This window comes from Flavobacterium sp. FG19 (assembly GCF_057809475.1).
In genome coordinates, this window is the sequence record NZ_JBMDKA010000007.1 from 57,672 (window position 1) to 115,342 (window position 57,671).

At 35.4% G+C, this 57,671-nt stretch carries 52 protein-coding genes (2 of these 52 cut by a window edge); 30 read left to right on the forward strand and 22 right to left on the reverse strand.

Features of this window, described 5'->3' with window-relative positions; translation table 11 throughout:
* Positions 1-99: the 5' portion of a deoxycytidylate deaminase gene (locus tag ACODST_RS08970; RefSeq protein WP_488931777.1), read on the reverse strand. The gene continues 336 nt to the left of window position 1, outside the view; 99 of the gene's 435 nt are visible here — the first part of the coding sequence; its start codon is at positions 97-99; its stop codon lies off the left edge, out of view.
* Between the two features lie 5 nt (positions 100-104).
* The gene (locus ACODST_RS08975; protein WP_488931778.1) at positions 105-698 is read right to left on the reverse strand and encodes a HupE/UreJ family protein; all 594 of its coding nucleotides are present in this window, start codon (positions 696-698) and stop codon (positions 105-107) included.
* Positions 699-866: 168 nt separating this feature from the next.
* Here ACODST_RS08975 and ACODST_RS08980 point away from each other — a divergent pair, with 168 nt between their 5' ends.
* The gene (locus ACODST_RS08980) at positions 867-1,298 is read left to right on the forward strand and encodes a tellurite resistance TerB family protein (protein WP_488931779.1); all 432 of its coding nucleotides are present in this window, start codon (positions 867-869) and stop codon (positions 1,296-1,298) included.
* 161 nt (positions 1,299-1,459) lie between these two features.
* Here the strand turns inward: ACODST_RS08980 and fbp are convergent, their stop codons facing one another.
* Positions 1,460-2,464, reverse strand: coding sequence for a class 1 fructose-bisphosphatase (gene fbp, locus ACODST_RS08985; protein WP_488931780.1), 1,005 nt, complete (start codon positions 2,462-2,464; stop codon positions 1,460-1,462).
* Between the two features lie 171 nt (positions 2,465-2,635).
* On the opposite strand from fbp, the gene ACODST_RS08990 reads away from it, so the two are divergent.
* Together ACODST_RS08990 and ACODST_RS08995 are read left to right on the forward strand one after the other, a co-directional pair.
* Positions 2,636-3,130, forward strand: a complete 495-nt coding sequence (locus tag ACODST_RS08990) for a GNAT family N-acetyltransferase (RefSeq protein WP_488931781.1) — start codon at positions 2,636-2,638, stop codon at positions 3,128-3,130.
* Positions 3,131-3,239: 109 nt separating this feature from the next.
* Entirely contained in the window at positions 3,240-4,499 is a 1,260-nt protein-coding gene (locus tag ACODST_RS08995; RefSeq protein WP_488931782.1) for an aspartate kinase, read from the forward strand.
* Between the two features lie 26 nt (positions 4,500-4,525).
* Here ACODST_RS08995 and ACODST_RS09000 read toward each other — a convergent pair whose 3' ends face one another.
* Positions 4,526-4,912, reverse strand: a complete 387-nt coding sequence (locus ACODST_RS09000) for a helix-turn-helix domain-containing protein (protein ID WP_488931783.1) — start codon at positions 4,910-4,912, stop codon at positions 4,526-4,528.
* 443 nt (positions 4,913-5,355) lie between these two features.
* Here ACODST_RS09000 and ACODST_RS09005 point away from each other — a divergent pair, with 443 nt between their 5' ends.
* Positions 5,356-5,967, forward strand: a complete 612-nt coding sequence (locus tag ACODST_RS09005) for a hypothetical protein (protein ID WP_488931784.1) — start codon at positions 5,356-5,358, stop codon at positions 5,965-5,967.
* A gap of 322 nt (positions 5,968-6,289) precedes the next feature.
* On the opposite strand, the gene ACODST_RS09010 is transcribed toward ACODST_RS09005, so the two are convergent.
* Positions 6,290-6,493: a helix-turn-helix transcriptional regulator gene (locus tag ACODST_RS09010; RefSeq protein ID WP_488931785.1), complete on the reverse strand. Its 204-nt coding sequence runs from the start codon at positions 6,491-6,493 to the stop codon at positions 6,290-6,292.
* A gap of 120 nt (positions 6,494-6,613) precedes the next feature.
* Here ACODST_RS09010 and ACODST_RS09015 point away from each other — a divergent pair, with 120 nt between their 5' ends.
* The 5 genes from ACODST_RS09015 (at position 6,614) to ACODST_RS09035 (ending at position 10,564) form a co-directional block, all read left to right on the forward strand.
* Positions 6,614-6,811, forward strand: a complete 198-nt coding sequence (locus ACODST_RS09015; RefSeq protein ID WP_488931786.1) for a hypothetical protein — start codon at positions 6,614-6,616, stop codon at positions 6,809-6,811.
* A 25-nt stretch (positions 6,812-6,836) separates the two neighbouring features.
* Entirely contained in the window at positions 6,837-7,031 is a 195-nt protein-coding gene (locus ACODST_RS09020) for a hypothetical protein (protein ID WP_488931787.1), read from the forward strand.
* A gap of 196 nt (positions 7,032-7,227) precedes the next feature.
* A complete protein-coding gene (locus ACODST_RS09025; protein WP_488931788.1) occupies positions 7,228-7,857 on the forward strand; it encodes a hypothetical protein in 630 nt (209 codons plus the stop codon).
* An 11-nt stretch (positions 7,858-7,868) separates the two neighbouring features.
* On the forward strand, positions 7,869-8,402 hold the full coding sequence (locus ACODST_RS09030; protein ID WP_488931789.1) for a TlpA family protein disulfide reductase: 534 nt from the start codon (positions 7,869-7,871) through the stop codon (positions 8,400-8,402).
* Complete coding sequence (locus ACODST_RS09035; protein WP_488931790.1) at positions 8,399-10,564, forward strand: peptidase domain-containing ABC transporter; 2,166 nt, start codon at positions 8,399-8,401, stop codon at positions 10,562-10,564. The genes ACODST_RS09030 and ACODST_RS09035 overlap by 4 nt, the downstream gene beginning before the upstream one ends.
* Positions 10,565-10,593: 29 nt before the next feature.
* Here the strand turns inward: ACODST_RS09035 and ACODST_RS09040 are convergent, their stop codons facing one another.
* Both ACODST_RS09040 and ACODST_RS09045 read right to left on the reverse strand, forming a co-directional pair.
* The gene (locus ACODST_RS09040; RefSeq protein WP_488931791.1) at positions 10,594-12,981 is read right to left on the reverse strand and encodes a TonB-dependent receptor domain-containing protein; all 2,388 of its coding nucleotides are present in this window, start codon (positions 12,979-12,981) and stop codon (positions 10,594-10,596) included.
* A gap of 96 nt (positions 12,982-13,077) precedes the next feature.
* Positions 13,078-14,160: a helix-turn-helix domain-containing protein gene (locus ACODST_RS09045; RefSeq protein WP_488931792.1), complete on the reverse strand. Its 1,083-nt coding sequence runs from the start codon at positions 14,158-14,160 to the stop codon at positions 13,078-13,080.
* Between the two features lie 160 nt (positions 14,161-14,320).
* On the opposite strand from ACODST_RS09045, the gene ACODST_RS09050 reads away from it, so the two are divergent.
* The 3 genes from ACODST_RS09050 to ACODST_RS09060 all read left to right on the forward strand — a co-directional run bounded on the left by ACODST_RS09050 (position 14,321) and on the right by ACODST_RS09060 (position 19,884).
* The gene (locus tag ACODST_RS09050; RefSeq protein WP_488931793.1) at positions 14,321-17,749 is read left to right on the forward strand and encodes a DUF8818 domain-containing protein; all 3,429 of its coding nucleotides are present in this window, start codon (positions 14,321-14,323) and stop codon (positions 17,747-17,749) included.
* A 64-nt stretch (positions 17,750-17,813) separates the two neighbouring features.
* Complete coding sequence (locus ACODST_RS09055) at positions 17,814-18,326, forward strand: hypothetical protein (protein ID WP_488931794.1); 513 nt, start codon at positions 17,814-17,816, stop codon at positions 18,324-18,326.
* 481 nt (positions 18,327-18,807) lie between these two features.
* Positions 18,808-19,884 (forward strand): glycosyltransferase, encoded by a 1,077-nt coding sequence (locus ACODST_RS09060; RefSeq protein WP_488931795.1) that lies wholly within the window; start codon positions 18,808-18,810, stop codon positions 19,882-19,884.
* Here the strand turns inward: ACODST_RS09060 and ACODST_RS09065 are convergent.
* From ACODST_RS09065 to ACODST_RS09075, 3 genes are all read right to left on the reverse strand, one after another.
* A complete protein-coding gene (locus ACODST_RS09065) occupies positions 19,881-21,191 on the reverse strand; it encodes a porin (protein ID WP_488931796.1) in 1,311 nt (436 codons plus the stop codon). The genes ACODST_RS09060 and ACODST_RS09065 overlap by 4 nt on opposite strands.
* A gap of 163 nt (positions 21,192-21,354) precedes the next feature.
* The gene (locus ACODST_RS09070; protein ID WP_488931797.1) at positions 21,355-22,440 is read right to left on the reverse strand and encodes a sensor histidine kinase; all 1,086 of its coding nucleotides are present in this window, start codon (positions 22,438-22,440) and stop codon (positions 21,355-21,357) included.
* Positions 22,441-22,643: 203 nt separating this feature from the next.
* Positions 22,644-23,327 carry a response regulator transcription factor gene (locus tag ACODST_RS09075; protein ID WP_091494752.1) on the reverse strand — a complete coding sequence of 228 codons (684 nt, stop codon included), beginning with the start codon at positions 23,325-23,327 and terminating at the stop codon, positions 22,644-22,646.
* Positions 23,328-23,560: 233 nt separating this feature from the next.
* On the opposite strand from ACODST_RS09075, the gene ACODST_RS09080 reads away from it, so the two are divergent.
* The 4 genes from ACODST_RS09080 (at position 23,561) to ACODST_RS09095 (ending at position 29,290) form a co-directional block, all read left to right on the forward strand.
* Complete coding sequence (locus ACODST_RS09080) at positions 23,561-26,335, forward strand: TonB-dependent receptor (protein ID WP_488931798.1); 2,775 nt, start codon at positions 23,561-23,563, stop codon at positions 26,333-26,335.
* Between the two features lie 226 nt (positions 26,336-26,561).
* The gene (locus ACODST_RS09085; protein WP_488931799.1) at positions 26,562-27,671 is read left to right on the forward strand and encodes a hypothetical protein; all 1,110 of its coding nucleotides are present in this window, start codon (positions 26,562-26,564) and stop codon (positions 27,669-27,671) included.
* 163 nt (positions 27,672-27,834) lie between these two features.
* Entirely contained in the window at positions 27,835-28,173 is a 339-nt protein-coding gene (locus ACODST_RS09090; RefSeq protein WP_488931800.1) for a T9SS type A sorting domain-containing protein, read from the forward strand.
* A 136-nt stretch (positions 28,174-28,309) separates the two neighbouring features.
* Positions 28,310-29,290 carry a LuxE/PaaK family acyltransferase gene (locus ACODST_RS09095; RefSeq protein WP_488931937.1) on the forward strand — a complete coding sequence of 327 codons (981 nt, stop codon included), beginning with the start codon at positions 28,310-28,312 and terminating at the stop codon, positions 29,288-29,290.
* Positions 29,291-29,543: 253 nt separating this feature from the next.
* Here the strand turns inward: ACODST_RS09095 and tyrS are convergent, their stop codons facing one another.
* Complete coding sequence (tyrS, locus tag ACODST_RS09100) at positions 29,544-30,839, reverse strand: tyrosine--tRNA ligase (RefSeq protein ID WP_488931801.1); 1,296 nt, start codon at positions 30,837-30,839, stop codon at positions 29,544-29,546.
* Positions 30,840-31,013: 174 nt separating this feature from the next.
* Here tyrS and ACODST_RS09105 point away from each other — a divergent pair, with 174 nt between their 5' ends.
* Positions 31,014-32,249 (forward strand): outer membrane beta-barrel protein, encoded by a 1,236-nt coding sequence (locus tag ACODST_RS09105; RefSeq protein WP_488931802.1) that lies wholly within the window; start codon positions 31,014-31,016, stop codon positions 32,247-32,249.
* Positions 32,250-32,376: 127 nt separating this feature from the next.
* Positions 32,377-33,378, forward strand: coding sequence for an NAD-dependent epimerase/dehydratase family protein (locus ACODST_RS09110; protein WP_488931803.1), 1,002 nt, complete (start codon positions 32,377-32,379; stop codon positions 33,376-33,378).
* Positions 33,379-33,381: 3 nt separating this feature from the next.
* Here ACODST_RS09110 and ACODST_RS09115 read toward each other — a convergent pair whose 3' ends face one another.
* The 3 genes from ACODST_RS09115 to ACODST_RS09125 are packed head-to-tail and all read right to left on the reverse strand — an operon-like array spanning position 33,382 to position 35,949.
* Positions 33,382-33,864, reverse strand: a complete 483-nt coding sequence (locus ACODST_RS09115; RefSeq protein ID WP_488931804.1) for a DUF4296 domain-containing protein — start codon at positions 33,862-33,864, stop codon at positions 33,382-33,384.
* 9 nt (positions 33,865-33,873) lie between these two features.
* Positions 33,874-35,214, reverse strand: a complete 1,341-nt coding sequence (locus ACODST_RS09120; RefSeq protein ID WP_488931805.1) for a dihydroorotase — start codon at positions 35,212-35,214, stop codon at positions 33,874-33,876.
* Between the two features lie 9 nt (positions 35,215-35,223).
* Positions 35,224-35,949 carry a polyprenol monophosphomannose synthase gene (locus tag ACODST_RS09125; protein ID WP_488931806.1) on the reverse strand — a complete coding sequence of 242 codons (726 nt, stop codon included), beginning with the start codon at positions 35,947-35,949 and terminating at the stop codon, positions 35,224-35,226.
* 107 nt (positions 35,950-36,056) lie between these two features.
* Between ACODST_RS09125 and ACODST_RS09130 the strand changes: the two genes are divergently transcribed.
* The 3 genes from ACODST_RS09130 to ACODST_RS09140 all read left to right on the forward strand — a co-directional run bounded on the left by ACODST_RS09130 (position 36,057) and on the right by ACODST_RS09140 (position 38,319).
* Positions 36,057-36,725, forward strand: a complete 669-nt coding sequence (locus ACODST_RS09130) for a DUF4271 domain-containing protein (protein WP_488931807.1) — start codon at positions 36,057-36,059, stop codon at positions 36,723-36,725.
* Between the two features lie 14 nt (positions 36,726-36,739).
* Entirely contained in the window at positions 36,740-37,489 is a 750-nt protein-coding gene (locus ACODST_RS09135) for a uroporphyrinogen-III synthase (RefSeq protein ID WP_488931808.1), read from the forward strand.
* 359 nt (positions 37,490-37,848) lie between these two features.
* Positions 37,849-38,319 (forward strand): Lrp/AsnC family transcriptional regulator, encoded by a 471-nt coding sequence (locus ACODST_RS09140; protein WP_012022648.1) that lies wholly within the window; start codon positions 37,849-37,851, stop codon positions 38,317-38,319.
* Positions 38,320-39,325: 1,006 nt separating this feature from the next.
* Here the strand turns inward: ACODST_RS09140 and ACODST_RS09145 are convergent.
* The 3 genes from ACODST_RS09145 to ACODST_RS09155 all read right to left on the reverse strand — a co-directional run bounded on the left by ACODST_RS09145 (position 39,326) and on the right by ACODST_RS09155 (position 42,754).
* Positions 39,326-40,012 (reverse strand): zinc metallopeptidase, encoded by a 687-nt coding sequence (locus ACODST_RS09145; protein ID WP_488931809.1) that lies wholly within the window; start codon positions 40,010-40,012, stop codon positions 39,326-39,328.
* Positions 40,013-40,113: 101 nt separating this feature from the next.
* On the reverse strand, positions 40,114-40,749 hold the full coding sequence (locus ACODST_RS09150; RefSeq protein WP_488931810.1) for a response regulator: 636 nt from the start codon (positions 40,747-40,749) through the stop codon (positions 40,114-40,116).
* Entirely contained in the window at positions 40,742-42,754 is a 2,013-nt protein-coding gene (locus tag ACODST_RS09155) for a tetratricopeptide repeat-containing sensor histidine kinase (protein ID WP_488931811.1), read from the reverse strand. Before ACODST_RS09155 ends, ACODST_RS09150 begins: the two co-directional genes overlap by 8 nt.
* A 170-nt stretch (positions 42,755-42,924) precedes the next feature.
* On the opposite strand from ACODST_RS09155, the gene ACODST_RS09160 reads away from it, so the two are divergent.
* Positions 42,925-43,326 carry an MmpS family transport accessory protein gene (locus ACODST_RS09160; protein WP_488931812.1) on the forward strand — a complete coding sequence of 134 codons (402 nt, stop codon included), beginning with the start codon at positions 42,925-42,927 and terminating at the stop codon, positions 43,324-43,326.
* 96 nt (positions 43,327-43,422) lie between these two features.
* On the opposite strand, the gene ACODST_RS09165 is transcribed toward ACODST_RS09160, so the two are convergent.
* The 4 genes from ACODST_RS09165 to leuS form a co-directional block, all read right to left on the reverse strand.
* Positions 43,423-44,019 (reverse strand): hypothetical protein, encoded by a 597-nt coding sequence (locus tag ACODST_RS09165; protein WP_488931813.1) that lies wholly within the window; start codon positions 44,017-44,019, stop codon positions 43,423-43,425.
* Positions 44,006-44,479: an RNA polymerase sigma factor gene (locus tag ACODST_RS09170; protein WP_488931814.1), complete on the reverse strand. Its 474-nt coding sequence runs from the start codon at positions 44,477-44,479 to the stop codon at positions 44,006-44,008. The genes ACODST_RS09165 and ACODST_RS09170 overlap by 14 nt, the downstream gene beginning before the upstream one ends.
* A 1-nt stretch (position 44,480) precedes the next feature.
* Positions 44,481-45,329 carry an alpha/beta fold hydrolase gene (locus ACODST_RS09175; protein ID WP_488931815.1) on the reverse strand — a complete coding sequence of 283 codons (849 nt, stop codon included), beginning with the start codon at positions 45,327-45,329 and terminating at the stop codon, positions 44,481-44,483.
* 332 nt (positions 45,330-45,661) lie between these two features.
* Positions 45,662-48,526 (reverse strand): leucine--tRNA ligase, encoded by a 2,865-nt coding sequence (gene leuS / locus ACODST_RS09180; protein ID WP_488931816.1) that lies wholly within the window; start codon positions 48,524-48,526, stop codon positions 45,662-45,664.
* A gap of 196 nt (positions 48,527-48,722) precedes the next feature.
* Here leuS and ACODST_RS09185 point away from each other — a divergent pair, with 196 nt between their 5' ends.
* From ACODST_RS09185 to ACODST_RS09195, 3 genes are all read left to right on the forward strand, one after another.
* Positions 48,723-49,070, forward strand: coding sequence for a winged helix-turn-helix domain-containing protein (locus ACODST_RS09185; protein ID WP_488931817.1), 348 nt, complete (start codon positions 48,723-48,725; stop codon positions 49,068-49,070).
* 167 nt (positions 49,071-49,237) lie between these two features.
* Positions 49,238-51,796, forward strand: a complete 2,559-nt coding sequence (locus ACODST_RS09190) for a TonB-dependent receptor (RefSeq protein WP_488931818.1) — start codon at positions 49,238-49,240, stop codon at positions 51,794-51,796.
* Positions 51,797-51,812: 16 nt separating this feature from the next.
* Positions 51,813-52,409 (forward strand): molybdopterin-dependent oxidoreductase, encoded by a 597-nt coding sequence (locus ACODST_RS09195; protein ID WP_488931819.1) that lies wholly within the window; start codon positions 51,813-51,815, stop codon positions 52,407-52,409.
* Positions 52,410-53,044: 635 nt separating this feature from the next.
* Here the strand turns inward: ACODST_RS09195 and mreC are convergent.
* The gene (gene mreC / locus ACODST_RS09200) at positions 53,045-53,851 is read right to left on the reverse strand and encodes a rod shape-determining protein MreC (RefSeq protein ID WP_488931820.1); all 807 of its coding nucleotides are present in this window, start codon (positions 53,849-53,851) and stop codon (positions 53,045-53,047) included.
* 884 nt (positions 53,852-54,735) lie between these two features.
* Here mreC and ACODST_RS09205 point away from each other — a divergent pair.
* The 5 genes from ACODST_RS09205 to ACODST_RS09225 all read left to right on the forward strand — a co-directional run.
* Complete coding sequence (locus ACODST_RS09205) at positions 54,736-55,611, forward strand: cell division protein FtsX (RefSeq protein ID WP_488931821.1); 876 nt, start codon at positions 54,736-54,738, stop codon at positions 55,609-55,611.
* 69 nt (positions 55,612-55,680) lie between these two features.
* Positions 55,681-55,935, forward strand: a complete 255-nt coding sequence (locus tag ACODST_RS09210; RefSeq protein ID WP_488931822.1) for a DUF3098 domain-containing protein — start codon at positions 55,681-55,683, stop codon at positions 55,933-55,935.
* A 79-nt stretch (positions 55,936-56,014) separates the two neighbouring features.
* Positions 56,015-56,812 (forward strand): undecaprenyl-diphosphate phosphatase, encoded by a 798-nt coding sequence (locus ACODST_RS09215; protein ID WP_488931823.1) that lies wholly within the window; start codon positions 56,015-56,017, stop codon positions 56,810-56,812.
* Positions 56,812-57,507, forward strand: a complete 696-nt coding sequence (truB, locus tag ACODST_RS09220) for a tRNA pseudouridine(55) synthase TruB (protein ID WP_488931824.1) — start codon at positions 56,812-56,814, stop codon at positions 57,505-57,507. Before ACODST_RS09215 ends, truB begins: the two co-directional genes overlap by 1 nt.
* Positions 57,508-57,587: 80 nt before the next feature.
* On the forward strand, positions 57,588-57,671 hold the start of the coding sequence (locus tag ACODST_RS09225) for a gliding motility protein GldB-related protein (protein ID WP_488931825.1). Its footprint extends 1,212 nt past the window's final position; only the first 84 of its 1,296 coding nucleotides appear in the window; its start codon is at positions 57,588-57,590; its stop codon lies beyond the right edge, outside the window.

Genomic DNA, 57,671 nt, shown 5'->3' on the forward strand with positions numbered 1-57,671 from the left:
GGCGCCCACCTTTTTACGTTTACAATACGATAAGAGGCTCCATTCTTTAGCAATCCTCAGATAAGCCTTATCGTATTTGTTTAATTTTTTTACTTCCATTTATTTTATCTGTTCCAAATCGGACTTTCTATAATCATTGGAATTACCACTCCAATAATAAAAGCCGACATTACAAGTGCCCAGTCGCGTTTTGAAAAACGAAAAACCGTCTGTACGATATACGATATTACCAAAACAACAAAAACCACTACGAGCTGTGCTGCTTCTATTCCTAAAGCAAACTCTCCCAAAGGTAATAATTTTGATACTGCCGATCCTCCTAAAATTGTTTTGAAATAATTAGAAAAACCTAAGCCATGAATAATACCAAAGAATAAAGTTATGAAAAAGACGAGATTTATGCTATCATTTTTTGAAGTCTTTCCTGCTGTAAACAAATGATACAGTGCCGTAATCAAAATAGTTATCGGAATCAGGAACTCTACTATATTTACTTTTATGGCAATAATTCCAAAAACCGATAGTATCAAAGCAAGAGTATGACCAATTGTAAATACTGAAACCAGCAGTAAAATACGTTTCCAGTCCTTAAACATATAAGGTACTGTTAATGCAATTAAAAAGAGAACATGGTCGTAAGCATTGATATCCAGAACATGCTTTAAGCCTATTTGAAAATAAATCCAAAATTGTGACATAAGTAAACAAAAATTAAATAATTAGGGGTTGTAAACTTACAATTAATTTTGATAATTAAAGATTGGCTGTATCAAATCGTTCAATAAAAATAAGTTAAATTTTATGAGAATTTTAAAATCAATAATTTAAAAATAGGACTATATTTGTTCAATAAAAACCTATTAATTATGCCATTTTCAGAATTATTTGATAACGAATTCAAACAAAGAAACAGAGGTCATTTCTCTGCGATTGTTCGTGTAGCTTTTGCTGACGGTAAAATAAGCCCGGAAGAACAGGAGTTTTTGGATAAAATTGCTTCTACATTACAAATTTCAGAAGACGAATATAAAGAAATTCTTAAAGACCCGTGGAAACATCCTATAAATCCGCCTTACTTATATTCTCAGCGTTTAGAGCGTTTGTATGATTTAGCCAGAATGGTACATGTGGATCATCATCTGGGAGACAAACAGGAAACTATGCTGGTACGTATCGGACTTGCATTAGGATTTACTCCAGGAAACGTAAATTATATTGTGGCAAAAGCATTATCTCTAATCGATAAAAAAGTAGATTTAGATACTTTCCTTTTCGAAATGGAGAATATGAATAAATAAGTATTCAGTGTTCCGTTTTTTACTGATGCTGAATTGAAACTAAAACGAATTATAAACCCGACAGTTTTGAAAACCTGTCGGGTTTATTGCTTTTTGAAACCTGAAAGAAAAAAAACTGTCAGGTTGTCCAATACTGAAAACTGAGACTGAAAACTGAAAACTTACTCAGCCGTCATAAACTCCTCCGCCTTTTCTACCATATTATAGCTTCCGCAGAAAAACGGAACCCTCTGGTGCAATTCTGTCGGCTGAATTTCCATAATTCTTCCAAAACCGTCCGTAGCTTTTCCTCCGGCCTGCTCGGCTATAAAAGCCATTGGGTTACATTCGTAAAGCAGCCGCAGTTTTCCTTTTGGCGCTTTTGAACTTGTTGGATAAATATAAATGCCGCCCTTAATCATATTCCGGTGAAAATCAGAAACCAGACTTCCTATATATCTTGAGGTATAAGGCCTGTCGTCTTCTTCCCGCTGGCAGTATTTAATATAATTTTTAACCCCCTGCGGAAAGTGAACATAATTCCCTTCATTGACCGAATAGATATTTCCGTCTTTTGGAAATTTCATATTAGGATGCGAAAGATAAAAAGTTCCTATAGCAGGATTTAGGGTAAAACCATTCACTCCGTGCCCTGTAGTATACACCAGCATGGTTGAAGTTCCGTAAATTACATAGCCGGCCGCTACCTGATTAATTCCCGGCTGCAGAAAATCTTCAATAGTTACCGGAGTACCTATTGGAGTTACCCGTCTGTAAACAGAAAAGATACTTCCCACAGAAACATTCACATCAATGTTTGAAGACCCGTCAAGCGGATCCATTAAGATCACGTACTTATTATTATGACTGTTGTCGCTCCCCTTGACAGTTATAAAATCGTCGTTTTCTTCTGAAGCAATACCACAGACAATCTCACGGTTTATTAACGTCTGGATAAATACTTCGTTGGCATAGACATCTAATTTCTGCTGGTCTTCTCCCTGAATATTCTGTTCGCCTGCGGCGCCAATAATATCCACCAGACCTGCCTGGTTTACTTTGTAGTTTACGACCTTAGCCGCTAAACGTACAGAGTTGATAATCCGGGAAAGTTCTCCCGACGAATACTGAAATGCTTTTTGGTTCTCAATAATAAACTCTCCCAGTGTTTTATTGCGTTCTTCCATTACTATATCGTTGTAGTTTTAATTTTAAGTCACAAATATCGTTTATTTTGTGAGAATGATTTAAAAATTATTTTGTTAGTTTGCTACAATTGTATATTTGCTAATTATCAGCAAAAAGTACAAGATAAAACAATGCTTTTTTAGCGAATAAATACTTAATAATACGAATATATGAATATTAGAAAGGGAAATCCCGAGGATATGAGATCGGTTTTGGGATTAATTCAGGAGCTGGCAATATTCGAAAAAGAACCGGATGCTGTTGTTATTACAGAAGAAGATTTAATACGTGACGGATTTGGAGAAAAACCTCTATTTCAGGTTTTTGTAGCAGAGATTGATTCAAACGAAAATGAAAGCGGTAAAGAGATAGTAGGAATTGCATTATTCTACTACCGTTATTCGACCTGGAAAGGAAAAACGATACATCTTGAAGATTTAATTGTCAGCGAAAAAATGCGTGGTACCGGTTTAGGATCCGCACTTTATGCCGAAATCATGAAACAGGGTAAAATAGACGGTGTTCGCAGAATAGAATGGAATGTACTGGACTGGAATACTCCGGCCGTAAAATTCTACGAGAACTCAGGGGCCAAGATCCTTGAAGAATGGAGAGTGGTTCAAATGGATGAAACAGGAATCAATGCGTTCCTCGAAAAATTATAAATAATAAAACTGCCAAAACCTGATAAAAAACAAAACAGGACAAGGCAAAAAACAATATATTTAGACTTCCTCAAATCTAAAATCTAAAATTAAAAATCTAAAATCAAAAATGAGAGTATTTAAATTTGGCGGTGCATCGGTAAAGGATGCTGACGGAATAAGAAACGTATATGACGTTTTACAAAAAGTGGGTTATGAAGATGTGATTCTGGTTGTTTCGGCTATGGGAAAAACCACAAATGCTCTTGAAGTAGTAATCAAAAATTACTTTGATAAATCAGAAGCGTTAATTTCATCTGTACAGGAAATAAAAAACTACCACTTTCAAATCGTACTGGATTTATTTAAAGACGAAAAACATGAAGTTTTTGATGCTGTAAATGCTCAGTTTGAAGAACTGGAATATTTTCTGGCACATAATAAATCTCCTAATTACAACTTTGTTTACGATCAGGTCGTAAGTTTTGGAGAATTGATTTCGACTAATATTTTAAGCCACTTTATGAATTTCATGGGTATCCAGACACAATGGCTTGATGTTCGTAATTTCATTAAAACCAATGCAAACTACAGAGATGCAGAGGTGGACTGGGAAGCTACAGAACAAAATATCAGTAAAAATGTTCCAAGAAAAATATTAAACATTACTCAGGGATTTTTAGGAGCTGACGAGAACAATTTTACAACTACTCTGGGCCGTGAAGGTTCTGATTATACAGCGGGAATTTTTGCGTACTGCCTGAATGCCGAAAGCGTAACGATCTGGAAAGACGTTCCGGGCGTTATGAATGCGGATCCCCGTTATTTCGAAAATGCAAGTCTGTTAAACCAGATTTCGTACCGTGAAGCTATCGAATTAGCATTTTACGGAGCCACTGTTATTCACCCGAAAACGCTGCAGCCGTTACAGAAAAAGGAAATTCCCCTTTATGTAAAATCGTTTGTGAACCCTTTATTAAAAGGAACCTGTGTTTCTAAAGGAGTCGATCTTGAACCACAATATCCATGTTTTATTGTAAAAAGAGAACAGCTTTTAATTTCGCTTTCTTCTATTGATTTCTCTTTCATTATGGAAGAAAACATCAGTGAGATTTTTGGTTTATTCCACGAATTCAAAATTAAAGTAAACCTGATTCAGAACTCGGCTATTAGTTTCTCTGTCTGTGTAGAAGACAAATTTGGCAACTTTAATGATCTGAATGCTATTCTTTTGAAAAAGTTTAAAGTAGAATACAGCGAAAATGTGACACTTTACACGATTCGTCACTTTACAGAGGAAGCGGCACAAATTGTAGAGAAAAACAAAGAAGTTTTATTGAAACAGGTAAGCCGTGAAACGATGCAGATTGTTACTAAAGATCTTAACTAAAACTACAAAAAGGTAATTATTAAAATTCAGTATATTTCCCGGAAGGCTCCACGTATAAGTGGAGCCTTTTTTTTAGGTTTTACTCTATTTATGTTTCTGACTATAGTTTTTAAGTCCTCTATCTGCAGCTCATACTGCTTTATTATTCTTCTGTAATCACTGTATGCGCCCTCTTCTGTACTAATTATATTTTCGTAAGTAGTATTCCCAATTTCTTTTCTCACTAATTCTTCAGGGGTTATTTCAAAAACTTCGCAAATTTTATTAAAATGATTGGCCCACGAAGAACTTTCACCCCGTTCCATTCTGGCATATGCTGATACCGAAATATTTAAATAATCTGCTACTTCTTCCTGCGACAAATTTCTTGCCTTACGTAATGTTTTTAACTTATTTCCTACAATTATATTCATGCACATAATATTTAAGAACAATAAACGTAAGAAATATTTTGCAATAAATTAAAATTGCTTTAAAAATAACCGATTTTAGGTTGAGACTTTTTTACGGCCTCATATAGATTTGCATAATAAACCTGTTAACTTATAAATCTATAAAATTATGAAAAAGAGTTTCACATTAATTTTATTTATTGTAGTATCATTATCATGTAGCAATAATGATTCTGCAAACCATGATGAATCAAATGCTGTAGATTATACAGCATTAAATAAATCTATAGATAATCAGATCAATACTTTTCACAAAATAATTATAAACGATAGCAATGAAAAAAAGTATTTAAAATACTTTAAAAACACAACCAATATCTGCAAATACTAGTAAAACTGCTCCTAAGAAAGAAACTATTAAAGTACAATTAGCTCCTCATTATAACGCAGCAGAAAATAAATTCATGTTAAATTTTTATCAGGATCTGGGTAATTCATATGATAATCAGATAATTTCACTTTTAAATTCCAAAAGATTACTATTAGATAAAGAGAATTTTTCTCCAAATTTTAAAGATGAAGCTTCCTTTCTATTCCATACAATTGAAAAAATCACAAACGAGGTCAACGAAATCTCCAAATCTCAAACAAGTAAAACTGGAAAATCAAGTGGTTTTGTAGATTGTGTGGCAAAAGAAGGAAAAACGATCGGAAGAGGAGTGGTTACTGGCGCAATAGTTGGCGCAGCAACGGGAGCATTAACGGGCGCAGCCGGAGGCACGGTTGCTTTACCAGGCGTAGGAACGGCCGCCGGAGCCGTTGGCGGAGCAGTTTTTGGTGCAGCAAAAGGCGCTGTGGGAGGTGGTCTTACTGCTCTTGTCTGGGCAGCGGTAGACTGTGCAATGGAACGAAAAACATTAGAAGCAACATATCTTTTTGGTGATGATTTTTACAATGAGATTTTATTTCCTCATGATCCGCATTACACAAGTCCTAATCCTTTTGTAAATTATGAAACTTTATCAAATTCTATTTTCTTTGCACCTAATGATACCATTTTAATCTTTATAGAATAAAGACCATGAAAACAAATAAAATACTTCTTTTTATTTTAAATTACGTTTTTAGTCCTGCTGCTGTTATAGTAATGTTTTGGGTATTATTTTTTAAAGGAGAGAGATTTTCAATTCAAGAAATAATAGATCATAAATATGATTTAAGGCTATACATCGCATTAGCATTGGCTATAATATTTTTGCTATTTCTAAGGCACGGGATGAAATTTAACAAAAAATAAATTTCCCGGAAGGCTTCACTTATAAGTGGAGCCTTTTTTAGTTTTTGTATTTATTTGAAGATTGTATTATTCTTAAATCTTCTATTCTGCGCTGATATTTATTAATTCTTTTTCACGAGCTCCTCGGCTGTAATTTCAAAAATCTCACAAATTCTAATAAAATGGACAGCCCACGAACTACTTTCACCCCGTTCCATTCGGGCATAGGCAGACTGTGAAATCTTTAAGTGGTCTGCGGCTTCTTCCTGTGACATTTTTCTAGTCTGACGCATCAATTTTAGATTATTTCCTACGATTTTATTCATAAGCATACTTTTAACAAAGATAAAAATAAGAAATATTCTATAAAAACCTATTTTAGACTAAGACTTTTTTTATTCTCTCTATAAATTTGAAAAATATTAATCTATAAAATTTAAATAATTATGAAAAAATTAGAATTAAATCAGATGGAAAAATTTGAAGGAGGTATATCTAGAGATCAAGCTGGCTGCGCTGCTTCAGTAATTGGCCTTGGATTAACTTATGCAGGTGCATTTGCTATTACAGCCGCAACAGGTGGCGCAGGTATATTTGCCGCCGCATTTATAATAGGTTCAATGGGTGTCGCCCTTTCGTGTTAATAAACAAATATAAAAAAGTAATATTATGTCTTTAAACACTAAAAGATGGTTTTACTTCAACTTAATATTTGTTAGCGGAGGATTTGGTGGTTTCTTAATTGGTTACATGATAAAAAATGGTTTTCTGCTTGGTACGGCATTTACTGCCGCCGGCCTTTTGTTAACTTCATTTGCATCATATAAACAATGGAAATACATTATGGGAATTATAAAACCTTAAATATAAGGAGCGAATTGAATTCAAAATATTTAGAAAACAAACTCATGCAGCTTTAAAACTAAATTAGCATTCAAAAATTTTGCAAAAAAGCTGTCTGCTTTATATAGACAGCTTTTTTAAACTAGATCATGAATTCGTAAATTAAAAACTAATATCTATTTTTTATCAGTATTTTTTCAACTCTTCCAATTATATTATGAAATCTCAATTGATAAAATGGCTAATACTTAGTATTGCTTCACTTCTAATTGCTGAACTATTTAAAAATACAATCCATTTTAATAAACTTTTTTACCACTCCCTTTCTGAACAACTTACCACAAAACAAATTGAACACTTTTTAGAATTCCAAAAAAAATGGGAATGGCTTGGTTATATATATATTCCTATTTTTTTATTAGTCAAAACATTCATAATTGCAACAATTCTCTACATTGGCTTGTTCTTTTCAAATAAAGATCTAAAATTCCGTACCATTTTAAATTTTGTTTTAAAAGCAGAGTTTATCTTTTTATTAGTTCCCGTTTTTAAACTAATCTGGTTTTACTTTTTTCAAACCAGCTACACCTTAGAAGACATCCAAAACTTTTATCCTCTTTCAGCTTTAAATATTGTAGGCTATAAAGGTTTGGAAACCTGGTTTATTTACCCGTTTCAGGTGCTTAATTTGTTTGAACTTTTCTATGTCATTTATCTGGGGTATGAAATTGGAAAACTTACCCAGACTAATACCGATTATGGGTTAAAAATAGTCGGTTTCAGTTATGTCCCGGGCCTCTTTTTATGGGTTGCCACTGTAATGTTTTTTACACTTAACTACAGCTAAAAGTACTTCATATGAAAAAGGCAGTAAAAACAATCTTACCAGTAGTATTCATAAGTATTACAGCATTTCTAATTTATCAAATAAAATCTAAAATAAACTATAAAAGAGAGATCTCACAAAATATAAAAATGATTCCGCAATTTTCTTATCAGGATCTTAACGGAACTGTTTTTACCAGACAGAACTTAAAAAAAGAAGTTCCGGTTATTTTTATATATTTCAATACAGAATGTGAGTATTGTAATGAAGAGGCTAAAATGATCCGCGAAAACATTCCAATTTTTAAAGATTTTGAACTCATTTTTATTTCATTTGAAGAACCGGAACAAATCAAAAAGTTTGCCCGGCATTACCAATTAGACCATTATACAAATATCCATTTTCTGCATGACAGTAAAATTACTTTTACTGTTACATTTGATGTTTCCTCCCTGCCTTGTATAGTACTATACGATAAGGACCATAAACTGATCGAAAAAATAAAAGGCCAGACCAAACCCGAAAGCCTGTTTAAAAAATTACATACTGAATACGACTTCCAATGAACTTAAAGCATATTCTGAAAACCCATACCCTGCAGCTTGATCAGTCAGATTGCGGTGCCGCCTGTTTATTGTCAATCATTAAACTGTACAACGGTATTTGTTCTTTAGAAAAAATCAGAGAATTAAGCGGAACCACCCAACAGGGAACTACTATGCTGGGTTTATATCAGGCAGCCAATCAGCTGGGTTTTACAGCAGAAGGCTGCGAAGCGGATATTCAGGCTCTTATAGATCATAAACAGCCTGTTATTTTACATACAACAACAGAAAATCAGTTACAGCATTATCTGGTTTGTTATCAGTATGCCGAAAAAAAAGGCTTTTTAATTGGTGATCCGGCAAAAGGACTTTATACTCTGTCTATAAAGGAATTAGAAAAAATATGGGTATCCAAAACCTGCCTGATACTGGAACCTAATATGCATTTTATCACTAAAAAGCATCAGCAGGACCAGCAGAAAAAATGGTTTCTGGAACTGATACAAGAGGACTCCAAATTAATCTGGATCTCTGTTTTACTAGGCCTATTTGTGGCAGGTTTAGGATTGGCAATGGCATTGTTTTCACAAAAATTAATTGATGATATTCTGCCTTCCCGTAATATTCATAAATTAATTTCAGGTATTGTTCTGCTGGCAGTCCTCCTTTCTGCCAGGGTTGGGATTTCTGTTCTCAGACAGTATTTTATACTCCGCCAGACCCGCGATTTTAACAATCGTATCAATCATACTTTTTTCTCTTCACTGCTGCAGCTGCCCAAACCTTTTTTTGATACCCGAAAAACAGGGGAACTGGTTGCCAGACTGAATGATACACAGCGAATACAAAATGTAATCAAAACACTCATCAGTACACTGGTTATTGATGTTTTAGTGACCATTATCTCTGCTGTTTTTCTGTTTACCTATTCGTGGAAATTAGGTTTGCTCACTATCGCAAGTCTTCCGGTTTATTTTTATATACTGTACCGGAACAATGCAAAAATTATAAAATCACAAAAAGAAGTGATGCAGGCATTTGCTCAAAACGAAAGTAATTTCATAAACAGTATTCAGGGTATTTCAACTATAAAAACGGATAATAAGCAAGGGCTTTTCAATCAAATAAACCAGACTATTTTTTCCCTTTATCAGGAAAAAGTACTGAATCTCGGAAAAATCAACATTGTCTTATCCTGGCAGTCAGGTCTGGCCAGCGTCGCTTTTTTAATGGGTATTTTAATTTATACTTCCATTCAGGTTTTTAATGGAGAAATCAAAACGGGAGAATTAATGGCTATTTTGGGAATCGCTGGTTCACTGCTGCCTTCGATTGCCAGTCTGGCTCTCATTTCAATTCCCGTAAATGAGGCTAAAATTGCTTTTAACCGAATGTACGAATTCGCGTCCATAGAAAAAGAAAGAATTCACGGAATCAAAATTTCCGAAATCCAAGCGGTACATATACAAAATCTTTCTTTTCGGTTTGCCGGGCGAAGCGAACTTTTTCATGATCTCAATATCGAAATTGAAAAAGGGAAACTTACTGCTATTGTCGGCGAAAGCGGATGTGGCAAAAGTACTCTGGGACAAATATTACAACGTTTTTATAATTTTGAAAACGGTAGTATCATTGTAAACAACAAGTATAAACTTGAAGAAATCGAACTTAAAAGTTACCGAAATTTGTTAAGTGTAATTCCACAGGAAATTACCATATTCAATGGAAACGTTATTGATAACATTTTACTTGGAACGATTGACTCTCCTGAAAACATACTGGACTTTATAGCTCAATACGGTTTTGAACCTTATTTTAATCAATTCCCGCAAGGATTAATGACCGTAGTTGGAGAAGAAGGCATTAATTTAAGCGGCGGACAAAAACAACTTATTGCACTGGCAAGAGCTTTATATAAAAAACCGCAGTTTTTAATACTGGACGAAGCTACTGCCGCCATGGATCGCAATACTGAAAATTTTACGATGCAGTTACTTCAAAAAATAAAACCGACATGTGCCATACTTTTTATTTCACATCGTTTGAACAAACTAAAAAACACCTCCGACACCATCTATATCCTTGAAAATAAAACCATAAGTCAGTTTGGAAATCATGAAGAGCTAATGACAACAGCAAATTTTTACAGCGAATACTGGCTCGAAAATAAAACGCTCTTTTAAAAAGACTTCACCTTTAAGCGAAGTCTCTTTTACCTCGCCCTGTTATTCTCCGTCTGTTCAATTTCAGATTTCTTGTAGGTCGTCTTTTTTGAGTTTCCAAAATTATACGATGCAATTAGTTTAAAATAATTACTGGTATAGGTTCGATGATAATAAATCTGGGTTTGTCCCACATTATAATCTCCTGAAACCATAAACTTATGAAAGATATCGTTTGTCGAGAAGTTAAGTTTTAAAGCATCTTTGAAAAAATTTCTTTCGATTCCTAAAGTTACCGTCGAACGGCTGTTTTCGCTTCCCAATCCATAACTTCTGTCACTTAAATACCAGGCCAGCAGCTGCAGTTTAAAAAGCTTCGGAATAGTAAAAGTATTATTCGTATACAAATAAATCTGTGGTTCTACGGGAGCAAATGCAAATGCATAATAATGATCTACCGATTTCTGCCAGCTGATACTAACTGTGTTGACAGAATTCCACCATTTAAGATTAAAAGACCTCGAAAGCGAACTGAAAAAAGTATGTCCTTTTTCGAGATTTAAAGCTCTTAAAATATAACTGTTTGGCGTGTCTCCCCGTAAAGCTGCCGCCGAAATGGGATCAATTTTATAGGTATATCCCATTTTAAAATCGAACTTTTTGAACATGGTCCCTATTTCAAAAGCATGTGTTTTTTCCGGAAGCAGGTTCGGATTTCCTTCAATAGTCGTAAACGGATCCTGATAAATCACATACGGGTTTAAAGCCTGATATCTTGGTCTTGTAATTCTCGCAGCATAAGAAAAATGCCCTTTCCAGTCTTCTGAAAAATCAAAGCTTAAAAGCAGATTGGGAAAAAAATTGCTGTAACTTTTTTCGAATTTCTGAATCTGGTCAGCATTCGTAAATAAATTATAACTTGTTTTTTCGGCTCTGGCACCCAATGAAAAATTAATCTTATCATTCCACTTTCTCACGTAATTGAAATAGGCAGCCGCTATTTTTTCATTGTATTCAAAATCACTCGAAAGCTTATCATCTAATTCAAAATCAACAGTGTTCCCGGAAACTAAAAAATCGGTACCGGAATTTATAGACGCAGCGCTGAACTTGGCCCCCAGTTCCAGCTTCGTTTTTTCATCTATTTTTTGGGAATAATCCGTTTGAAGAGCGACTATATTAATTCGGCTTCCCACATTATTTTTCAGATATCTCTCGGAATCAGTTTCTTCAACCCTGCTGTTTTCATCAATAAAATCCCGTATCGTCTGGTTGTAATTTGAAAACTGCGAACCTATAAATAAGGTAGAACCTTTTTTGGTGGTCAGATTATAATTCAGATTAATAAACTGATTCAGCAGGACATCATTTTTGTCGACATCGGTAGCATAAAAACTGCTTCCGGAGTTATTGGTTATCGTATTTCTGCTTTCTGTAATACCGCCCAAATCATTGACATTGCCACTATAGGCTAATGAAATATAATCCTGAGAGGAAAAAGTATACTGCAGGCCTAAACCAAAATTAGAATAATTGTTAAACCTCCTTTTCCAGTCGGTTGTCAGTTCTGATTTCATATACTCTTCCGGATTCGGACGTGCTCTGGTGGTATATAATAATTCACGATTTCTGCCTGACTGCAGTCCGTAATTGCTTATAAAAGAAAACTTCCCTTTAGAATAACTAAAATCCAAAAGTGTATTGTAGCTTGTTCCGCCAAATTTAGAAACCGATACATGCTGGCTGGCAGTTCCCATAATACCACTTTCTGCATTTTGTCTGGTTATGATATTGATTACGGCTTTTCCTTCGGCATCATATCGGGAAGAAGGATTGGAGATCACTTCAATTTTTTCGATCTGTGAAACCGGAATAGCCGCAAAACGTTCGTAATTGATTAAAATGCCGTTGAGATAAATAATCGCCTCTCCTTTTCCTAACACGCTAATTTCACCATCAGCGACCACAACATTTGGAACTCTTGCCAATAATTCGTTTACAGAACTACTTGCGGCCAATAGCGTTCCTTTTACTTTGACATTCAAATTTCCGTCTGCACTGTATTTTATTAAGGAAGGCTCGCTATTAATTACAACTTCATTTAGCTGATTATGATGCTTCGAAACGATAATCAAGCCTAAATCGATATTTTCTTTTCCTGCGAAATTCACACGAAAAAAACGATCTGCAAATTCTACCGAAGTCAGTTTAAGAATCACTTCTTTTTGATTAATCCCGGCCAATTCAAAAACACCATCTAAAAAATCCTGCTGCCGAATGACGACTGAATCCCGAACAGATAAAATTACTGCTGTTCCCATCATCAGCTCGTTATTCTGGCTGACGGCTTTACCAGAAATTTTTTGAATGTTTTGTGCTTCTACACAATTAAAAAGAAAACAATAGAGATAAACGAATACCGGAATTAAAAACCTCATAAAATTTTAGCGATTAAGATTTGACTTTTTGTGAGGACAAAAGTCAGTTTCAAATCCTGAAATGAGGTAACCGAAAGCGAAATCAGGAGTACGGATTTATAAATCGATACTTTGTTTTATGGCTGCAATACCCTGAATTTGATAATTTAATGGTGTGGTTCCGGTATGTTTTTTAAAAGCGGCAAAAAAAGTCGATTTAGAATTAAATCCAACATCATATCCTACCGATTCTAAAGTAAGTTTATCGTTTGAAGTGATAATTTTACAGGCTTCATTTATCCTGAATTCATTGACAAAACTGGTAAAATTCTTCCCCAGATTATTGTTTAAAAACTGCGACAGCTGATGGCTTGAAATATTGATTTCCTGCGAAAGATCCTGCAGGCTTAAATTAGGATTTTTATACAGGCTCTTTTCATTCATGATACTTTCCAGTTTTTTCGTTATAACAACGGCTTCGGCTGCATCTATTTTTTTACCGGAAACCTTCTGATTATGGAGTACAAACAAATCATCCGTTTTTTTTCGGTATAACAAAACAGAAATAATAAGATATAAAATAAAGGAGAAAACCACTGCTCCGCTTATATAGGTTGCTGCAGAAGCTCCCATAATAGAAAGGAAATAGAATAGAAACAACAGAAAATTTCCCAGAAAAAGGGTTCCGAACCATAATTCAGACGGACTGGACTTTTCTTTGGTATTTAAAATTTTCCTGAAAACGCCTTTCATTACAAATCCTGAAAAACCAATATATACAAACCACTGAAAGTAAATAATCAGAATAAAATACTCCCGCCAGAGTTCCGGATAATACTCATACGGATAGATAATTCCGGTGCCTGCAATCAGGACTCCCCAAAACAAAAGAATCAGTTTCCAGGATCGCGGCATTACACGAACTTCATCAACTCCTGATTTTATAAAATAGTACAAACAGGGACCGATAAAAAAACAGGCGGTAAGACCTAACTGCAGATACATTTTAGGCAGTCCGGGATGAAAATAAACAAATACCGATTTTCCAATCCGGATACTTAAAGCAAATAAAAGTCCGCCAAGAAAATAATTCGTCAGGTATTTTTTCTTCGTAAAAAAGAAAAAATAAATCCCCAGAATAATTCCGTTGAAAGATCCCAAAGCACTAAAAAAAAATAAAAGTTCTTTGCTGGTATCCATAATTTTAAGTTCATTTTATCCTTAACAAAGCTAAAAAAAAGATTGATTTAGCATGAGAATAATATTTCAAAATAAACTGAGCGTCTTTCAGGAAGGCATAGATCCGTCTGAAATTCACAATTATAAATACTACTTTTGACTTTTTGGAGTTAAATTGTTTATGGTGAAAAAATTACTGTTTTTGGTGCTGTTTTGGTATTCGGGGCTTATGGCACAGGATACGGAATCGCTGTACAAAACCAAAAAAGTAATTGCGGTAAAAGACACCATTCATCTGGAAAACTTTAGTATCAATTCCGGTTTTTTTGAAATTCTAAATACTAAAAACCAGCCTCTTGACTCTGCTTTATACAAGGTAGACTTTCAAAAAGGAACCCTTCTTTTAAATGAAACGTTCACCATAAATTCAGACACCCTGATCGTTAATTATCTCAATTACCCGGATTTCCTGACCAAAGAATACGGTCTTTATAAAGAAAGCCAGGTGGTAAGCAATGATGTGGGAACCGAGAAATTATATAAAATTGACAATACTTCCGCTAAAAAAGTAACTCCGTTTGATGGTTTAAATACGTCCGGAAGCATTACGCGGGGTGTTACCATTGGAAATAATCAAAATACCGTTTTAAATTCCAATTTAGATTTACAGATTACAGGAAAAATCTCCGACAAAGTAAGTCTCCGGGCATCCCTTCAGGACAATAATATTCCGCTTCAGGATGGCGGTTACTCTCAAAAACTGGATCAGTTTGATAATATTTTCATGGAGCTTTACAGCGATGACTGGAACATTCGCGCAGGGGATGTTTTTCTGGAAAACCGAAAAACACAATTTTTAAGTTTCAACAAAAAAGTACAGGGACTTGCGGCCAGTTTTGATTTCGGTTCCGAAGAGAGCAAAACGAATGTTTTTGCATCGGTTTCCTTTGTAAAAGGCCAATATGCCAAAAGCACCTTTACGGGGCAGGAAGGCAATCAGGGACCTTACAAACTAAAAGGCCAGAATGGTGAATTGTATGTTTTGGTCATTTCAGGATCTGAACGGGTCTATGTTAATGGTGTACTGCTCAAACGCGGTGAAAACAATGATTATGTGATTGATTACAATGCCGGGGAAATTGTTTTTACCTCACTTTTTACCATTACTTCCGAAATGCGGATTAATGTTGAATACCAGTACTCTGAAAGGAACTATAACCGACTGGTGACGTACGCCGGAGCCACACACGAAAACAAAAGCTGGAGTTTTGGCGGTTATCTGTATTCTGAAAATGACATGAAAAACCAGCCGCTCCAGCAGAATCTTTCGGCAGAACAAGTACAAGTTCTGAGTCAGGCCGGAGATGACATCAATTTAATGAAAGCACCTTCGGCTTTTGAAGACACTTATTCTGAAAATAAAATCCTGTATAAAAAAACGATCGTTAATGCTGTTGAAGTCTACGAATATTCCAATAATCCCGCTGATGTTTTGTACAATGTAAAGTTTAGTCTCACAGGTAATAATCTCGGAAACTATATTATTCAGAACAATACTTCGGTAGAAAAAATATACGAATATGTGGCTCCCGTAAACGGAATTCCGCAGGGAAATTACGAACCAGTTGTACAGCTGGTGGCACCTATGAAAATACAGGTAGCCACTTTTTTAGGAAAGTACAATCCAAATGAAAAAACAATGATCGATTTTGAAATTGCCATGAGCAATAATGACAAAAACTTGTTTTCGGGAATTGATGATGGGGACAATGAAGGAATCGCTTTTAAAACCAATATTAAAAAACGTCTCTTTACAAGAAACTGGACTTTAGACGGTTTTGCCAATTATCAGTTTGTTCAGAAAGATTTCAGATCGGTTGAACGGTTGTACAATATTGAATTCAATCGGGACTGGAATTTAAATACGACTCTTTCCGGGAATCAGAGTTTATTGGTTACAGGTGTCAATTTTGATTTATTTGCTAAAAAGGAAACATCCAATATTGGTTTGTTTACCTATCAGTTTGAAAAACTCGATTTTACCGAAAGTTATTCCGGAGCCCGCCATACCACAACGGCTTTGTTTAAAATTAAAAAATGGACGATTGAAAATCAGGGCAGTTTTCTGAATTCAGATGCCTCAGCTTCTACTTCAAAATTCATCCGGAACCAGACCCGAACCAAATACCATTTTGGCAAAAACTGGATAGGCGGCAGTATGCAGTTTGAAGACAATCAGGAAAAAGACAAAACCACAAATCAGTTTTCGGCCATAAGCCAGCGTTTTTCTGAGTACGGTGCTTTTATCGGACGCGGCGACAGCACCAAAGTTTTTGTGGAACTGGGGTATCTGCAACGCAGAAATGACAGTTTACAAAACGGACTTCTACAGCATGTAAACAATTCGCAGACGTATTATTTAAAGTCTAAACTGATTCAGAACAAAACCACTGATTTAGCCATTTATGCCAGTTACCGGAATCTTGATTTCACCGATTCATCCAAAGAAAATGAACCTTCATTAAATTCCCGTATTTTATATAATGACCGTTTCTTTAATCAGTTTATGCAGATTGGAACGACCTATGAAACCAGCTCGGGGACAATTGCCCAGCAGGAGTTTACCTATGTAGAAGTACCGGCCGGACAGGGTGTTTATACCTGGAATGATTATAACGGAAACGGTATTCAGGAACTGGAAGAATTTGAAATCGCCGCTTTTCCGGATCAGGCCAAATTTATCAGGATCTTTTTACCCAACCAGATTTATATTAAAACCAGCCAGAACAAATTCTCCCAATCAGTTATCCTGAATCCGCTGCAGTGGCAGAATGAAAAAGGCATTAAAAAACTGCTTTCGTATTTCTATAACCAGACTTCGTATATTATGGACCGAAAAGTACGCAGTAATGGCGATCGTTTAGAACTCAATCCGTTTTATTCTTCAGAGGAGAATATACTGGGATTAAATTCCAGTTTCAGAAACAGTTTGTTTTACAATCGGGGCCGACAAAAACATTCTGTTACCTATTCGTATCTTATTAATAATGGGAAAAGCCTCCTTTCAGTGGGTTCTCAAAATGTAAAAAACAGTTCACATCAGATACAGTACACTCATTTGTATCAAAAAAGCTGGCTGTTTAACTTTTTTACCAAAACCATTAAGACTAATTTAATTTCCCAGGATTTTGAAGAAAAAAATTATGATTTAAAAGGATACCAGCTGGCACCTAAAATCAGTTATTTGTTCTCAAAAAACATGAGCCTGGATTTCTTTTATGAATTTCAGAATAAAGAAAATCAGATTGGAAATTTGGAAACTTTAACTCAAACCCGACTGGGAACATCCTTTTCATTTGCAGGCGAAAAGAAAGTGACGGTAAACGGGGAATTTTCTTTTTACGAAAATAAATTTAACGGAAATGAGTTTTCGTCTGTTGGTTTTCAAATGCTTGAAGGGCTTCAGGCAGGTCAAAACCTGGTATGGAAATTACTGTTACAAAAAAATATCACCCAGTTTCTGGACGTAAATTTAAACTACCAGGGACGGAAAAGTGAGACCGGTACTGCCATTCATACCGGCAATGTTCAACTGCGGGCTTATTTTTAACTGGTGCTGAAAAACGTATGAATTAATTTCATACTTTTAATAAGAAATTTAAACGCTGACCACCATGAAAAAATTTGTATTACTTTGTTTTATAGTAGTTTTATCTACTAATTTCTATGCGCAGGAAACCACTGCAAAAGAGGCTAAGAGCAAGACAGAAGCTTCTGCCAAAAAAGCGAAAGCAAAAGCCGACAAAGCTTCGGCAGATGCCAAAAAAACAAAAGCGGAAGCCGATAAACAAACCGCAAAAGCGAAAAAAGAAACGGCAGACGCTGCTAAAAAAACAGCAGATAAAGAAGCGGTAAAAGCAAAAAGCGATGCTAAAAAAGCAGCCTCAAAAGCCGATGATGCAAAAGCAGACGCTAAAAAAGCCACCGCTAAAGCTGACGATGCTAAAAAAGATGCAGCCAAAGCAAAAAAATCAGCCACAAAGACTTTAAAAGAAACCAATGAAAAAGCTCCGAAAACACCGGACAAGGTTACGGGCGAGTACAACGGTAAAAAAGTGTATACAGGGCCAAAAGGCGGCAAATATTACATTAACAAAAACGGAAATAAAACGTATATTCAGGATTAAAAATGTTTTTCACGGCATTCAAAAGGGACTGATCATTTTTTGTAAGCTTCGGAAAAGCACCATGTTTATAGAATAGGGCAAATGTTTCCAATACCAATATAAAGCTCCGGAGGAGCGGCATATAGCATAAATTGCAAAAAATATGTCACACCTCTGGAGCTTTTTTTCATTTTCTTATTGAAATTCTATAAATATTGTCCCCCCTCCGGGGTTTATCATAGAGTTTTTTTTAGCAAATAGTATCTTTTACTCAAAGAGGCTGTCTCAAAAGTGAGGCAGCTTTTTTGTTTCGGCAGGGCAGCATTCGAAATTGTCCTTAACACACAAGTAACTTTATTTGCAAAATCTTCCTTTTTTAAATTGCTTTTTAACGAAAAATAAAGCCTTATAACCGCTGTAGAGTTAATAATTTAGTAATATGTGCCAAATAACAACAGAAGCTTATTTCTTTATCTTCGTTTTTTAAAAAGCGTTAAAAATTATGAGCATTGACTATTCTGCGAACAAAACCATTTTAGTTGCCCCTTTAAACTGGGGTCTGGGCCATGCTACAAGATGCATTCCAATCATTAAAGCGCTTCAAGAAAATAATTTCATTCCGATTATTGCTTCTGATGGTGTTGCGCTGGCTTTATTGCGAAAGGAATTTCCATATGTACAAACCCTCGAATTACCTTCTTATCATATTGAATATGCTAAAAATGGTAAAAATTTTAAATGGAAGCTTATTAAGAATCTTCCCAAAATGATAACTGCCATTTTAGACGAGAAAAAAATGGTAAACAGCTGGATCAAAAAACACGGTATTGATGGTATTATTTCTGATAATCGTTTAGGGGTTTTCAGTAAAAAAGTACCTTCTGTTTTTATGACCCATCAGCTGAATGTGATGACCGGAAACACGACCTGGTTTACCAGTAAATGCCATCAGCATGTTATAAAGAAATATACCGAATGCTGGGTTCCTGATTCTGATAATGCCGTAAACCTTACGGGAGACTTAGGTCATGTTAAAACAAACGATCTGAACCTAAAATACATTGGCCCTTTGAGCCGAATGAAAAAAAAGGAAACGCCAATAGTATACGACCTCATGATTATTTTATCAGGCCCTGAACCGCAGCGTACTTATCTCGACCTGAAACTTCAAAAAGAAGCCGCCCGTTTTAACGGTAAAGTTGTTTTTGTACAGGGAATTGTTGAGAAAACACAGGAAAAATGGCAGGCCGGAAATGTGACTTATTACAATTTTATGAACTCAAAACAGTTAGAGCAGACCTTTAACGAAAGTGAAATGGTACTCTGTCGTTCTGGTTATACTACGGTTATGGACCTCGCAAAACTAGGTAAAAAAGCTTTTTTTATACCTACTCCCGGACAATATGAGCAGGAATATCTGGCTGTAAAACTTCAGGAAGAAAATATCGTACCCTATGCTATGCAGGACGACTTTACGATTGAAGATTTATCAAAGGTAAAGTCGTTTACAGGTTTGTCTCAATTTAAAAATGATATCGACTGGGACTTGTTATTTAGTGTTTTTGAAGATCATCTTTAGAAGTTAAACTGCGCTTGCAATCTTAGCACATTTCCTTGCTGTCTGTTTATTGGAAGCGCACTGTCTTCAAAAGTTCTGTCTGCGATTACGTATTGTGCCGTTAACTCAAAAGCTTTGATGGGCTGCCATTCGACACCAATTTCGTAATCTCTTACCAAATAACTTCTGGCATCTTTCTCATATTTTTTTCCTCCATCATAATATTGAAATTTTACGAAAGGATAAATACGCTGTTTTTTAATATCCCATTTGTAATTTAATAAAACGTAACCTCCGTTTAAATCGGTTTCATCAACAGTATTGGTAGCGGGATTATACTTAGGTCCTTTACCAATATTGTATTCTGTCTGAATTCCGAAAGGTCTTGGATACAGAACAAATGTTGCTCCTATTCTCTGATCTTTCACATACTGTGGATCGTTTACCGTAACACCCGATGAAATTTCTCCGGTAAAAGCCCATTTTCCGGTATATGCCTGAATTCCCGGTTCGATGATCTGGCTCCCAATCACAAAGGGATACGTTACTCTTGTGACTACATTTAAATCTCTGTTTCCGTCTATTTTATTGGCAATTTGTCCATTGTAAACCCCTAATGCAAAAACCCCAAAATCACCAGAACCTTTATATCCGTCTCTAACCAGCATCTCAAAACGTTTTCGTATCTCGGCTGGAGCCCAGTAAAAGAATATCCCTAAATCACGCTCATTGGCTATAGAACTGTTTATACCATCAGCACGATCTAAGCTTAAACGCTGTGAACTAGACTGCATGTTTTCAAATCCGTATGGAATTTTACTTTGTCCAACACGCACACGGTATTCTCTTAGTTTATCAAAAGACACATCAAAATACAAGTCGCGAATTTGCACAAAGTTCTGAACTCCGGTACTTGGTGAACTGGCAAAATCCGGCTGAAAATAGAAAAATACATTGGGATGAACCTGTCCTGAAAACACTAAACGTGCACGACGAATAAAAAGTCCGTTATTTGCTTTTGCATCTGGAGCTGTAGAAGTAGTTCCCCAGGATTTATCGCATTGATCGCAGGAAACTTTATCGTTTGTAGAAAGCAGACCGTTGTATCGAATCTGTGCATAACCTCTTAGAGAGATTCTGTCGTACCAGTGTTCTTCAATTCCTCCTCCCGATTTAGTGTCTGGAAGTTTTGCCTTGTTGATAGAATCTAAAATACGCATTACTTCGTTTTTTACATCCTGTTTATTTAATTCTTGTTTGTTTGTTTCTTGTGCATTTACCATGCAAGTCAGCAGTAATAAAACGGCTGCTATTTTTCTTTTTATCATTAGTTCTCTAATTCCCTTAATTTCAGGATGCAAAGATGACGCACCTGTGTTAAGAAATCATTAACCAGATGTTATTATAATAAAAATTTAATGTTAGCGACTGAATCCGTTTGTTGATTTAATGTTAAGTGCCTTTATTTTAGGCCTTTTAATATAAATCAGGTTACGATTTTTTAACGTCGTTCTTTTGCGCTTTAAATGCTTTTTCGAGTGTAAAAGAGAATTCTGAACCAATTCCGAATTCACTTTCTACGTATACTTTTTCTTTATGTGCTTCAATAATATGTTTTACGATTGCCAGTCCTAAACCGGAACCTCCTTCAGAACGTGTTCCGCTTTTATCAACACGGTAAAAACGTTCAAAAAGTCGTGGAATATTTTGTTTTTCAACCCCTTCCCCGTTATCACTAATACGAATTAAGACTTTTTTCTTGGTTAAATTAACCACACCAACTTCAGTCAGACCGCCTTCTTTTCCATATTTAACAGAGTTTACGATCAGGTTTTCTAAAACCTGCTGAATCCTGTCCTGATCCCCGCGCACTACAACCGACTGCACGTTTTTGCTTTCAAAAGCCAGTTTGATTTTCTTTTTATCGGCTTTCATTTCCAGCAGATCGAATACATTCTGAATCAACTCAACAATATCAAAATCGGTCATATTCAAATCTAAATCACCCGATTCTAATTTCGTAATCATATCCAGATCTTCTACTATATAGATAAGACGCTCCACTCCTTTTTCGGCACGCTTCAGGTATTTTTTCCGAATGTGTTTATCATCCATAGCGCCATCCAGTAAAGTAGAAACATACCCCTGAACGGTAAACAATGGTGTTTTTAACTCATGGGAAACATTTCCTAAGAACTCTCTTCTGTACTGCTCGCGTATTTCAAGCATTTCAATTTCCAGTTTTTTATCGGTTGCAAACTTTTTCACCTCACGCGAAAGTGTTTCCATATCGGTAGTAATAGGCTGATTGATCAGATTGGTAGATTCCAGCAAAGAAACCTCATCGTAAATTTTCTTAACCCTGCGATAGATAAAACGTTCAACACGGTATTGCAAAACCAAAAAGGAGAATATGTAGATAACCAAAATGAAAACTATTCCAAATGCAATTTGATGTCTGAGCTCATTTTTATAAAACAAAGACATTAACATCAATACGAAACCAGTTGAAAAAAGACTGATATATAAAGCCGATTTTATGGCAAACTTGTATGTTTTTTTAAAATTAATTTTCATTGAAATTATTTAATCATTAAGAGATTAAAAGAAATTAAGTATAACTCAAAAACCACATAAAAAACTGAAGCCAGGTAAACTTCGGTTCCTTATATGGTTTAAATGTATTGAATATTTTTAAAAGAATCTGAACGGATTTAAATCTTAACCAAAATTCCGAAATACCTTAGCAATTTAGTATGTCAGAACAGCATCTGTGAAATCTAAACTTCAAATTTGTAACCAACCCCTTTTATGGTTTTGAAAAGGTCTTCTCCTATTTTCTCGCGCAGTTTTCGGATATGAACATCTATTGTTCTGCCTCCTACCACAACTTCGTTACCCCACACTTTATCCAGGATTTCATCTCTTTTAAAAACTTTTCCAGGTTTTGAAGCTAACAGATAAAATAATTCGAATTCTTTTCTTGGTAAAGCAATTTCTACATTGCCTTTAATGATTTTATACTCTTCGCGGTTAATCTCTATTCCGCCTACATTTAATGTATCGGTAGTAACTTCTTGTTCTTTTAACCTTCTTAACAAAGCCTTTACTTTAGAGACCAGTAATTTTGGTTTGATAGGCTTAGTAATATAGTCGTCAGCACCAGCGTCAAAACCAGCTACTTGCGAGTAGTCCTCGCTTCTGGCTGTAAGAAATGTTATGATAACGTTATTTAATTCGGGAATTTTTCTAATATGCTCACAAGCTTCCATTCCGTCCATTTCTGCCATCATCACGTCCATAATAATTAATTCCGGCAATTCTTTCTGAGCCTTAGCTATAGCGTCTTTTCCATTAGAAGCTGTAACAATCTGGTAGCCTTCCTGAGCAAGGTTATAGCCAACGATTTCTAAGATATCTGGTTCGTCGTCAACTAATAAAATCTTAGTTTGTGTTTTTTTCATAAATAGCAAAAATTGAGATTTTTACATCAAATCTTCTTAAATATTTATCCGATGTTTTTTATTTCACAGGGTAAATATAGTAACAAAAGAACCTTAAAAAATTGGTGTTAACGGTAATTTAATCTGGTAACAATTTGATAATCTTAACAACACAAAAACATAACAAGTACATAACATGGACTTCACGGTGCGTATCTTTCTTTGCACAAAAATAAATTAAACACAACACTCTAATGAAATTCAATTTAAGATTTCTATTTATTGCATTATTTATTTGTACGGTTTCGGTCGCACAAAACAAAGGTACAATTTCTGGCGTTCTCTCCGACAAAGAAATGAACAACGATCCGCTGCCTTTTGCAAATGTTTTAATTAAAGGTACAAACATTAGCGTAAATACAGACGTTGACGGAAAATATTCCATAAGCGTAAATCCTGGAAACTATACTTTAATTTTTAGTTTTTTAGGATATGAATCTAAAGAAGCTCCGGTTACGGTAAAAGCAAACGAAACCGTAGTAATCAATCAGGCTCTTTCTTCAGGAAGTTTTACTTTAAAAGATGTAGTTGTAAAATCTACAACAGCAAACAAACAAAAAGAATCCGCATTATTACTGGACCAAAAAAATGCCGTTTCATTTAAAGCTGCCATTGGTGCTGAAGAAATCTCCAGAAAAGGGGTTAACGACGTAGCCAATGCTGTGGCAAAAGTAAGTGGTGTATCTAAACAGGATGATTCGGGAAATGTTTTTGTAAGAGGTCTAGGCGACCGTTACAATGTTACAACATTAAACGGACTTCCGTTACCATCAAACACTCCGGCCAACAAAAACATACTTTTGGATATTTTCTCTACCAACATTGTAGACAACATTGCCATAAGCAAAACATTTGAAGCTCAAAACTATGCTGACTTTGGCGGTGCCAATATTGACATCAGCGCTAAAAAATTCAGCGGAAAACCTTTTATCAGTTTTTCAATTGGAACAGGAGCCAACACCAATGTTTTAGAACAGGATCATTTCTATCTGCAGGACGGACCAACTTACACCGGATTCAAAAAAGCCGGTATACCAAGCGCTCCGCTTCAGCCTTACAGTTATGCAACAAGCTGGGACAGACAAGAGAGCAAAAACATACTGAACGCTTTCTACACTTTATCAGGAGGAAAAAAATTTGAAATCAGCGACGAAAGTTCTATCAGCACTTTTGTTACCGGTTCATTCAGTGCCAGAAACAAATATACTGAAGGATACAGCAGAGGAGGTATTACTTCTGACGGAGATATCTTTTCTGATTTTATCAGAACAGCTTACAAACACAGCACCACCACAACGGTTATGGGTACAGCTGATTATAAAATCAACAACAAAAACTCGATCTTCTTTACTTCTTTATTCTTAAATTCAAGCGACCAGGATTACAGCGAATACGAAGGAACAAACCAAAATTTTGATGGTGGTGGAGACGCTCAACAGCAGATTACGGGTTTCATTAAACGTGGAACTTTTGAAAGAACACAATTAATCGTAAACCAGTTAACAGGAAAAAATAAATTCAACGATCAGTGGAATTTAAACTGGGGAGTAGGATACAGTATCTCTAACAGTGCGGTTCCGGATCGTATGCAGAATTCTTTTGTATTGGCTCCTAATGCTGTAGATTATACGTTCTTTACCAATTCAAATATTAATAACCACCGATTTTTCCAGGACTTAAAAGAAAATGAAATCGCAGCTAATCTGGCTCTTTCTTATAACTTCAAAAAAGGAAGTGATGATACTTACAAAGGAAAAGTAACGGTTGGTTATTCCGGAAAATTCAAAGATGTAGATTACAACATGGAACAATATTCATTCTTCCCAAACAGAACTACAATTTCTTTTCCTAAAGAAGACATACACCATGTAGATAATTATTTAGATCCTGCACACTGGGGTTCATCTTACTCCAACAGAATTCACCAATTGTATACTGGAAATCTGGATGTTAATGCTGCATTTGCTAACGTACAATATTCTTTAACGGACAGATTGAGTGTAATACTAGGTGCCAGATTAGAACAACTGACTCAGAATGTTTTTTACATCACAACTACTGTTCCGGGCGGTGATAATTCTGATGATTCTAAGTTTAATATTTTACCTAGTTTGATTTCAAAATACACCCTGACTGAAAAACAGAATTTAAAATTCTCTGCCAGTAAAACGTATACACTGCCTCAGTTTAAAGAAAAAGTGCCAATTATTTACGAAGATGTTGCACAGGCATATGAAGGAAATCCAAGATTATATGCTTCAACAAATTACAATTTCGATTTAGGATGGGAGTATTTCCCTAAAGCCGGAGAGTTAATTTCGGTAACAGCATTTGGAAAAATCATCCAAAATCCTATCAACGAAATGTTCCTGAATTCTTCTTCAAATGATATTTCTTATGCTAATACAGGAGACAAAGGAACAGTAGCAGGGGTTGAAGTAGAATTTAGAAAAGACATTTTTGAAATTGAAAAGAATGACAACTTAAAGACAAAACTTTCGTTTGATGCCAACGGATCGTATTTATACACTAATCAGGATCTAAGCAACGATAAAGTAAACAATGAAAATGACTTTGGAGCTAACTTTACTTTTACAGAAAGTAAGTTAACCGGAGCTTCTAATTTTCTTGCCAATGCTAACCTTTCGTTCCTGAATGAATTTTCAGAAAACAAAAACATTTCTGCAACGGTATCTTATTCTTACTTCTCAGATAAGTTAGCCGTAATTGGAACTTCAAGAGTTGGAAATATGGTGGATAAAGCGGTAAATAAATTAGACTTTATTTTCAATACAAGTTTAACCAAAAGCTTAAAGTTAGGTTTCATTTACAACAACATCCTTAACCCGACTTTCGAGCGTGTACAGGAGCAGGGAAAAGTACCAGGAAAAGAATCTGTGGGTGACATCATTGTGACATCTTACAAAGCAGGTTCTGATCTTAGACTTACTTTAAACTATACATTCTAAAAAAGAAATTTCAGATATACCAAAAGGTGATCAGCAGTGCTGATCACCTTTTTTTATTACCGCCAAACTTCAATGTAAATTTTACATTAAGCAGAGTTGTTTTTTACAGAAGATACTTAATATATTGTTAATGCCGTCTTAACTCAGCAAAAACATATGTTCGTTTACTTTGCCTCAATAAATAAAACAATAAAACACAACAAAAATGAAAAAAAGTTTTTTTGCAATGGCTGCAATATTAGGACTTGCTTTAACAAGCTGTAGTTCTGATGATAACAACAAAGACGATAACAAAAGTAGTTTCGTTTTAAAAGTGGACGATTTAAAAGGTAACATCAACGATGGTACTGTTACTTTAGACGCAACTCAAACTTACACTTTAACTGGAGCTTTAGTTGTTAAAGGTGGAGCAACTTTAGTTATTCCAGCTGGAACCGTAATCAAAAGTTCTCCTAGTGTTGACCCTACTGCTTTATATATTGCTGTAGAAAGAAATGCAAAAATCAACATCAATGGTACAGCTGCTAAACCAGTTATCATGACATCTGGAAAAGCAAGTCCGGCTCAAAGTGACTGGGGTGGATTAATTATCGCTGGTAATGCTAAAGTAAATACTGGAGATAACGGTACATCTGAAGTAGGTTCTTTAAGCTACGGAGGTAATGACAATGCAGATTCTTCTGGAAATATCAACTTCTTAAAAATTTCTTACACTGGTTCTAAATATACTTCTGAAAAAGAATACAATGGAGTTTCTTTCTTTGGAGTAGGTTCTGGAACAGTAGTATCTGATATCTACACTTTCGAAAGTGGTGATGACGCAATTGAGTTCTTCGGTGGTGCTGTAAATGCTTCTAACTTAGTAATGATAAACTCATATGATGATTCTTTAGACTTTGCTGACGGATGGCAGGGTACTGCTACAAATGTTTACATTAAAGGTGTAACTAAAGCTGGTGTTGAAGGTTCTACTAACGCAAAAGATCCAAGTGGAGCTGTTCCAATGACTAACGCTAAAATCGTAAACATCTCTATCGTTAAAGGTGGTGATACTTTCTTAGCTGATGAAAAAGCAATCAACTACAAAGAAGGTGGTGGAAAACAAGCTTACACAAACTTATATGTTGCTGACGGAATGCCTGCTGCTTTAACTAAATTATCTACGGATGCTGGTGCAGTTGCAAATATCGCTGCTGGTAACTTTACTATCACAGACTATACTTTTGGAGCTTCTGTAACTTCTTTTGATGGTGCTAAATTATCAGGAAAAACTACTGGTGCAACTGGTGCGGGTGCGGGTGCTGAGTTACCATCCTGGGCTAACTGGACTAAGTAATTATAACAGCTTATAGTTTTCCAATAAAGACTTAAATTAGTTTAGTTGGTTTCTAATAACTTCGAATACAAAATGTTAAAAACATCCTAAATTATTAGGATGTTTTTTTTTGGCGTACTTTTTGCACTTTTTTTTGTATATTTACAATATCCAAATTAAAGCGATGGCAAAAAACTACTTTTATATTACATTCATATTGGCATTTTTCTTTACTCTTAGTGTTTCGGCACAGGACAGTAAACAATTACCAAAGACTCAGGACACAGCGGTTATTGAGGGGCTCAGCCTTTATCCTAACCCGGTTCTAAACGGAAAAGTATATATTTCCTCTAAAAATGATTTAGAAAAAGAAGTCATTGTTTTTGACATCCTTGGAAAAAAAGTACTTCAGGCCCATTTAACTACAAAAGAATTAAATGTCTCCGACTTAGCTCCCGGTGTTTATATCATAAAAATAACCGAACAGAGTGCCTCGGCAACACGAAAACTCATTATTCGATAAATATAAAAAAAGCTCCCTTCAGGAGCTTTTTTTAGTTTACAGTCTGAGTCACAGTTTTCATATAATGGAAACAATGAAAACTGCGGCTGAAAACTGCGACTGAAAACTAAAAACAATATCTTTGCACAAAAAAGTTTTGATTACAGCCAGCGATATATTTACCATTTCAAGCCATAAACAATTTGAAAAAACAGCATTAAAAGTTTTTCGCTTTCAATATGCCAACAATACCGTGTATCGCGATTTCTGTGATTTTTTAAATACTGATGTTCAGAAAGTAAAATCACTCGAACAAATCCCGTTCCTGCCTATTCAGTTTTTTAAAAGCCATGAAGTAGTATCCAGCCCAAACCCTGCACAGGTTACTTTTACCAGCAGCGGTACCACAGGCATGGTTACCAGCCGGCATTTGGTGACCGATGTTTCCCTATATGAGGAAAGTTACCGCAAAGGTTTTTCACAGTTTTATGGCAATATCGAAGATTACGTTGTTTTAGCCCTTTTACCTTCTTATCTCGAACGAGAAGGGTCCTCGCTTATTTATATGGTTGAAGATCTTATAAAACTCTCCAATCAGCCTGAAAGCGGCTTTTATCTGCACAATCACGACGACTTAATTAAAAAGTTAACCGAACTGGACGAAGCAGGCCAAAATGTAATTCTGATTGGTGTTACTTATGCTTTATTGGATTTAATCGAAAAACATCAGTTTCAGCTTCAAAATACCATTATTATGGAAACCGGAGGAATGAAGGGTAAACGTAAGGAAATGATTCGTGAAGAACTGCATGAAATACTCTGTAAAGGTTTTGGTGTTTCCTCTATTCATTCCGAATACGGAATGACCGAACTTTTGGCCCAGGCTTATTCTTTAGGCGAAGGCGTTTTTGAATGTCCTTCATGGATGCACATTTTAGTTCGCGATCCCGAAGATGCTTTAACCTACATTCAGGACGGAAAAACAGGCGGTATCAATGTTATCGATTTAGCCAATATTAATTCCTGCTCTTTTATAGCCACTCAGGATTTAGGCAAAAAAAATCCCAACAACTCTTTCGAGGTATTGGGACGTTTTGATAATTCTGATATTCGCGGCTGTAACCTGATGGTTCTTTAGAATGGTTTAACCGTTGATTTGGTTAATCGTTTAATCGTTAATTATGACTATCAATCAATTAAACAAAAAAACATTCTCCAAATACATCGACTGCAAACCAAATTCTAATTCTACCTACGAGACATTCCTACGGAATGATTTTTTTTCAATAAAAAAATCCCAATATTCTTTTAGAACATTGGGATCTATATATTTGATTTAAAAGACTCTGACAGATCGATTAAACAATTAACCGATTAAACAGTTAAACCATTTAAACCACTCTGATCACAAAATAATTTTTCTTTCCGCTCTGCAGCAATACAAACTGATTGTTGATCAGGTCGTTTGTTGTAAGCGCATAATCTTCTTTTATTTTCTCTCTGTTAACAGAAATGGAGTTAGCTGTCAAAGCACGTCTCGCTTCTCCGTTTGATTTAAAAAAACCTGTTTTTTCATTTAGGACCGTAATAATATCCAAACCGCTTTCTAAATCTGTTTTGGTAATTTCAGCCTGAGGAACTCCGTCAAAAACTTCTAAAAAAGTAGCCTCGTCTAATTTCTTCAAATCTTCTGCCGTAGAGTTTCCGAACAAAATATTTGAAGCCTGAATTGCTTTTTCCAACTCTTCTTTACTGTGTACAAAAATGGTAATTTCTTCAGCCAGTTTTTTCTGCAAAACTCTCAGGTGAGGAGCTGCCTGATGCTCTGCAATCAGCGTTTCAATAGTTTCTTTATCTAAGAAAGTGAAAATTTTAATATATTTTTCGGCATCTGCGTCCGTAGCATTTACCCAAAACTGGTAAAATTTGTATACAGAAGTTTTATCAGCGTCCAGCCAGACATTCCCCCCTTCTGATTTCCCGAATTTTGATCCGTCTGCTTTTGTAATTAATGGCGTCGTTAAGGCAAAAGCTTTGGCGCTTTCTCCTCCCATTCTGCGAACTAATTCCGTACCCGTGGTAATATTTCCCCATTGATCAGAACCTCCCATCTGTAAAAGACAGTTGTTATTTTTATACAAATGGTAAAAATCATATCCCTGAATTAACTGATAAGTAAACTCTGTAAACGACATTCCTTCTCCTTCTCCGCTCAATCTTTTTTTAACAGAATCTTTTGCCATCATATAATTTACTGTGATACGTTTTCCAACTTCACGGGCAAAATCAATAAATGAAAACTCTTTCATCCAGTCATAGTTATTTACCATAACCGGAGCATTCGGTTCATTTGAATTAAAATCTAAGAAACGGGACAAAACACTTTTGATTCCGGCCACGTTTTTAGCGAGGGTTTCTTCATTTAGCAGGTTTCTTTCGTCAGATTTTCCAGAAGGATCTCCGATCATTCCGGTCGCACCTCCTACAAGGGCAATTGGCTGATGACCAAAATTCTTTAAATGAACCAGTAAAATAATCTGAACCATACTGCCTATATGCAGTGAATCTGCCGTAGGATCAAAACCAATATAGGCCGATGTTACCTCTTTTAGCAATTGTTCTTCCGTTCCTGGCATGCTATCATGGTATAAACCGCGCCATTTTAATTCTTCAACTAGATTCTTCATTTTTTAAATATTTTGCGCAAATATAATCAATGGTAATGCAATGACAAAAAGCAATACCAAATCAGACGTAATAAAATCAAAATAAAAAGTCTGAACAAAAAAACTAAAAATGAGGAAAACCGTAAAAATTACTACTCTTTTTTCTTTAGATTAGCCCCACAAAAAAACATACCAATGAAAAAATATTTCTTACTTATTTTATTTCTTTATTTATCAGCCATTAATGCCCAGGTTAATTTCGAAAAAGGGTATTTTATTTCTAATAACGGCCAGCGTACAGAATGCTTAATCCGAAATCTGGACTGGAAAGACAATCCAACTGATTTTAGATACAAAATAGATCCTAACGACAAAGACTATATAACCGAAACCATTGGAAATGTATCTGAATTTGGAATTGGCAGTACTGTTACCTTTAAAAGAGTAAAAGTAAAAATAGACCGTTCAAGCGATGATTTAGCCAAAATATCCCAAACCGGAAAACCAGTCTGGGAAGAGAGTACGCTTTTTCTTCGCATATTAGTAAAGGGAGATGCATCGCTGTACTCCTACAGAGAAGCAAATCTTTTCAGATATTTCTACGAAACCAGACAAACGCCTCTTGAACAGCTTGTTTACCTTAGATACATTGATACACAAAGTGACAATCCTAGTAAAAACGTAAAAGAAAACACTTATTTCAGACAACAGCTGAACCTGAATGTAAGATCGGCTGCTATTACAGACAATGACATCAAAGGTCTGTCTTACAACAAATCAGATCTTACAAAATACTTTGTAAAATACAATAATGTTCCTGAGAAAAAAGAAGACAAAGAACAAATCAAAACAGGCAAAAGTCAATATTTTGTAAAAGTAACAGCAGGCGTGAGCTCTACATCACTTTCATTAAGCAGTACTTCTCTTCCGTACCGAAATGCAAAAATGGATGGTAAAACGAATTTCAAAATAGGACTTGAGGGCGAATATGTACTTCCGTTTAACAATAACAAATGGAGTGTTTTCATCAATCCAATGTATCAAAAGTACGAAAACAACAAATCTTACAGCCTGCCGGGTCTTTTTCCAACCTCTCCTCTTGAAAACCACACTGTAGATGTTGAATATACCGCAGTACAGGTACCTATTGGTGTACGTCATTACCTTTTCCTGAACCAAAGCTCAAAACTGTTTATCAATGCGGCCTTTGCTCTTGATGTAGCCAATAAAGCTTCTGTAGTGTACGATGAGTCCATACATAATGACAGTAAAACAGGAACCAATTTAGCCCTTGGTTTTGGATACAACTTCAAAAACAAAGTTAGTGTTGAAGCCCGATTTAATACCAAGAAAGAATTAATGGCAGATTACAATGATTTCTCGGCAAAATATAATGCCTTCGACGTGGTATTCGCCTACACTATTTTCTAAAATTTTAAAAAACACCGTTACAAAATAACTAAAGCAGTTAACCGTCTTAATTTTCGGTTAACTGCTTTTTTTTAGAAGCAATTCTATTAATTGAGTCACATTTACTCAAAAATAGTATCTTTACAAAATGGTATTAGTAACTGGCGGAACAGGTTTAGTAGGCTCACATTTATTGCTTCATTTAATTGAAAATGGAGAAAATGTGCGGGCTGTTTACCGAAATGAAAGCAGCATTCAAAAAGCCCGGTCTGTTTTTGAACTGTATCAAAAAACAGATCTGTTTGATAAAATAGAATGGCTTGAAGCCGACATTCTGGACATTCCCTCTCTGGAAACTGCTTTTAATGGCATTGAGTATGTTTATCATTGTGCCGCACTGATTTCTTTTGATCCAAAAGACGAAGAGGCTCTTCGAAAAATTAACATCGAAGGAACGGCCAATCTGGTCAATTTTTCTATTGCCCTGGAAATCAAAAAATTCTGCTATGTTAGTTCAATTGCAGCCCTTGGAGATCTGGCCGCACACGAAACTTATATTACCGAAGAAACCGACTGGAATCCTGAAAAACCGCACAGTGATTATGCTATTTCAAAATATGGCGCCGAAATGGAAGTATGGCGCGGACACCAAGAAGGCCTGGAAGTGATTATCGTCAATCCTGGTGTGATCCTGGGACCTATTCCAAAAACAAAAAACAAACAGCAGGGAAGCGCTGAATTATACACAAAAGTAGCTAACGGACTTTCCTTTTATACGCTTGGCAGTACCGGTTTTATTGCTGTCGATGATGTCGTAAAAACAGCATATCAGTTAATGAAAAGCACTATCAAAAACGAACGTTTTACTTTAATTGCTGATAATATTGTTTTTAAAGATATACTCAACACTGTTGCTGAAGCTTTAAACGTTAAAAAACCACATCGACATGCCTCTCCGGCTTTAATGAATTTCCTATGGATTATCGACGGATTTTTCTCTAAACTGTTTTTTCTAAAAAGAAGCATTACAAAAGCTACCGCTAAAGCCTCCTATTCGACAAATCTGTATTCTAATGAAAAAATAAAAACCGCTCTGGGAACGGTTTTTCTGGATGTGCATCAATATGTAAAAAACATTTCAAGATTATAAAATTTATCTTTTTTGTCTGTTTTTTATCATCTGTTGTCTTATTGAATCAATATTTATGGGTTTCGCCTCTTTCTTCTTAACGGAATCTTTGGCTATTTCTTTAGGTTTATTCTTAGCAGCTTTCTTGGCTTTTTTCTCTTCAAGGGTAACAATAGAATCTGCAGCCCGCTGTACTTTAGCCAATCGCTTACCAACCTCATCGAACATTTCTTTGTAATTCTCGTAATCTGCCGCATAATATATATTGTTCTGGGCAAACTGAAGGCTGTCGACTTTATATTTCTTAAGAATAAACTTTGTAGGGTTGGTTTCTGTAGAATCCAGCAGCTCCTGATGCTGGTATTTCATAGCTTCCAGAATCGATAAATCATACATAATGGCAATCATTTTCTCTTTCTCAATAAGTTTAGCAGGCTGTTTTACAACCTCTTTTTTACAACTTACAGAAAGAAACAAAACCAATAGTATTACTAAACAATTTTTCATTTCAGCTTTTTATCTGTCAAACAATAATCGTTTTCCGGCACGGATATCTTTTACTTTAAAATTATTATAAACCAGTTCTCCGTTTACAAAAGTATGGGTAATTCTTGATTTAAAAGTAGTATTTTCAAATGGCGACCATCCGCATTTGTACAATATATTATCTGTTTTTACACTCCATGGCAGACTTGGATTTACAATTACCAAATCAGCAAAATAACCTTCTTTGATAAATCCTCTTTTTTCGATCTTGAAAATCTTAGCCGGATTGTGACACATTTTTTCCACAATTTTCTCGACACTGATTTTACCCTGATGATGTGCTTCAAACATGGCCACCACAGCGTGCTGTACAAGAGGCCCTCCTGAAGGGGCTTTTAAATACGACTGCAGTTTTTCTTCTTTAGTATGAGGTGCATGATCTGTTGCAATAACATCAATTCGGCCGTCATTTAGGGCTTTCCAAAGTTCCGCACGGTCCTCGGCAGTTTTAACAGCAGGATTCCATTTAATGAAATTTCCTTTTGTTTTATAATCTTCATCTGTAAACCAAAGATGGTGTACGCAGACCTCTGCGGTGATTTTTTTATCTTCTAACGGAATTTTATTAGTAAACAATTCCATTTCTTTAGCAGTAGAAAGATGAAAAATATGAAGCCTCGCCCCTGTTCTTTTTGCCAGGGCCACCGCTTTGGAGGACGATAGATAACAGGCTTCGGCGCTGCGGATTAAATTATGTGCCGTTACCGGAACATCATCACCGTATTTCTCTTTAAATTCTGCAAGATTGTTCTGTATGGTAGTTTCATCTTCACAGTGTACAGCGATTAACATTGGGGTACTTGAGAAAATTTTTTCCAAAGTTTCTTCTCTGTCAACCAGCATATTTCCCGTTGAAGAACCTAAGAAAATCTTGATTCCGGCCACATTTTTTGGGTTCGTTTTCAAAACTTCTTCCAGATTATCGTTGGTAGCCCCCATCATAAACGAATAATTCGCGAATGATTTTTGAGACGCTGTCTGATATTTATCTTCCAGAATTTCCTGTGTAACAGCATTGGGAACGGTATTAGGCTGTTCGATAAAAGAAGTAATCCCGCCCGCAACTGCAGCTCTGGATTCTGATTCAATATCTCCTTTATGAGTTAAACCTGGTTCTCTGAAATGCACCTGATCATCAATAGCACCCGGCATTAAATAATTTCCTTCGGCATCAATAACGATACAGTCTGATGTTTTTAAACTGATACTGTCTGCCACTTCAACAATAAGATCGTTTTCTATCAAAACATCTCCGTCAAAAATAGATCCTTCGTTTACAATTTTGGCATTTTTTATTAAAATCCTGTTCATCTCCTTCTTTTATAATGAATTGACTAACTTTTTTAATCTAAGGGAGATAACCCCCAATATGGCTTCTTTAATAATGGCGTTACTCATTTTTGACACTCCTTTTGTGCGGTCTGTAAAAATAATAGGCACTTCTTTTATCTCAAATTTAGCACAATAGGTTCTGTACTTCATTTCAATCTGAAAAGCATAACCCACAAATTTTATTTTGTTCAGGTTAATTTTTTCCAGAACTTCTCTTTTATAACAGACAAAACCCGCCGTAGCATCATGAATTTTCATCCCGGTAATGAATTTTACATATACCGAAGCAAAATAAGACATGAGAACACGGCTCAACGGCCAGTTTACCACGTTTACCCCTTTGACATAACGTGATCCGATGGCCAGATCGGCACCTCCGAAATGACAGGCATCATATAGTTTTTCAAGATCATTCGGGTTATGTGAAAAATCAGCATCCATTTCAAAAATGAAATCGTATTTACGTTCTAATGCCCATTTAAAACCATGAACATAAGCTGTTCCCAGTCCTGCCTTTTTTGCTCTTTTTTCAAGAAAAAGCCTTTCCGGAAATTCTTCCTGAAGCGCAATGACTTTATCTGCGGTATGATCCGGGGAATTATCATCAATAATTAACAGATGAAAAGGTTTATGTTGTGAAAGAACGGCTCTTATTATACTTTCTACGTTCTCAATTTCGTTATATGTGGGAATTATGACAATACTATCACTCATTTTTTTTTCGGTAATTTCACCGCAAAAGTAAACTTTTTATGGCATTCGGTTCATAATAAATACATAATAAAACTATTGATATAAAAAATTACTAATTTTGTGACGCTATGATTGAACACCTTCATCCCCGTATTATTGAAAACAAAGACTGGGCAACCGCATTGTTTGTCCTGACTTTTGCCGTTGTTGCCATGACAAAATCGGCTTATGAAACCCGTTTCTCGGAATTCAGCAAGCTTATTTTTTCAGATAAATATGCCAAAATTTATCGTGACAACAGTCATATGAAAAGCAGTTTTACGGTGGGTTTATTTTTCGTTCAGGTGATCTCTTTTGCGTTCTTTATTCAGCTTACGATGAATATTTTTGGACATGCTTCCAAAACCGACTGGATTTTGTTTATTCAGATTGCTACTTTTCTTCTTTATTTTATTCTGGCAAAGTATTTAGTCGAAAAAATTGTAGCCGCTTCGTTCAACATCGACGATTTTGTGGAGCTTTTTAATTTGCAAAAAGTTACCTACAGAACTTATATAGGCGTTTTAATCCTTCCGGTCAATGCTATTTTGTTCTATTATGACAATATTTCAACGATTGTACCCCTTACCGTTATTGGTATCTCACTGTGTATCAGCCTGTATTCTTATTTTATTTCAATTAAAACATATCAAAACGTAATAATCGGCAAGTTATTTTATTTTATTTTATATCTTTGCGCTCTTGAAATAGCCCCTTATTATTTTCTCTATTACTGGATAACAAAAGGGAGTGCTTAGAAAATGTTTATAATATGAAAGTGAAAACAATTTTGGTGTCACAGCCTGAACCTAAAGTGGAAAATTCTCCTTACTTTGAGCTCCAACAAAAACACAAAATAAAAATTGATTTCAGACCATTTATTCATGTGGAAGGGGTTAGCGCAAAAGAGATCCGATTACAAAAAATCGATCTTAATCATTACACTGCGATCATTTTAACAAGTCGAAATGCTGTAGATCATTTTTTTAGAGTGGCTGATGAAATGCGTTACAAAGTCCCTGAAGGATTGAAGTATTTTTGTCAATCTGAAGCAGTAGCATTTTACCTTCAAAAGTATGTTGTGTACAGAAAACGTAAAATTTACGTTGGAGCAAAAGATTTTGCAGATTTATCACCGCTAATCAAAAAGTACAAAGACGAGAAGTTTTTACTTCCTGCCTCTGATCAGTTAAATGCAGATGCTCCTGTAACCTTAAACGGCCTGAAAGTAGACTGGGCACAAGCCATTTTTTACAGAACTGTAATGAGTGACTTATCTGATCTTGCTGATGTTTATTATGATATTTTAGCATTTTTCAGTCCAACCGGAATTAAATCTTTATTTAAAAATTTCCCGGACTTCCAGCAAAACAACACCAGAATCGCAGTATTTGGAAGCACTACTCAAAAAGAAGCTCTGGATCACGGTTTAAGAATCGACATTCTTGCCCCAACTCCTGAAACACCTTCTATGACCATGGCTTTAGAAAAATACATAGCAGAAGCAAATAAAGGAAAATAACCTTTTATAAAACATACCATTTTTAAAATTCCAAATTCCAGCTTAATCAATTGGGATTTGGAATTTTTCTTTTTATCACCTTTTGTTTCCCGTGGTTGAAACACGGGTTATGTTTAAAACATCCGCGAAAGAAAACATAACCTGCGGTTTCAACCACAGGAACGCAATGAACTTCCGCAGCACATGTCTTGCAGTCGAATCTCAAATACCCACGATACATTTCCCGTAGTTAAAACCATGAGCTACGTTTTTGGAATTTGGAATTTAAAAAATTGGAATTTCCATTTCTACAGCATTTTACTTACATTTGATTTCTATTCAAAACCCAAACCACTAGAAATAGTTTCAAATTACAAGTCATGAAAATCAATTCCCTCTTAATTGAAATTGACGGTATCGACAAAGAAATCCTCCGTTATCTTATGGACGATGCCCGAAAACCTATTTTACAAATCGCTAATAAAATAGGCATTTCGGGAGCCGCTATTCACCAACGGTTAAAAAAACTGGAGCAGTCCGGTGTCATTTCAGGATCAAAATTTACGGTCAATCCAAAGGTTTTAGGGTATAACACCATGGCTTTTATTGGCGTATATCTTGACAAAGCTTCCCGAAACTCTGAAGCCGTAAAAGAACTAAGAAAAATCCCCGAAGTTCTGGAATGCCATTACACCACCGGAAACTGGTCAGTATTAATTAAAATTATCTGTCGTGACAACGAACATCTGATGCAGCTTTTAAACACCAAAATACAGGCTATTGAAGGGGTTTCGAGAACAGAAACTTTTATTTCGCTCGACCAGCAGATTGACAGGCAGATTCAGTTGTAAAAGAAGATGTTAATGGGAGAATTATACAATTAGAAAATTTCTTAAATACTAATTACAACAAACCAGACAGGCTGTAAAGGCCTGTTGGGTTTAATATCCGTAGTGAATCTAAAAACATGTCGGTTCATATTTAACTACAGCATAGCCTCTCTAACCGACAAAACAACCTGTGAATTAATCCAAAAAAAATATTCTGAAACTTGAAACTCTATACTATTAAGCTGGAAATAAAAACTGCAGTATGCTTTATGGCTTATTTTCTACTAGTTTATATTGCAGATAAAACAACACCAAGCGGCCCCTGCACTCCAGGACCAGGATTTTTATTAGCCTTACTTTCAATCCCCATAAGCATCCTTCTTATTGTGTTATTTCTTTTCAGATATTACAAATCCGGAAATAATAAATACTTAAACAGCATTGGTGTTTTAGCGGGACTATGGGCTCTTCTGTTTTGCATTCAAAAATTAGTGAATCTTTAAAAATCATATTGCTTCAAACCAAACTGATAAAACTTTTTAAGTGATTCCGTAATTTTCAGAACAAGACTCCTTACAGACCGGATATACAAACCTAATTTTAACAATAACCTAAAAGAGAATGAATTTTAAAATCAAACCAGAAATTAAGGCCGTTTTGTTTTTTATCTTTTGTTACCCGGCATTATATCTTATCAAAACTTTTCAGCCGCCTGGCAGTCCACACGGCCCCAACCTTAATGATGTATTTGTTTTGCTCTTAATTCCTGTTAGTATCCTCTATTGTATCATACTTCTTTTCCAATATTTCAAAACCGGAAACAAGGCTTACTTATATTCTATAGGCATTGTTATTACAATGTGTTTTCTGTTTTTTCATTCTTTATCACTCTTTTATTATTTCGTTTAAGCACAGCTGCCCAAATCTGTTTAGAAAATTTTCTATACAGCATAAAAAAATCCGACAAGCTTTGAACTTGTCGGATTTACTTAAAATCACCTAATTGGCTGACTATTTCATGATCTCATTAGTTTCGTCTGTTTCCAGCATAAATAGAGATATAGTACAACAACGTTGCAATAGATCCCAAAGCAGCTACCACATAAGTTCTCGCGGCCCATTTTAAAGCATCTTTAGCTCCTTCCTGCTCCTGCTGTGTAAGCATATGTTTATTTTCAAGCCATGCCAGCGCTCTGTTACTCGCATCATATTCTACCGGCAGTGTTACAATTGAAAAAAGAGTCGTCACAGCAAATATGACAATCCCTATTAACAGTAATTGCGGAAAACTCTTTATCATTAAAATCCCGGCCAGTAAAATCCATTGCATAAAATTAGAAGCTACACTTACTACAGGCACCAGTTTAGAACGCATGGTTAACCATTCGTAACCAATGGCGTGCTGTACCGCATGACCGCATTCGTGCGCTGCTACTGCCGCTGCTGCTGCGTTTCTGTGATTGTAAACCGCTTCACTTAAATTGACTGTTTTATCTGCCGGATTGTAATGATCTGTTAACTGTCCCGGAGTCGAAATCACGCGAACATCCGTAATCCCGTTATCAGCAAGCATTTTTTCAGCGATTTCCCTGCCGCTCATTCCATTTCGTAACTGCAGCTTAGAATATAATTCGAATTTACTTTTTAGTTTTGCACTCACCATCCAGCTAAACAACATGATAGCCCCGGCGAGAATTAAATAACCACTTCCCATATCTGATTCTTTTTTTGATTGAAATTTAAAGTTACAAAACCAACCGCAATTTCTGAACCAAACTCAAAAAATGTCAATTTGGCATTTTTACCGACAAAGTTTCAATCTAAAAGATTGTTTTTTAAGAGAAGCGTAATTAATTCTGCCACATTTTTGGTTTTGTACTTTTGAAGAATATTCCTTCTGTGGGTTTGTACCGTCAGGAAACTCAGAAAAAGCTCATCGGCAATTTCCTGTGTTTGTTTTCCTTTTGAAAGCAAAAGCGCAATATCTTTTTCCCTTCTGCTCAAACTCGGTACCACATCCAGATCTTCAGATAAAGGCTGGCTTACAATGGTTTTTACCTCATCGCTAAACACAATTTCGCCTTCAATGGCTTTATTGATACAGCTCTTAAACTCATCAAAAGAGGCATTCTTTAATATATATCCGTTTCCGCCGTTTCGGATAAACTGCATGACCAGACTGCGCTCTGACTGGCTGCTCATTCCAATTACCACTACCTGCGGATATTTCTGTTTAATAGCTTTACACAAATCAATTCCCGTAATCACCGGAAGAAAAATATCCATTAATACCAGATCGACTTCGTGGTTTTCGATATAATCGAGCAGCATTTCTCCTGATTTCATTTTCTCTACAATTTCGATATTGTCCAGATCTGAAAGCAGTCCTGAAATTCCCGAAATTACTATAGGATGATCATCCACTACAACCATTTTATACTGCTTACTCATTTTCCTGATTTTCGTTTAGTACATTCAGTTCGATATAAACCGAAGTACCCTGATTTATTTTACTGTCGATTTCTAATTTTCCATTCAGGAATTCTACCCTGTTTTTAATATTTTTGAGTCCCATTCCGTTTTTGTTCATCTGGTCCGAAACCTCAAAACCGGCACCATTATCTTCTACGGTAATAAAAAATACGTTTTTATTCTGAGAACAGGAAACGAGGACCTGAGACGCTTTGGCATACTTTAAAGAATTGTTCAGCAGCTCCTGAATAATCCTGTAAATCATGATTTCGGCATTCTTGGACAATTTTGGTTTTTTTATGAGATATTGAAACTCAACTGTTGTCACTGCATTTGAATTTTTAACGCATAAATCCCGTAAGGCATGTTCAAGACTCAGCTCAAGCAGTGTTTCAGGCATTAAGTTCTGCGAAATATTCCGAAGCTCTTTAATCGAATGGTCCAGCATCGAATCGACCCCGTTTATAGTTTCTCCGGTCTCTTTTTTAACGAGGTTTAAATGAATCTTCAGCCCGGACAGCATACTTCCTAATCCGTCATGTAAATCCCTCGCAATTCTTTTTCTTTCCACTTCTTCTCCCTGAATCAGGGCTTTGGAAACCGAAAGTTTATGACGGTCTTCATACGCCATTAATTCCTGTTTGTGATTGATTTCTTTCTGGGCACTTAGTTTTTTCTGATTTTTGTTAAATATCCACAAAAACAAGACGGTAAGAAACAGCAAAAAAGAAAGAACTGCAAAAAGAATGGTATTGAGACGATTGTTATTAACCAGTAAAGCCGCTTTTTCATTTTCGGACTGGAGAAGGCTGATTTTCTTTTCACTTTCCGCCTTCTTGTATTTGGCTTCCAGCTCCACAATTTCAGTCTTAAATTTAGTATTGTTTAAACTGTCATTAATAACATTATACTTGTGCGAATAGAAATAGGCCTTATCGTATTCTTTCGTCGCATTATAAACTCTGGCCATTTCATTGTAGTAATTTTTTTTATCTACAATAAACGAGGTGTTTTCCAGAAGGAAATCGAGGTTGCTTTTGGCCTTTTCATAGTTCTTCAGCTTAAAAAGCACTTCGTACTCTGCAAACTTCAGTCGGTTTAAGGCATTTAAATTCTCATGTTTTTCTGCGGATTTTATTCCTTTACCATAACTTTTCAGCGCTTCTTCATTTTTATTCTGTCGGGCATAATACAGCCCTTCCGAATAAAAATAAGAGTCGTTTAAATTCGATTCCGGAAAATTCTTTAAGGTAGAAAAGGCTTTATCAAGTACTTTTTTGGCATCATAAAAATGCTGCAGTTCGACCAGATTTTCGGCATTAATAACATACGTTTCCATTTTTGATTCAGCGAGCGTTGGTGTCTTTCTGATCGCCCTTTCAATGTATTTCTGGGCTTCACTCAGATACTCATTCGCCTTTTCCCGTTCGCCCGTATTCATAAAAATAATAGCGACTGCTTTGTACAAAGCACTTATCAGTTCATAATCCCGGCTTCTTTTGGCAATAGGAATAGCCTCATTTATGAGCAGTTTCATATAGCCTTTTTCATTATTCTTCCGCTGCTGCATGATGCCGTAATTCTGCAGAATCACCGCCCGAAGTTTATAAGCTTCAGTATTGTAATATTTCTTAAGCTTATCGTTGGCCGCCAAAAGCGCTTGTTCAAAACCATGAACATCTCCTTTTTCTAAAAAAGAAGACGAATTATAAAAAAGCCCCGCATCTTTTAAAAACGGGAATTTATTTTTGAGACGGTTGGCCTGCGCCAAATATTCCTTTGATTTTTGAACATCCTGAACCATCAGGTACATTTTGGACAACCTAAAGCTATAAAGGCATTTTAAACTGTCTGACTCTGTATTTTTTGTAACCCTTGCTATACTGTCAATATATACAGAATCATCATCTAAAGAAAGAATTACCTGTGAATGTAAAACGGCGGATAAAAATAAAAGCAGGATAATAAAGTAGTTTTTCCTCATAAAGCGGCATTTGACCAAATGTATTAAATTTAAAAAACTCTCAAAAAGATTTCAGGCACTTTTACCTGATATCAGGTAATATAAAATGCATTTTATCAGGTATTGCCCCCTCTTAGTTTAGCTGTTAATTTTGTTCTGTAGATTAGTAATATTATAAAAGCCATTTGACCATGAAAACGATTTTAAAAACAGCAGCCCTGATATTGACACTTGCTTTTACAGCAGTATCATGCAGCAGCGATAATGACGATAATCAATCAGCAGCTTCTTCAAGAGATGTTAAATATGAAGTAACCGGAAATTATACCGGAAAGCTTTCTGCAACTTATATGGAAAAAGGAGGAAATGTTTTAAATGAAGATGTTAACAATCTTCCATGGGTTAAGGAATTCACTGCCGAAGCAAAATCTAACGGAGCATCAGTGCATGCCAGCGGATATGGCGGAGTTCAGGGACAAACTGTAACAGTAAAAATGTATATTGGAGGAGAAGTAGTAAACGAACTTACTGCTGAAACTAATAGCGACGGAATCGTAGTAGCCAACCTTACACCGTACGTATTCCCTCTTTAAGATTTTATTTTCCTCTCTTTTAGGATTTAAAAGGTTAGAATTTAATTTTTGTTTTTGGAAAAAGATGAGCTTCGCAATTTGCGAAGCTTTCTTTTTTTATGCCTCTAACTGATTATTCACTTCTTCAAATTTTCTAATCAGGCTGTTTATCTTCTCCTGTTGTTTTTTAATTTGCTTCGGGCGGATGTAAAACCAGTTAAGCAGTATCCAAAGCAAAGTAATCCCATAAGTCAGACTTGTTCCTAAAGCGCTCATTCTGCTTGTATATTCATACATGTATAAGCAAATTCCAACAGTAAGGGCTATAAAATAGAAACTCATCATTTGGGTCTGTAAAAACTGCTGTTTCTTTTTTATGGCAATCAGGTTTTGTAAATACTCCTGATTGGTTTGATTTACATCTATATTTTTAAAAGAATTCATCATTTTATTATACACCAGTAAAAAAACAGCCATTGCAAGAATCGTTAACACAATTCCGATTTTAGTCGAAAGGAACTGTGGCTGGAAATATACCCAGATGAAGACAATAAATACTGTAGTAAGAGAAAGCAGAATATTGGCAATCCATAAACTTTTTACAGCGGCTTTTTTAAATTTACTGACTCTCGCCAGTAAATCTTCCATATCAGGCTGACTTATGGTTTGTTTTTTCCATAAATCTTTAAAATCTATATTATTATCGTTGTCCATTTTCTTTAAATTTTTGAGTCAGTTTTTCTTTGATCCTGTGAATTTTCACCCTAACATTGGCTTCTGAAAGCCCTGCGATTTTGGCGATTTCTGCCTGTTTTACATCTTCTAATTCCAGCGAAATAATAATACGATCGGTTTCAGGCAGTTCGGCAATGCATTGATATAAAAACTGTATCTGAGGTTCTAATGACGTTTGTTTTTCCTCTGAAAGATGAACCGGAAGTTCTGATTTCGGAAATCGTTTTTGTTTTTCAATCTGCCTCAGGCAATTATTGGAAGCAATCCTGAAAATCCAGGTTCCAATTGCCGATTCGTTTCTAAAAGTTTCCAGTTTCTGCCAGACCATTATAAAAGTTTCCTGAGCCAAATCCTCAGCGGCATCATAATCATTTACAAATCCCATGCAGAGCCTGAAAATTCTATCCCAATACGTTTTGTAGATTTCTTCGAATTCCATCTTAAGATTTTAAAAAATGAGTTAACTGTGCCATATACCAGTCTGTATCGTCGTACATTATAAAATGCAGCCCTTTATCAGCATATTGAAAACTGGCCGTTTTTAAGTTTCCGTATTGTCCTTCTATTACAGGTTTTAAATTTATAAAATAGGATTCTAATAAAATTAGCGACGGACATTTTATCGCTTTAATTTTATCTCTCAAATCGGTATTATAAAAATCACAATACATTTCGGCAAATGTTTTTCGGTCTGATTTTACACTCCAGTCCACCACCATATCCAGTTTCGATTTATCTTCTAAAAGTCTTGGCATCGTTTGTTTCTGCATATCGCGAAATTGCGTTTCATTCATCACTGCCATCTGCGTTACCATTGGCGAACAGTCATTATTTTCTTTTGATTTAAAAGAAGGATCACTTAAAGCAGCCAGACACGGAAGTGCATCAACTACGACAATTTTTCCAATTAAATCCGGATAAGACGATGCTATGGCAAGCGCTAATCCACCGCCCATACTATGACCAATTACAATTGGTTTTTCGATTTTATTGTCTTTGATATAGGCTGCGATTTCGTTTTTCCAGTTTTCAAAAGATGGATTGGGCTGTGGTTTTACTCCGGCAAATCCTGCCATTGTAAGAGTATAACAAGTAAAATCTTTTTCGAAAGCTGCTCTGGTTTCGTTCCAGACAGCTCCTGAAGAAGCAAATCCGGGAATGAATACGATTGATTGTTTTCCTTTTCCGGTTTTAAGAACTTCAAAAGGATATGATTTTGTCTGAGCAAAAACATTTACACATAATGCCGAGAACAGGAATGCGATAATTAAGATGATATACTTTTTCATTTTTAATAGTTTTAAGTTGTTAATTAAATCGGATCCGTGCTTTTGATACGACAACTATTAAAATGTTACAATGCTTTTGAAAATTTTCAATAATTAAATTCCAAATTCCAATATTGGTGCGGGTTTTTAACCGCAAAGTACGCGGAGGTTTACGCAAAGAACGCAAGTTTTTTGCCGCAAAGGCGCTAAGCCGCAAAGTTCTCCGCCACGAATTCACGAATTTTTATTTCAATTAATTCGTGAATTCGTGGCGGAAAAAAAAGCAAAAAAAAATCCCAAACCCCAATCGTAAAATTGGAATTTGGAATTTCTTATATTGAAATTTTAAAAAATTAACCTACCAGATTAATGATTTTTCCGGGAACAATAATCACTTTATTTGGCGTTCTGCCGTCTAAGTGCTTTTGTGTTCTTTCGTCTTTCATTACGATTTCTTCGATTTGTGCTGCGGTTAAATCCAAAGGCAATTCGATTGTGAAACGCATTTTTCCGTTGAAAGAAACTGGGTATTCTTTATTCGTTTCAACTAAGTGTTTTGCATCAAAAGCAGGGAAAGCCACTTCTGAAATTGAGGTTGTGTTTCCTAACTGTGACCATAATTCTTCAGCAATATGCGGTGCATAAGGTGAAACCAAAATTGCTAACGGTTCTAAAATCGCTCTTGAATGACAGTTTTGAGAAGACAATTCGTTCACACAAATCATAAACTGAGAAACTGAAGTATTGAAAGAGAAATTCTCGATATCTTCTGCCACTTTTTTGATCGTTTTATGTAACGATTTTAAGTTGTCTTTTGTTGGTTCGTCGTTGTTTACGATTAAACCATTATCGTCAAAATACAATCTCCATAGTTTTTTAAGGAAACCAAATACTCCAGAAATTCCGGCAGTATTCCAAGGTTTTGCTTGTTCTAATGGACCTAAGAACATTTCGTATAAACGTAATGTATCTGCACCATATTCAGCACAAATATCATCTGGAGTAACTACATTGTAATATGATTTCGACATTTTTTCTACTTCACGTCCTACAATATATTTTCCGTTTTCATCTAAAATAAATTCAGCTGTAGCAAAATCTTCTCTCCAATCTTTAAACTTTTCGATATTTAATTCATCTGAAGAATTAACAAAATTTACATCAACGCGAATTGGCTGCACATTTTGACCTTCGATTTTGTTTTTAGACACAAAAGTATTCGTTCCCTCTAATCGGTAAACATAAGCTGTTGTACCCAAAATCATTCCCTGATTGATCAGTTTTTTGAATGGTTCTTCGGTTGGAGCAAAACCTTTGTCTTTTAAGAATTTATTCCAAAAACGAGAATACAACAAGTGACCAGTTGCATGCTCACTTCCTCCAATGTATAAATCGACACTTTCCCAGTAAGCCAAAGCTTCTTTAGACGCAAATTCATTTTCATTGTGCGCATCCATATAACGCATCCAATACCATGAGCTTCCTGCCCATCCTGGCATAGTGTTCAATTCTAAAGGAAAAATCGTTGCATTGTCAACTAAATCAGTTGCTACAACTTTGTTTTGTTTCGTATCCCAAGCCCAAACTCCTGCGTTTCCTAATGGTGGTAAACCGTCTTCCGTTGGCAAGTATTTCTCCACTTCCGGCAAAATAATTGGTAAATGCTGAGATTCGATCATTTTTGGCAATCTATTCACATAATAAACCGGGAATGGTTCTCCCCAATAACGCTGACGAGAGAAAACAGCATCACGCAGACGGTAATTGGTTTTACCTTTTCCCTGACCAATTTCTTCTAATTTTTCAATCGCTTTCTGCGTTCCTTTTTTATAATCTAATCCGTTTAAGAAATCAGAATTGGCGATTTCAACATTGTCTTTTGATCCGTAAGCTGCTTCAGAAATGTCCACATTGGCAAAAATGTTTTTGATTTCCTGCATTCCTTTTTGTCCTTTAAAGAAATTAGCAAAAGCATAATCTCTTTCATCTCCGCAGGGAACCGCCATTACAGCACCTGTTCCGTAACCTGCTAAAACGTAATCTCCAATCCAAACCGGAATTGGTTCTTTCGTAAACGGATGTTCCGCATAAGCCCCTGTAAATACACCAGAAATGGTTTTTACATCGGCCATACGCTCACGCTCCGAACGTTTAGCTGTTTTTTCGATATAGGCTTCAACTTCCGCTTTTTGTTCCGAAGTGGTAATTTTAGCAACCAAATCATGTTCTGGCGCCAAAGTCATAAAAGTTACTCCAAAAATGGTATCAGGTCTCGTAGTAAATACTTCGATTACTTCGTTATGATCTTTCACATTAAAAGTTACCAAAGCTCCAACTGATTTTCCGATCCAGTTTCTTTGTGATTCTTTAATAGACTCGCTCCAGTCGATATCATTCAAACCCTGAAGTAAGCGTTCGGCATAAGCAGAAATTCGCATACTCCATTGTGTCATTTTTTTTCTTATAACAGGAAAACCTCCACGCTCCGAAACTCCATTTACAATTTCGTCATTAGCCAAAACCGTCCCTAAGCCCGGACACCAGTTTACTTCGGTTTCTGCCAAATACGTTAATCGGTATTGCAACAAGATTTTTTCCTGCTCGTCTTTTGAAAATGCGTTCCATTCGCCTGACGAAAAAACGGCAATATTATCATCCGAAACGGCATTTACATTTGCATTTCCTTCCTTTTCAAAAATCGCAGTCAAAGTCGAAATATCTTCTGCTTTGTCTGTCGTTTTATTGTACCAGGAATTGAACAACTGGATAAAAATCCATTGTGTATGTTTATAGTAATCCGGATTTGACGTACGCACTTCACGCGCCCAGTCAAACGAGAATCCGATTTTATCTAATTGTTTTCTGTATCCCGCAATTTGTTTTCCTTCTTTGTCTACTCCTCCGTCGATATTTACACGTGTTGTATCTTCAGGACGCTGTCCGGTCTGAATCGCATATTGTTCTGCAGGTAATCCGAAACTATCGTAACCCATTGGATGCAAAACATTGAATCCCTGATGTCTTTTGAAACGAGAATACACATCTGAAGCAATATAACCCAGCGGATGTCCTACGTGTAATCCTGCTCCCGACGGATAAGGAAACATATCGAGAACATAGTGTTTCGGTTTTTCGGAGTTATTTTTTGCTGCGAAAGTTTGACTTTCTGCCCAATACTTTTGCCATTTGGCTTCAATTTCGTTTGGATTGTACTTCATTTCTAAGTGACTAAGATTCTAAGTTACTAAGGCTCTAAGCTTTTCACTAAATTAATTTAGCCGCAAATTTACATTTATTGTTGTTTGTTGCAAAGCTATTTCACTGACAAACAAATAAAATAACAAAATACGTATTTTTAATTAAGTAAAAATACGTATAATTGCATTTTAAAATTACGTACTATAATTTTCTGCTATGTCTGAAAACAAAAAATATAAGATCGAAGTCCGGCTCTGGATTGAAGAAACCGAAGGTCCGTTTTTAGGAATTGGCAAGATCTGGCTTTTAGAAAATATTCGAAAAACCGGTTCAATTACCAATGCGGCAAAAGAAATGAAAATGGCGTATCGACAGGCGTGGCAACTGGTTGAAGAAATGAATCGGCGGGCTGAAAGTCTATTAGTAGAAAAACTCCTGGGCGGAAAAGGCGGCGGCGGCGCAAAATTAACAGAAGCTGGAGAAAGAGCGATTGCTGTTTTTTATGAAGTTGAAAAACGAATCAAAGAATTTGCTGAGAAAGAAACTCAAAAACTGAAATTTTAAATTTTAAGCACATAGCCAATCTATGTTTTAGAAACTAGTTTCTTTTATATCTTCTTTATCAAAAGAAAAAACTATGTTTCTATGTGTTAAAAAAAATAATAAACTAAACCAACTTTTTTTTAACCATCAGTATTCATTTTAAAACATACTGAAATAAAACCAAAACCATGAACCAAAAATTATATCTACTATTTCTATTTGTAAGCCTGAAAAGCTTTTCCCAAACAGAAAAATCAAAAACACAACAGGACAGTATTAAAAAAGAAGAACTAAACGAAATCGTAATTACCGCTTCCCGTCGTTCTGAAAACATCATGCGCTCGCCAATTAGTATTGAGCAGTTAAAATCGGCGGAAGCCAAAAAAATGGGATCACCAAGTATTTATGAAGCGCTCGAAAATGTAAAAGGCGTTCAGATTATTACGCCCAGTTTAGGCTTTAAAGTCATTAATACACGAGGCTTTGCCAATTCAACCAATGTCCGGTTTGCACAATTGGTTGACGGAATTGATAATCAGGCGCCGCATTTAGGCGCTCCTATTGCAAATGCACTTGGGGCAAATGATCTGGATATTGATAAAATCGAAATTATTCCGGGAACCGCAGCCGCTTTGTACGGAATGAATGCCATTAATGGATTGGCTAATATTCAGACTAAAAATCCTTTCGAATATCAAGGCGTTTCCGTTCAACAATTAACGGGAGTAAATCATGTTGGGAATATTGACCGTTTTTCACCTAAGTTATACTCGCAGTTTAATTTGAGATTTGCGAAAGCTTTCACTGAAAAATGGGCTTTCAAAATTAATGCTTCAACAACAGGCGGAACAGACTGGGCTGCCGATGACCGAACCGATCTGGCTCCAAACGCAAATGCTTCGACAGGTTTATTTGGTATTGATAATCCGGCTTATGACGAAGTAAACGGTTATGGAAATGAATCGGCAAACCGAAAAACACTGAACCTAAACGGTAAAAATTATGTGGTTGCCAGAACAGGTTACAGAGAAACGGATATTACCGATTACGATATTAAAAACTACAAAGCTGATTTTGGGCTTTACTTTCGTCCAAAGAAAAATCAGGAGCTTTCAGTAACTTACAAAACAGCTTTAATTAATACCATTTATCAGCGCTCCAACCGATTTAGACTTGACGATTATACTTTAAATCAATTTTCGGCCGATTATCATACTCCTGTTTTTCAGATAAAAGCCTATGCAACGACTGAAAATACCGGAAACTCCTATAATCTGCGTTCGCTTGCTGAAAATATGGATCGTGCTTTTAAATCAGATGATAATTGGTTCGCCGATTACAGCACTTTTTACAAAAACGCAGTTACAGATGGCGCAACGGCTGCTGATGCGCACAGAATGGCCAGAACGCAATCTGATCAGGGCAGATTTTTACCCGGAACGGAAGCTTATGAAAACAAGAAAAACGAATTAATTGATATTAACAATTGGGATATTGGTGCAGCTTTACGGGTAAAATCGACTTTGGTCCACGGTGAAGGATTATTGAATTGGGACAAAGCTTTTAAATCTTTCTTCGAAAAAATGGATGCTAAATTGTTAAGCGGTTTCGATTACAGAAATTACATTATTGTTCCTGACGGCAATTATTTCATCAATCCCGTTCAGGCTGACGAAAATCTAACCTATCAAAAAACAGGAGGTTTTACACAATTGACCAAAGAGTTCTTTGCTTCAAAACTGCGTTTGAGTGCCACAATCAGAGCGGATAAAGCCGATTATTTTGACACCAAATTTACGCCGCAGTTCACTGCTGTTTATTCCCCAAAAGAAACCATGAATTTTAGAGCTTCTTATCAAACAGGCTATCGTTTTCCGAGTATTTTCGAAGGCTTTTCCAATGTCAATTCAGGCGGTGTAAAACGTGTTGGCGGATTGCGAATTATGTCGGATGGAATTTTCGAGAACTCCTATACCAAAGCTTCCATCGATAAATTTCAGGCGCAGGTAAATACTGATGTTAATATAAATGGTTTGACACAGACAGCGGCGATTGAAAAAAATAAAAACACCATTCAAAAAAATCCTTACACCTATTTACAACCAGAATTTGTCAAATCATTCGAAGTTGGTTTCAGAGGAATGGCCCTGAACAGAAATCTTTTTATTGATGCCGATTTTTATTATAACTCGTATAAAAATTTCATCGCTCAGGTTGAAGCCAGTATTCCGAATACGACAGATCCCAATTTGATTCCGACTGCTTTATATTCCAAAAACACGCAGAATCGCTACAGACTCTGGACCAATTCTAAAAGTAAAATCTACAATTATGGCGGAAGTTTAGGTTTAAAATATCGTTTTAATGAAATTTTTACCGCTATGACCAATCTTACTTATACAAAACTGGACAGAACAGATGATAAAGACGGTTTGGAAGACGGATTCAACACACCGGAATTTAATGTAAACGGAACTTTAATCGCTCAAAATATCTGGAAAAATCTTGGGGCGAGTGTAAGTGCGCGTTATCAAAATAATTTCGACTATGTTTCTTTTTTAGTAAGCGGAACCGTTCCGGCTTACTGGACGATGGATGCTCAGGTTAATTATAGTTTTAAAAAAGGCTTTTCGGCCAAACTGGGTGGAACCAATATTTTGAATAAAACATATACTTCAATTTTAGGCGGACCCTCAATTGGAGGATTATATTATTTATCTTTAGTTTGGGAAACCAAAAAAATCTAATAACAAATACCATTATATGAAAACTCCAAATTACATTCTAATTCTTCTGATTGCTTTTTCCTGTTCAATGTGTAATTCTTCTAAAAAAGATAAAGAAGAAACTATTTCTGTTGAAAAAATTTCAGAAAAACCAAAACACGAGCATCCAATTCTAACAGCTGAAGACAGCCTGAAACTGGTTAATCATGTTATTGAAATAAAAGGAGAAGTTGAGAATCAACTGCAGTTAACTGTCGATTCTTTAAAAAAGATGAAAGTAGTGACGATTGAGAATCTCAAAATAACCGGAAAAGGCGGTGTAATTAAAAGAGAAGTCAAAACTTGTAAAGCGGTACTTTTAAAAGATATTTTAGACAAAGCCAAAATCAGACAGGAAGATCATAAAGACCGAAACTTTTATATTGTAGAAAGAGCTTCAGACGATTATAAAGCGACTTTTTCGTGGGCAGAAATTTTCAATAATCCAACTGGAGATAATGCATATATCATCTTCGAAGAAAATGGCAGACCTGTCAAAAATGGAGAAATGATTGGGCTTTGCAAAAATGATATTGCAACCGGTCCCCGTCATGTTTATTGGCTAAAAAGCATTGAAATTTATAAGGTTAAATAAGACGCTGAGATTCTGAGCTACTAAGATTTTTAGCCACAGATTAAAAGGATTAAAATGATTTTTTTAAATCTGTGTGAATCCTTTATAGCTCTGCTTTTTTATTTTGAGAACTTTGTGTTGTTATTAAATTTAGATTAAAAAAATACAAAATTCATACACAGAGAAATTTTAATATAGTTTTTCCATCTTATTGTCAAATATAGCCTGTGGTTTCAACCACAGGAAACGTATTGGCATAATTTCCAACCCGCAATTAAAAATCGCTGAATAGGGATTTTTACCATGATTGTGTCCCCGTGGTTTCAACCACGGGCCATATTTAAAAACACAAAACGCAGGCTTTTCTTTTCCAGCCACAGATTAAAAGGATTAAAATGATTTTTAAAATGGGTGTGAATCCTTTTAATCTGTGGCTATACTTTTTTGAGAGTATACAACTAATCACTCCCATAATTTTCATTATTTATTCAGCATCACACTGTAAATAAGGGCAAATTTTAATTGAAAATACAGCGTGAAAAATAATAGATTTTGTATAACTATAAGCTGCGGTACTTATTTTTTGATGGCTTTAATACTTTAAATGTAATAGTTATTTCCATGTGATACAGAATCCAAAAAGCTGGATATTTGAACTATTTATTTTTTACGTTGTTATGAACCTTTTTAACGTTTTTATTTTTTAAAATATAAACATAGCCCAAATTAGTCATATCATTGAATAATTTTACACTTATCACCTGTGAATTATTCTCTTTTACCATTTTTTCAATAACACCAATATCTATATTTTCAGGGAAAATTTCAGAAAGACCTCCAGTTACAATAGTATCACCAACCTTCACATTACTAGCTCGTTGAACATCTACTAACTGGACAAAACCAGTACTTTTTACATTCCAAGTTAAAGTTCCGAAATAGTTACTGTTCTTTATTTTGGCATTGATAAGAGTTTTTTTGTTCAAAACACTTGTTAAAGTTGCATAATTTGGAGAGACATTATTAATTACTCCTATAATACCAAACTCATTTATCACGCCCATATCATCCTTAACTCCCTTTGTAGATCCAGAATTAATAGTGATATAGTTTTCACTTTGATTGTAAGAATTATTTATAACTTTTGAACCAATAATGGAATTTGTATCTATTTCAAAAATAGGTTTTAATTTATACTTAGTATTTTCCTGTCGATAAAAAAAGGTTTCTAATAGTTTAGCATTTTCTTTAGCTAAAGAATCATTTTCTTTTACTAAATTAAGGTAGCTTGTTACTTCGTCAACTTTCATAGTAAATTTTATCCCAACATAATCCGTAATACCAAGTACTTTACTTTTGTGATAAGAATGTGATTGAATTGTAAGCGTCAGAGATATTAGTAAAAGCAATAAAAATAACAACTTATTACCGTTTTTGTAAATAAAATTTAATAGTCCTTTCATTCTTTAATTTATCTGACTCTATCAAATTATCCTTTTACAGATCATATTAGCCAGAATGTATTTTTTTTATAAATTTTATAATTTTGAGATAAAATATTTTATCCATATATTGATATTGGTCAACAAAGGCTGCATTTCAAAGATTACCATAACATTCTACAGCTATATCCCCTAAAAGTTTTAGTTTAACAATAAAAAGACAGAATTAAGTATCTTACACTTCTCCGGGAAGAATATGATTTCTTTACAATAAAAAATAAACCCCGTCATGTTTATTGGTTAAAAAGTATTGAAATGTATAAAGTCACATAAGAGGCTAAGACGCTGAGATTCTAAGACAGTAATATTTTTTTGCCACAGATTAAAAGGATTAAAATGATTTTTAAAATGGGTGTGAATCCTTTATAGCTCTGCTTTTTTATTTTGAGAACTTTGCGTTGTTATTAAATTTAGATTAAAAAAATTCATACACAGAGAAATTTTAATATAGTTTTTCCATCTTATTGTCAAATATAGCCTGTGGTTTCAACCACAGGAAACGTATTGGCATAATTTCCAACCCGCAATTAAAAATCGCTGAATAGGGATTTTTACCATGATTGTGTCCCCGTGGTTGAAACCACGGGCTATAATTAAAATACAAAACGCAGGCTTTGCTTTTTCAGCCACAGATTAAAATGATTTTTAAAATGGGTGTGAATCCTACTATAATCTGTGACTATACTTTTTTACTTTGCGAACTTTGCGGTTAAATTTCACACAAAGCTTTACCATTAATCTTCAATTTATTCAATATTTAAATTGTACTTTTAAGGATAAAAGTTTGTTATTAACTTTAAATAAAGAAATTGTTTATTATTTTTACCCCATAATTTAAGCAGACTATGAGTTCTAACTTTGATAAATTTCAAAAACGCAGGTTAATTTCCTCTTATTTTTCGGTAGTATTAAGTGTATTTCTGGTTTTATTCCTTTTAGGGGTACTGGGATTATTTATTATTAATTCTAAAAAACTGGCGGATGACTTTAAGGAAAAAATTGCCATGACGGTTTTCTTTAAAAATGAAGCCAATGACAGTATTATCAAAGCTTTTGACTCTGAACTTAAAAGAGCTCCTTTTGCCTTATCGTATGTTTATGTAACCAAAGAAAAAGCGGCTAAAGAACATACTGATATTATTGGAGAAGATTTCCTGACCTTTTTGGGTGAAAATCCTTTACTGAATTCTTACGATATTCACTTAAAAGCTGACTATGTAGAGCGTGACAGTATTACTAAAATCGAAAGCCGTTTACGCCAGAATACCATGATTGAAGACATTGTATACGACAAACAGCTGGTAAATCTGGTAAACGATAATATCAAAAAAGTAAGTATGTGGATTTTAATTATCAGCGGTTTCCTGACGATTATTGCGGTCTTATTAATTAACAGTTCACTTCGTTTATCCATTCACTCTAACCGTTTTATTATTAAAACGATGCAGATGGTGGGGGCTACCAAAGCCTTTATTCGTAAACCATTCGTAATGCGAAGTATAAAACTGGGCATGCTGGGTGCCGCATTGGCGATCATTGCTTTAATTGCGCTTTTATTTTATGTGGAAACCAATTTCCCGGGCTTAGGCATTATGGAAGACAAAACTTTAACAGGACTGGTATTGATTGCGGTTTTTGGACTTGGGGTTTTAATTACCTGGGTAAGCACACATTTTGCCACACAACGTTTCTTAAATTTAAGAACTGACGATTTATATTAATATTCAATCGCCGTTTTCTGTACAATACACAAACAAACTTAGCTTTGCTGGTTTAATAAAAAATGAAAAATGAAAAACAACAATCATAACGAACAGCAGCCTCAAAAACACGAATTTCTTTTTGACACTATTAATTACAAAATTCTATTAATAGGTATCGCCGTTATCGCCTTAGGATTTATCTTAATGTCCGGCGGAGGAAGTAAAGATCCAAATGTTTTCAATGAGGATATTTTCAGCTTTAGACGTATTCGTTTAGCTCCAACAACTGTTTTAATAGGTTTTGGAATTACGATTTATTCTATTTTCAAAAAATCTAAATAAATAGACAGAAAGATTTTAATTGTCTGAGCAGAGCGAAAGAAACAATATAAAATCTGAAATCTGAAATCTAAAACTTTAAATGAATACATTACAAGCTATCGTTCTTGCCATTATCGAAGGAATTACAGAATTCTTACCGGTTTCTTCAACGGGCCACATGATTATTGCCTCTTCTTTTTTTGGAATCGCTCATGATGATTTCACTAAACTTTTTACCATTGTTATTCAGCTTGGCGCTATACTTTCAGTTGTTATTTTATATTTCAAACGTTTCTTCCAGACTTTTGATTTCTATTTTAAACTTTTAGTCGCTTTTATTCCGGCTGTTGTCTTAGGATTACTTTTAAGCGATATAATTGACGGTTTATTAGAAAATCCTGTTACAGTAGCTGTTTCTCTTTTATTGGGAGGTATTATTTTACTGAAGGTGGACGAATGGTTTAACAAACCTAATGATCCGGAAGTTTCAACAGAAATTACCTATGCCAAAGCCTTAAAAATTGGTTTATTTCAATGTCTGGCCATGATTCCGGGAGTTTCACGAAGCGGTGCCAGTATTGTAGGAGGTATGGCTCAAAAACTAACAAGGACTTCTGCGGCTGAATTTTCATTCTTTCTGGCCGTTCCTACTATGTTGGGAGCAACCGCAAAAAAATGCTACGATTATTACAAAGCTGGTTTTGAACTGTCCCACGATCAGGTAAACATGCTTATCATTGGAAACATTGTTGCTTTTATAGTAGCACTTTTAGCTATTAAAACTTTTATAGGATTTCTGACTAAAAACGGTTTTAAAGTTTTTGGTTATTACCGAATCATTGCCGGAATTATTTTATTGCTGATTCACTTTTTCATTCACCCGCTTACGATTATATAATGACACCCGAAGAATATTTAAACGGACAGGTTTTACTGATAGACAAACCTTTAAAATGGAGTTCGTTTCAGGCTGTCAATAAATTAAAATACCTTTTGATCAACAAAGTCGGCCTTCCAAAGAAGTTCAAAATTGGTCATGCCGGAACTCTGGATCCTTTAGCAACCGGACTTTTATTAATCTGCACCGGGAAATTCACTAAAAAAATCTCTGAACTTCAGGGACAGGCAAAAGAATATACCGGAACCTTTTATATCGGAGCCACTACTCCATCATATGATTTGGAAACCGAAATCGATCAGACTTTTCCAACAGCTCATATTGATGAGACTTTAATTCAGGAAACCGTAAAACAATTTTTAGGCGAAATTGATCAAAAACCGCCTATTTTTTCCGCTATCAAAAAAGACGGTGTTCGTTTGTACGAGCATGCCCGTGCCGGCGAATCTGTAGAAATTGAAAGCCGCAAAACAACCATTCACGAATTTGAAATCACGCGAATCGAATTACCTGAAGTAGACTTTAGAGTAGTTTGTTCCAAAGGAACGTACATTCGTTCGCTGGCGTATGATTTTGGAAAAGCTTTGAATTCCGGCTCGCATTTAACCGTTTTACGCCGTACTAAAATTGGCGATTACGATGTTAAAGACGCCATTGATATTACTTTGTTTGAAGAGAGTTTTCAATCCAGATAAAATATCGTTCTCAGGATCATTTTAGTAAATCCGTGTTATTCCTTTTTTTGTATTTTAGGCCTGCCCTTTAAAACAGAAATATGAAAAACCTTTTGCTGTTATTTTTAATTTTTTCGGTCTCATCCTATAGTCAGAGCGACAATCCAAAAATGATCTCAACAGAT

Bases quoted from the DNA above. Each gene is read 5' to 3' on its own strand.
- ACODST_RS08975 (WP_488931778.1), bottom strand. From the start codon at position 698: ATGTCACAATTTTGGATTTATTTTCAAATAGGCTTAAAGCATGTTCTG.
- ACODST_RS08980 (WP_488931779.1), top strand. From the start codon at position 867: ATGCCATTTTCAGAATTATTTGATAACGAATTCAAACAAAGAAACAGA.
- fbp (WP_488931780.1), bottom strand. From the start codon at position 2,464: ATGGAAGAACGCAATAAAACACTGGGAGAGTTTATTATTGAGAACCAA.
- ACODST_RS08990 (WP_488931781.1), top strand. From the start codon at position 2,636: ATGAATATTAGAAAGGGAAATCCCGAGGATATGAGATCGGTTTTGGGA.
- ACODST_RS08995 (WP_488931782.1), top strand. From the start codon at position 3,240: ATGAGAGTATTTAAATTTGGCGGTGCATCGGTAAAGGATGCTGACGGA.
- ACODST_RS09000 (WP_488931783.1), bottom strand. From the start codon at position 4,912: ATGAATATAATTGTAGGAAATAAGTTAAAAACATTACGTAAGGCAAGA.
- ACODST_RS09005 (WP_488931784.1), top strand. From the start codon at position 5,356: ATGTTAAATTTTTATCAGGATCTGGGTAATTCATATGATAATCAGATA.
- ACODST_RS09010 (WP_488931785.1), bottom strand. From the start codon at position 6,493: ATGAATAAAATCGTAGGAAATAATCTAAAATTGATGCGTCAGACTAGA.
- ACODST_RS09015 (WP_488931786.1), top strand. From the start codon at position 6,614: ATGAAAAAATTAGAATTAAATCAGATGGAAAAATTTGAAGGAGGTATA.
- ACODST_RS09020 (WP_488931787.1), top strand. From the start codon at position 6,837: ATGTCTTTAAACACTAAAAGATGGTTTTACTTCAACTTAATATTTGTT.
- ACODST_RS09025 (WP_488931788.1), top strand. From the start codon at position 7,228: ATGAAATCTCAATTGATAAAATGGCTAATACTTAGTATTGCTTCACTT.
- ACODST_RS09030 (WP_488931789.1), top strand. From the start codon at position 7,869: ATGAAAAAGGCAGTAAAAACAATCTTACCAGTAGTATTCATAAGTATT.
- ACODST_RS09035 (WP_488931790.1), top strand. From the start codon at position 8,399: ATGAACTTAAAGCATATTCTGAAAACCCATACCCTGCAGCTTGATCAG.
- ACODST_RS09040 (WP_488931791.1), bottom strand. From the start codon at position 12,981: ATGAGGTTTTTAATTCCGGTATTCGTTTATCTCTATTGTTTTCTTTTT.
- ACODST_RS09045 (WP_488931792.1), bottom strand. From the start codon at position 14,160: ATGGATACCAGCAAAGAACTTTTATTTTTTTTTAGTGCTTTGGGATCT.
- ACODST_RS09050 (WP_488931793.1), top strand. From the start codon at position 14,321: ATGGTGAAAAAATTACTGTTTTTGGTGCTGTTTTGGTATTCGGGGCTT.
- ACODST_RS09055 (WP_488931794.1), top strand. From the start codon at position 17,814: ATGAAAAAATTTGTATTACTTTGTTTTATAGTAGTTTTATCTACTAAT.
- ACODST_RS09060 (WP_488931795.1), top strand. From the start codon at position 18,808: ATGAGCATTGACTATTCTGCGAACAAAACCATTTTAGTTGCCCCTTTA.
- ACODST_RS09065 (WP_488931796.1), bottom strand. From the start codon at position 21,191: ATGATAAAAAGAAAAATAGCAGCCGTTTTATTACTGCTGACTTGCATG.
- ACODST_RS09070 (WP_488931797.1), bottom strand. From the start codon at position 22,440: ATGAAAATTAATTTTAAAAAAACATACAAGTTTGCCATAAAATCGGCT.
- ACODST_RS09075 (WP_091494752.1), bottom strand. From the start codon at position 23,327: ATGAAAAAAACACAAACTAAGATTTTATTAGTTGACGACGAACCAGAT.
- ACODST_RS09080 (WP_488931798.1), top strand. From the start codon at position 23,561: ATGAAATTCAATTTAAGATTTCTATTTATTGCATTATTTATTTGTACG.
- ACODST_RS09085 (WP_488931799.1), top strand. From the start codon at position 26,562: ATGGCTGCAATATTAGGACTTGCTTTAACAAGCTGTAGTTCTGATGAT.
- ACODST_RS09090 (WP_488931800.1), top strand. From the start codon at position 27,835: ATGGCAAAAAACTACTTTTATATTACATTCATATTGGCATTTTTCTTT.
- tyrS (WP_488931801.1), bottom strand. From the start codon at position 30,839: ATGAAGAATCTAGTTGAAGAATTAAAATGGCGCGGTTTATACCATGAT.
- ACODST_RS09105 (WP_488931802.1), top strand. From the start codon at position 31,014: ATGAAAAAATATTTCTTACTTATTTTATTTCTTTATTTATCAGCCATT.
- ACODST_RS09110 (WP_488931803.1), top strand. From the start codon at position 32,377: ATGGTATTAGTAACTGGCGGAACAGGTTTAGTAGGCTCACATTTATTG.
- ACODST_RS09115 (WP_488931804.1), bottom strand. From the start codon at position 33,864: ATGAAAAATTGTTTAGTAATACTATTGGTTTTGTTTCTTTCTGTAAGT.
- ACODST_RS09120 (WP_488931805.1), bottom strand. From the start codon at position 35,214: ATGAACAGGATTTTAATAAAAAATGCCAAAATTGTAAACGAAGGATCT.
- ACODST_RS09125 (WP_488931806.1), bottom strand. From the start codon at position 35,949: ATGAGTGATAGTATTGTCATAATTCCCACATATAACGAAATTGAGAAC.
- ACODST_RS09130 (WP_488931807.1), top strand. From the start codon at position 36,057: ATGATTGAACACCTTCATCCCCGTATTATTGAAAACAAAGACTGGGCA.
- ACODST_RS09135 (WP_488931808.1), top strand. From the start codon at position 36,740: ATGAAAGTGAAAACAATTTTGGTGTCACAGCCTGAACCTAAAGTGGAA.
- ACODST_RS09140 (WP_012022648.1), top strand. From the start codon at position 37,849: ATGAAAATCAATTCCCTCTTAATTGAAATTGACGGTATCGACAAAGAA.
- ACODST_RS09145 (WP_488931809.1), bottom strand. From the start codon at position 40,012: ATGGGAAGTGGTTATTTAATTCTCGCCGGGGCTATCATGTTGTTTAGC.
- ACODST_RS09150 (WP_488931810.1), bottom strand. From the start codon at position 40,749: ATGAGTAAGCAGTATAAAATGGTTGTAGTGGATGATCATCCTATAGTA.
- ACODST_RS09155 (WP_488931811.1), bottom strand. From the start codon at position 42,754: ATGAGGAAAAACTACTTTATTATCCTGCTTTTATTTTTATCCGCCGTT.
- ACODST_RS09160 (WP_488931812.1), top strand. From the start codon at position 42,925: ATGAAAACGATTTTAAAAACAGCAGCCCTGATATTGACACTTGCTTTT.
- ACODST_RS09165 (WP_488931813.1), bottom strand. From the start codon at position 44,019: ATGGACAACGATAATAATATAGATTTTAAAGATTTATGGAAAAAACAA.
- ACODST_RS09170 (WP_488931814.1), bottom strand. From the start codon at position 44,479: ATGGAATTCGAAGAAATCTACAAAACGTATTGGGATAGAATTTTCAGG.
- ACODST_RS09175 (WP_488931815.1), bottom strand. From the start codon at position 45,329: ATGAAAAAGTATATCATCTTAATTATCGCATTCCTGTTCTCGGCATTA.
- leuS (WP_488931816.1), bottom strand. From the start codon at position 48,526: ATGAAGTACAATCCAAACGAAATTGAAGCCAAATGGCAAAAGTATTGG.
- ACODST_RS09185 (WP_488931817.1), top strand. From the start codon at position 48,723: ATGTCTGAAAACAAAAAATATAAGATCGAAGTCCGGCTCTGGATTGAA.
- ACODST_RS09190 (WP_488931818.1), top strand. From the start codon at position 49,238: ATGAACCAAAAATTATATCTACTATTTCTATTTGTAAGCCTGAAAAGC.
- ACODST_RS09195 (WP_488931819.1), top strand. From the start codon at position 51,813: ATGAAAACTCCAAATTACATTCTAATTCTTCTGATTGCTTTTTCCTGT.
- mreC (WP_488931820.1), bottom strand. From the start codon at position 53,851: ATGAAAGGACTATTAAATTTTATTTACAAAAACGGTAATAAGTTGTTA.
- ACODST_RS09205 (WP_488931821.1), top strand. From the start codon at position 54,736: ATGAGTTCTAACTTTGATAAATTTCAAAAACGCAGGTTAATTTCCTCT.
- ACODST_RS09210 (WP_488931822.1), top strand. From the start codon at position 55,681: ATGAAAAACAACAATCATAACGAACAGCAGCCTCAAAAACACGAATTT.
- ACODST_RS09215 (WP_488931823.1), top strand. From the start codon at position 56,015: ATGAATACATTACAAGCTATCGTTCTTGCCATTATCGAAGGAATTACA.
- truB (WP_488931824.1), top strand. From the start codon at position 56,812: ATGACACCCGAAGAATATTTAAACGGACAGGTTTTACTGATAGACAAA.